This is a genomic window from uncultured Granulicatella sp. (genome assembly GCF_963516875.1).
Classification (GTDB): Bacteria; Bacillota; Bacilli; order Lactobacillales; family Aerococcaceae; genus Granulicatella.
In genome coordinates this window covers 1-57,671 of record NZ_CAUQCL010000011.1, presented here as the reverse complement: position 1 = coordinate 57,671, position 57,671 = coordinate 1, and the positions used below count along the sequence as shown (strand labels likewise).

The 57,671-nt window shown below is 32.7% G+C and carries 52 protein-coding genes, 2 tRNA genes, 3 pseudogenes and 2 riboswitches (1 of these 59 running past the window's edge); of the genes and pseudogenes, 49 read left to right on the top strand and 8 right to left on the bottom strand.

Annotation, left to right across the window (positions count from 1 at the left end):
- From RWM24_RS05685 to RWM24_RS05600, 18 genes and pseudogenes are all read left to right on the top strand, one after another.
- Nucleotides 1–454, top strand: partial view of a type II CAAX endopeptidase family protein gene (locus RWM24_RS05685; RefSeq protein ID WP_314112383.1) — the 3' portion only. Its footprint begins 206 nt before the window's first position; the window shows 454 of its 660 coding nt (coding positions 207–660); the start codon falls outside the window, past its left edge; it ends in the stop codon at nucleotides 452–454.
- Nucleotides 451–1,581: a sensor histidine kinase gene (locus RWM24_RS05680; RefSeq protein WP_314112382.1), complete on the top strand. Its 1,131-nt coding sequence runs from the start codon at nucleotides 451–453 to the stop codon at nucleotides 1,579–1,581. Before RWM24_RS05685 ends, RWM24_RS05680 begins: the two co-directional genes overlap by 4 nt.
- Nucleotides 1,574–2,230, top strand: coding sequence for a response regulator transcription factor (locus RWM24_RS05675; protein WP_314112380.1), 657 nt, complete (start codon nucleotides 1,574–1,576; stop codon nucleotides 2,228–2,230). Before RWM24_RS05680 ends, RWM24_RS05675 begins: the two co-directional genes overlap by 8 nt.
- 63 nt (nucleotides 2,231–2,293) lie before the next feature.
- Nucleotides 2,294–2,383: riboswitch (TPP riboswitch) on the top strand.
- Nucleotides 2,384–2,688: 305 nt separating this feature from the next.
- Complete coding sequence (locus tag RWM24_RS05665) at nucleotides 2,689–4,008, top strand: SEC10/PgrA surface exclusion domain-containing protein (RefSeq protein ID WP_399539420.1); 1,320 nt, start codon at nucleotides 2,689–2,691, stop codon at nucleotides 4,006–4,008.
- Nucleotides 4,009–4,266: 258 nt separating this feature from the next.
- Nucleotides 4,267–5,010 carry a protein phosphatase 2C domain-containing protein gene (locus tag RWM24_RS05660; protein WP_314112379.1) on the top strand — a complete coding sequence of 248 codons (744 nt, stop codon included), beginning with the start codon at nucleotides 4,267–4,269 and terminating at the stop codon, nucleotides 5,008–5,010.
- A 49-nt stretch (nucleotides 5,011–5,059) separates the two neighbouring features.
- Nucleotides 5,060–6,535 carry a UDP-glucose--hexose-1-phosphate uridylyltransferase gene (galT, locus tag RWM24_RS05655; RefSeq protein WP_314112377.1) on the top strand — a complete coding sequence of 492 codons (1,476 nt, stop codon included), beginning with the start codon at nucleotides 5,060–5,062 and terminating at the stop codon, nucleotides 6,533–6,535.
- A 150-nt stretch (nucleotides 6,536–6,685) separates the two neighbouring features.
- Nucleotides 6,686–7,348, top strand: a complete 663-nt coding sequence (locus tag RWM24_RS05650) for a DUF1868 domain-containing protein (RefSeq protein ID WP_314112375.1) — start codon at nucleotides 6,686–6,688, stop codon at nucleotides 7,346–7,348.
- Nucleotides 7,349–7,374: 26 nt separating this feature from the next.
- The gene (locus RWM24_RS05645) at nucleotides 7,375–8,448 is read left to right on the top strand and encodes an extracellular solute-binding protein (protein WP_314112374.1); all 1,074 of its coding nucleotides are present in this window, start codon (nucleotides 7,375–7,377) and stop codon (nucleotides 8,446–8,448) included.
- Nucleotides 8,449–8,545: 97 nt separating this feature from the next.
- Nucleotides 8,546–9,556 (top strand): ABC transporter ATP-binding protein, encoded by a 1,011-nt coding sequence (locus tag RWM24_RS05640; RefSeq protein ID WP_314112373.1) that lies wholly within the window; start codon nucleotides 8,546–8,548, stop codon nucleotides 9,554–9,556.
- 12 nt (nucleotides 9,557–9,568) lie between these two features.
- Nucleotides 9,569–11,260 (top strand): iron ABC transporter permease, encoded by a 1,692-nt coding sequence (locus RWM24_RS05635; protein WP_314112372.1) that lies wholly within the window; start codon nucleotides 9,569–9,571, stop codon nucleotides 11,258–11,260.
- A gap of 2 nt (nucleotides 11,261–11,262) precedes the next feature.
- The gene (locus tag RWM24_RS05630; protein WP_006703736.1) at nucleotides 11,263–11,961 is read left to right on the top strand and encodes an MgtC/SapB family protein; all 699 of its coding nucleotides are present in this window, start codon (nucleotides 11,263–11,265) and stop codon (nucleotides 11,959–11,961) included.
- A 169-nt stretch (nucleotides 11,962–12,130) separates the two neighbouring features.
- Complete coding sequence (locus tag RWM24_RS05625; RefSeq protein WP_006703735.1) at nucleotides 12,131–13,126, top strand: LacI family DNA-binding transcriptional regulator; 996 nt, start codon at nucleotides 12,131–12,133, stop codon at nucleotides 13,124–13,126.
- Nucleotides 13,127–13,586: 460 nt separating this feature from the next.
- A pseudogene (locus RWM24_RS05620) lies at nucleotides 13,587–15,005 on the top strand (glycosyl hydrolase family 28-related protein); the annotation flags it as partial.
- A complete protein-coding gene (locus tag RWM24_RS08355; protein WP_399539423.1) occupies nucleotides 14,997–15,482 on the top strand; it encodes a hypothetical protein in 486 nt (161 codons plus the stop codon). The pseudogene RWM24_RS05620 and the gene RWM24_RS08355, both read left to right, overlap by 9 nt.
- Nucleotides 15,483–15,695: 213 nt before the next feature.
- The gene (locus tag RWM24_RS05615) at nucleotides 15,696–16,400 is read left to right on the top strand and encodes a metal ABC transporter ATP-binding protein (protein ID WP_314112367.1); all 705 of its coding nucleotides are present in this window, start codon (nucleotides 15,696–15,698) and stop codon (nucleotides 16,398–16,400) included.
- A complete protein-coding gene (locus tag RWM24_RS05610; protein ID WP_314112366.1) occupies nucleotides 16,349–17,164 on the top strand; it encodes a metal ABC transporter permease in 816 nt (271 codons plus the stop codon). The genes RWM24_RS05615 and RWM24_RS05610 overlap by 52 nt, the downstream gene beginning before the upstream one ends.
- Nucleotides 17,165–17,284: 120 nt before the next feature.
- Nucleotides 17,285–18,241 (top strand): AEC family transporter, encoded by a 957-nt coding sequence (locus RWM24_RS05605; RefSeq protein ID WP_314112365.1) that lies wholly within the window; start codon nucleotides 17,285–17,287, stop codon nucleotides 18,239–18,241.
- A 250-nt stretch (nucleotides 18,242–18,491) separates the two neighbouring features.
- Nucleotides 18,492–21,317 carry a hypothetical protein gene (locus RWM24_RS05600; RefSeq protein ID WP_314112364.1) on the top strand — a complete coding sequence of 942 codons (2,826 nt, stop codon included), beginning with the start codon at nucleotides 18,492–18,494 and terminating at the stop codon, nucleotides 21,315–21,317.
- Nucleotides 21,318–21,521: 204 nt separating this feature from the next.
- Here RWM24_RS05600 and purR read toward each other — a convergent pair whose 3' ends face one another.
- From purR to RWM24_RS05580, 4 genes are all read right to left on the bottom strand, one after another.
- Entirely contained in the window at nucleotides 21,522–22,361 is an 840-nt protein-coding gene (purR, locus tag RWM24_RS05595) for a pur operon repressor (RefSeq protein WP_314112362.1), read from the bottom strand.
- Between the two features lie 259 nt (nucleotides 22,362–22,620).
- Complete coding sequence (yidA, locus tag RWM24_RS05590) at nucleotides 22,621–23,439, bottom strand: sugar-phosphatase (RefSeq protein ID WP_314112360.1); 819 nt, start codon at nucleotides 23,437–23,439, stop codon at nucleotides 22,621–22,623.
- Nucleotides 23,440–23,561: 122 nt separating this feature from the next.
- A complete protein-coding gene (locus tag RWM24_RS05585; RefSeq protein ID WP_314112359.1) occupies nucleotides 23,562–24,914 on the bottom strand; it encodes an HD domain-containing protein in 1,353 nt (450 codons plus the stop codon).
- Nucleotides 24,915–24,947: 33 nt separating this feature from the next.
- Nucleotides 24,948–25,772, bottom strand: a complete 825-nt coding sequence (locus RWM24_RS05580; protein ID WP_314112357.1) for a lipoate--protein ligase family protein — start codon at nucleotides 25,770–25,772, stop codon at nucleotides 24,948–24,950.
- Nucleotides 25,773–25,957: 185 nt separating this feature from the next.
- Between RWM24_RS05580 and RWM24_RS05575 the strand changes: the two genes are divergently transcribed.
- Both RWM24_RS05575 and RWM24_RS05570 read left to right on the top strand, forming a co-directional pair.
- The gene (locus tag RWM24_RS05575; protein WP_314112355.1) at nucleotides 25,958–26,653 is read left to right on the top strand and encodes a response regulator transcription factor; all 696 of its coding nucleotides are present in this window, start codon (nucleotides 25,958–25,960) and stop codon (nucleotides 26,651–26,653) included.
- Nucleotides 26,640–27,824 (top strand): HAMP domain-containing sensor histidine kinase, encoded by a 1,185-nt coding sequence (locus RWM24_RS05570; RefSeq protein WP_314112353.1) that lies wholly within the window; start codon nucleotides 26,640–26,642, stop codon nucleotides 27,822–27,824. Before RWM24_RS05575 ends, RWM24_RS05570 begins: the two co-directional genes overlap by 14 nt.
- 170 nt (nucleotides 27,825–27,994) lie before the next feature.
- On the opposite strand, the gene RWM24_RS05565 is transcribed toward RWM24_RS05570, so the two are convergent.
- Together RWM24_RS05565 and RWM24_RS05560 are read right to left on the bottom strand one after the other, a co-directional pair.
- On the bottom strand, nucleotides 27,995–28,639 hold the full coding sequence (locus RWM24_RS05565) for an ABC transporter ATP-binding protein (RefSeq protein ID WP_314112351.1): 645 nt from the start codon (nucleotides 28,637–28,639) through the stop codon (nucleotides 27,995–27,997).
- Nucleotides 28,640–28,648: 9 nt separating this feature from the next.
- Nucleotides 28,649–30,865: a hypothetical protein gene (locus tag RWM24_RS05560; RefSeq protein ID WP_314112350.1), complete on the bottom strand. Its 2,217-nt coding sequence runs from the start codon at nucleotides 30,863–30,865 to the stop codon at nucleotides 28,649–28,651.
- Nucleotides 30,866–31,147: 282 nt separating this feature from the next.
- Here RWM24_RS05560 and RWM24_RS05555 point away from each other — a divergent pair, with 282 nt between their 5' ends.
- The 26 genes and pseudogenes from RWM24_RS05555 to RWM24_RS05435 all read left to right on the top strand — a co-directional run bounded on the left by RWM24_RS05555 (nucleotide 31,148) and on the right by RWM24_RS05435 (nucleotide 51,996).
- Nucleotides 31,148–31,909, top strand: a complete 762-nt coding sequence (locus RWM24_RS05555) for an exodeoxyribonuclease III (protein WP_314112348.1) — start codon at nucleotides 31,148–31,150, stop codon at nucleotides 31,907–31,909.
- Between the two features lie 156 nt (nucleotides 31,910–32,065).
- Nucleotides 32,066–33,040, top strand: a complete 975-nt coding sequence (locus RWM24_RS05550; RefSeq protein WP_314112346.1) for a Fic family protein — start codon at nucleotides 32,066–32,068, stop codon at nucleotides 33,038–33,040.
- Nucleotides 33,041–33,144: 104 nt separating this feature from the next.
- The gene (gene uvrA, locus RWM24_RS05545; RefSeq protein WP_314112344.1) at nucleotides 33,145–35,964 is read left to right on the top strand and encodes an excinuclease ABC subunit UvrA; all 2,820 of its coding nucleotides are present in this window, start codon (nucleotides 33,145–33,147) and stop codon (nucleotides 35,962–35,964) included.
- 114 nt (nucleotides 35,965–36,078) lie between these two features.
- A riboswitch (FMN riboswitch) is annotated at nucleotides 36,079–36,195 on the top strand.
- A gap of 164 nt (nucleotides 36,196–36,359) precedes the next feature.
- Nucleotides 36,360–36,980, top strand: a complete 621-nt coding sequence (locus tag RWM24_RS05540) for an ECF transporter S component (protein ID WP_314112342.1) — start codon at nucleotides 36,360–36,362, stop codon at nucleotides 36,978–36,980.
- A gap of 165 nt (nucleotides 36,981–37,145) precedes the next feature.
- The gene (locus RWM24_RS05535) at nucleotides 37,146–37,421 is read left to right on the top strand and encodes a DUF2087 domain-containing protein (protein WP_314112340.1); all 276 of its coding nucleotides are present in this window, start codon (nucleotides 37,146–37,148) and stop codon (nucleotides 37,419–37,421) included.
- A 224-nt stretch (nucleotides 37,422–37,645) separates the two neighbouring features.
- Nucleotides 37,646–39,115: an SLC13 family permease gene (locus tag RWM24_RS05530; RefSeq protein WP_314112339.1), complete on the top strand. Its 1,470-nt coding sequence runs from the start codon at nucleotides 37,646–37,648 to the stop codon at nucleotides 39,113–39,115.
- Between the two features lie 14 nt (nucleotides 39,116–39,129).
- Nucleotides 39,130–39,402 carry a chorismate mutase gene (locus tag RWM24_RS05525; RefSeq protein ID WP_314112338.1) on the top strand — a complete coding sequence of 91 codons (273 nt, stop codon included), beginning with the start codon at nucleotides 39,130–39,132 and terminating at the stop codon, nucleotides 39,400–39,402.
- Between the two features lie 80 nt (nucleotides 39,403–39,482).
- Nucleotides 39,483–39,767 (top strand): DUF6985 domain-containing protein, encoded by a 285-nt coding sequence (locus tag RWM24_RS05520; RefSeq protein ID WP_314112336.1) that lies wholly within the window; start codon nucleotides 39,483–39,485, stop codon nucleotides 39,765–39,767.
- A 32-nt stretch (nucleotides 39,768–39,799) separates the two neighbouring features.
- Nucleotides 39,800–39,961 (top strand): DUF6985 domain-containing protein, encoded by a 162-nt coding sequence (locus RWM24_RS08350; protein WP_006703712.1) that lies wholly within the window; start codon nucleotides 39,800–39,802, stop codon nucleotides 39,959–39,961.
- 220 nt (nucleotides 39,962–40,181) lie between these two features.
- Nucleotides 40,182–40,673 (top strand): nucleotidyltransferase, encoded by a 492-nt coding sequence (locus tag RWM24_RS05515; protein ID WP_314112334.1) that lies wholly within the window; start codon nucleotides 40,182–40,184, stop codon nucleotides 40,671–40,673.
- Between the two features lie 56 nt (nucleotides 40,674–40,729).
- Nucleotides 40,730–40,987 (top strand): annotated as a pseudogene (locus tag RWM24_RS05510) (phosphomethylpyrimidine kinase); the annotation flags it as partial.
- Between the two features lie 316 nt (nucleotides 40,988–41,303).
- Entirely contained in the window at nucleotides 41,304–41,726 is a 423-nt protein-coding gene (locus RWM24_RS05505; RefSeq protein WP_314112332.1) for a hypothetical protein, read from the top strand.
- A gap of 75 nt (nucleotides 41,727–41,801) precedes the next feature.
- A complete protein-coding gene (locus RWM24_RS05500) occupies nucleotides 41,802–42,341 on the top strand; it encodes a T6SS immunity protein Tdi1 domain-containing protein (protein ID WP_314112331.1) in 540 nt (179 codons plus the stop codon).
- A gap of 257 nt (nucleotides 42,342–42,598) precedes the next feature.
- A tRNA-Tyr gene (locus RWM24_RS05495) sits at nucleotides 42,599–42,682 on the top strand.
- 1 nt (nucleotide 42,683) lies between these two features.
- Nucleotides 42,684–42,755: transfer RNA gene (locus tag RWM24_RS05490), tRNA-Gln, on the top strand.
- Nucleotides 42,756–42,887: 132 nt separating this feature from the next.
- Nucleotides 42,888–43,325 carry a hypothetical protein gene (locus RWM24_RS05485; protein ID WP_314112329.1) on the top strand — a complete coding sequence of 146 codons (438 nt, stop codon included), beginning with the start codon at nucleotides 42,888–42,890 and terminating at the stop codon, nucleotides 43,323–43,325.
- A 170-nt stretch (nucleotides 43,326–43,495) separates the two neighbouring features.
- Complete coding sequence (locus tag RWM24_RS05480; RefSeq protein ID WP_314112327.1) at nucleotides 43,496–43,819, top strand: PTS lactose/cellobiose transporter subunit IIA; 324 nt, start codon at nucleotides 43,496–43,498, stop codon at nucleotides 43,817–43,819.
- 29 nt (nucleotides 43,820–43,848) lie between these two features.
- Nucleotides 43,849–44,169, top strand: coding sequence for a PTS sugar transporter subunit IIB (locus RWM24_RS05475; protein WP_314112325.1), 321 nt, complete (start codon nucleotides 43,849–43,851; stop codon nucleotides 44,167–44,169).
- Nucleotides 44,170–44,180: 11 nt separating this feature from the next.
- Nucleotides 44,181–45,536, top strand: coding sequence for a PTS transporter subunit EIIC (locus RWM24_RS05470; protein ID WP_314112324.1), 1,356 nt, complete (start codon nucleotides 44,181–44,183; stop codon nucleotides 45,534–45,536).
- A gap of 110 nt (nucleotides 45,537–45,646) precedes the next feature.
- On the top strand, nucleotides 45,647–46,150 hold the full coding sequence (locus RWM24_RS05465; RefSeq protein WP_314112322.1) for a GrdB-related putative oxidoreductase: 504 nt from the start codon (nucleotides 45,647–45,649) through the stop codon (nucleotides 46,148–46,150).
- A 16-nt stretch (nucleotides 46,151–46,166) separates the two neighbouring features.
- A complete protein-coding gene (locus tag RWM24_RS05460; RefSeq protein ID WP_314112320.1) occupies nucleotides 46,167–47,147 on the top strand; it encodes a hypothetical protein in 981 nt (326 codons plus the stop codon).
- Nucleotides 47,148–47,151: 4 nt separating this feature from the next.
- Nucleotides 47,152–48,243: a M42 family metallopeptidase gene (locus RWM24_RS05455; RefSeq protein ID WP_314112318.1), complete on the top strand. Its 1,092-nt coding sequence runs from the start codon at nucleotides 47,152–47,154 to the stop codon at nucleotides 48,241–48,243.
- Nucleotides 48,244–48,245: 2 nt separating this feature from the next.
- Entirely contained in the window at nucleotides 48,246–49,205 is a 960-nt protein-coding gene (locus tag RWM24_RS05450; RefSeq protein ID WP_314112316.1) for a N(4)-(beta-N-acetylglucosaminyl)-L-asparaginase, read from the top strand.
- Nucleotides 49,206–50,333 (top strand): Sapep family Mn(2+)-dependent dipeptidase, encoded by a 1,128-nt coding sequence (locus RWM24_RS05445; protein WP_314112315.1) that lies wholly within the window; start codon nucleotides 49,206–49,208, stop codon nucleotides 50,331–50,333.
- Between the two features lie 21 nt (nucleotides 50,334–50,354).
- Nucleotides 50,355–51,086 carry a copper homeostasis protein CutC gene (locus RWM24_RS05440; RefSeq protein WP_314112313.1) on the top strand — a complete coding sequence of 244 codons (732 nt, stop codon included), beginning with the start codon at nucleotides 50,355–50,357 and terminating at the stop codon, nucleotides 51,084–51,086.
- Between the two features lie 13 nt (nucleotides 51,087–51,099).
- Complete coding sequence (locus tag RWM24_RS05435; protein WP_314112311.1) at nucleotides 51,100–51,996, top strand: haloacid dehalogenase-like hydrolase; 897 nt, start codon at nucleotides 51,100–51,102, stop codon at nucleotides 51,994–51,996.
- A gap of 71 nt (nucleotides 51,997–52,067) precedes the next feature.
- On the opposite strand, the gene RWM24_RS05430 is transcribed toward RWM24_RS05435, so the two are convergent.
- Nucleotides 52,068–52,478, bottom strand: a complete 411-nt coding sequence (locus RWM24_RS05430) for a peptide deformylase (RefSeq protein ID WP_314112309.1) — start codon at nucleotides 52,476–52,478, stop codon at nucleotides 52,068–52,070.
- Nucleotides 52,479–52,489: 11 nt separating this feature from the next.
- The gene (locus RWM24_RS05425) at nucleotides 52,490–53,038 is read right to left on the bottom strand and encodes a TetR/AcrR family transcriptional regulator (RefSeq protein WP_314112308.1); all 549 of its coding nucleotides are present in this window, start codon (nucleotides 53,036–53,038) and stop codon (nucleotides 52,490–52,492) included.
- A 125-nt stretch (nucleotides 53,039–53,163) separates the two neighbouring features.
- Here RWM24_RS05425 and RWM24_RS05420 point away from each other — a divergent pair, with 125 nt between their 5' ends.
- The 3 genes and pseudogenes from RWM24_RS05420 to RWM24_RS05410 form a co-directional block, all read left to right on the top strand.
- Nucleotides 53,164–53,865 (top strand): ABC transporter ATP-binding protein, encoded by a 702-nt coding sequence (locus tag RWM24_RS05420; protein WP_314112387.1) that lies wholly within the window; start codon nucleotides 53,164–53,166, stop codon nucleotides 53,863–53,865.
- Nucleotides 53,866–53,878: 13 nt separating this feature from the next.
- Nucleotides 53,879–57,049 (top strand): FtsX-like permease family protein, encoded by a 3,171-nt coding sequence (locus RWM24_RS05415; protein WP_314112306.1) that lies wholly within the window; start codon nucleotides 53,879–53,881, stop codon nucleotides 57,047–57,049.
- Between the two features lie 276 nt (nucleotides 57,050–57,325).
- A pseudogene (locus RWM24_RS05410) lies at nucleotides 57,326–57,671 on the top strand (ATP-binding protein); the annotation flags it as partial.

Genomic DNA, 57,671 nt, shown 5'->3' with positions numbered 1-57,671 from the left:
ATTTGTTCGTGATATTGCGATTGGATATGTTGTTCGAGTAGTCCTAACTATGCTTTTAGCGCTTGTAGTTCCATTACAGCAAACGGATAATCAAGCTAATATTGAATCGTTATTAAATTCAACTTCTATTGTATTGATGTTAATCTTAACGTGTGTAGTTGCACCGATTGTAGAAGAATTAGTATTTAGAGAAGCGATCATTGGAGCTTTCAAAGATAAAGTAAATCCTTGGATTTTAACGGGAGTTTCTATATTCTTTTTTGTGTTACTTCACTCGATTTCTAATAGTGGTGGAATTGATTGGAGTGCAGCTTTAATGTATGTTCCTTTAACAATTCCTTTAGTTGGAATATATCGTTATTATGAGGATAATGTTGCAGCATCTATGTTAATGCATTTTGTTAGTAATAGTGTTGCGATGATTTTTTTAGTAGCTAGAGGGTTCCTATCATGAAAATAATTCAAGAAAATCAATTAAAATTTATTATTCGTTATGGATTATTCATAACCGCTTTAGCTGAATGGGCTTTTTATCAACCTTTTAATCCTTATCATTTATTAATTTTTTTAGGAATGATAATTGTTGCTCAATTGGATTATTATTCGCTTCAATATCCTTGGATAATTTTAGTTCAAGGGACTTTAATTTTAGCATTTTGCTATGTTACGGCTCATCTTTCGATAAGTTTACTATTATTATTATGTTTTGAAATTAGTTTTCGATTTTCATCTTTACATGCAATGATTCTTCAAGTGATGATTAGTCTAGTAGTTATTGTATTAGGGATAAAGCAGCAACAATGGTGGTCGATTCCAGTAATGATTTTTGGCAATGTATTATTTTATTATGGTGCACATCTTGTTTTAAAGTTAAATGATCAAGAAAATTTATTGAAAGAACAAGAAAATCAATTGTTTGAGCAGAAAAAGGAATTGCAACAAGTCCAATATACAATGGGAACGATGAAGGAATTATATACTTTACAAGAGAGAAATCGTATTTCAAGAGAAATTCATGATTCAGTTGGACATAGTCTATCAACGATTATTATTCAATTAGGAGCGATTAGTAAACTAAGTGAAACGAATCATCCTCAAATATCTCAAATGAGTTCTGAATTACGAGAATTTGCTGTGAAAGGATTACAAGAAGTACGTAGTGTTGTTCATGATTTAAAACCAGAACAACTTACTAAACAACAATTAAATGTCGCTTTAGAAGAATTTATTTATGAAACGAAACAACATAGTGGGGTAGAGTTTGTATTTCGACAAAATAAACCAACAATTAAACTTACTAAAGAGCAAGAGTTGACGATTTTTAGGGGTGTGCAAGAAGCAACGACAAATGCGATTCGTCATGGAAAGGCAACAAAAATTACGTTATTAATGATGTATTCGGCAAATGAACTTATTGTAACAATTATGGACAATGGAGTGGGTACTTCAAATATTTCCCTAGAAGGTGGACTAAAAGCTTTAGAAGAGCGACTGCATGAACAACAGGCACAATTAGAAATCAAAAATTCCGAACAAGGATTTACAGTACAAATGAAATTGAAAGGAGAATCCAATGTCTGAAAAAATTAAAGTGATGTTAGTAGATGATGAACAATTAATTCGTTCAGGTTTGAAAATTATGTTAGAAACTTATCCAGATATTGAAGTAATTCATCAAGCTGGAAATGGAAGAGAAGCGTTCGAATGTTGTCAAATTGAGGTTCCAGATGTTGTATTAATGGATATTCGTATGCCAGATAGTACGGGAATTGAAGGAACTAAACTCATCAAAGAAGCTTATCCAGAAGTGAAAATTGTAATGGTAACAACCTTTCAAGATACGGAGTATATTGTCGAAGCGATGCAATATGGAGCTTCAGGTTATTTATTAAAAGATAGTAGTTATGAAGCTATCTATGATGGTATTAAAGTAGCTTTATCTGGAAAAGTAGTGATGGATGCAACAGTTTCAGAGAAATTAGTGATGCAACCAAAATCACCGGCTGCTTCTACAGAAAAGAAAACAGATATTTCTTCATTAGGATTAACTGAAAGAGAAATTGAACTTATTCGACTTGTATCTCAAGGGTTAAATAATAAAGAAATTTCAGAAGCATTATTTTTATCTGAAGGAACCGTGAAAAATAATATTAGTACAATTTTATCAAAATTAGCTTTACGTGATCGTACACAATTAGTGATTTTTGCATATGATCATCATATTCGTTAATAAAAGTAGTTTAGATAACTTTTCTTCTTAGAGGAAACATGCTATACTAAACTCAATTCAATAGAGAAGCATTTGGGGTGCCGAAAGGCTGAGATCATACCCATTGAACCTGTTCTGGATAATGCCAGCGAAGGAAAATGACGATCAAGAATAGAAAAGAATGAATTACTATGATTAAAATTAGTAGTTGATTCCTATCTTTTATGATGCGATGAATCCCCCTTTTGTAATATACGAAAGGGGATTTTTATATAGTTTTAACGTGTAGTTTCTGTCAGCAGGAAACATGTGCTTTCGATTGAAGTAAAACACCAAATTGTTGCCATCATTTTGGTGTGTTTTCCCTTTTTCTCCACTATCAGAGTTGTGCCTGATAGTGGAGTTTCTCTTTATAGGCTATTAGTTGCTTTTTATGCAAGATTCGGTACAATAACAGTAAGGAATAAAGGAGGCACTTTATGAACAAAAAAACAATTATTTCATTACTAGCAACGGTTACTTTAACAAGTCTTGCTGCAGTTCACGCAGAAGAAACTTCAAAACAAGGTTGGATTAAAGAAAATGGTTCATGGTATTTTTATCAAAATCAAAAGCCAGTGACTAAACAATGGCAAGGGGACTATTATTTAAAAGCTGATGGAAAAATGGCTGTTTCAGAATGGGTACAAAATTCTTTTGAAAATGCTTGGTACTATTTAAAAGGTGATGGATCTTATGCTCATGATGAGTGGGTAGGTTCTTACTATTTAAAATCAAATGGGAAAATGGCTGCATTAGAATGGATTTATGATAAGTCTTATGAAGCATGGTATTATCTAAAATCAGATGGAACGTATGCTTATGATCAAGAAGTAGATGGATACTATTTAGAATCAGATGGTAAAATGCGTGAATCAGAAGAGGATCATTTAAGAAGAAATTTAGATGGTGAAGTTCAATTTCAACGTCAACAAGAAGAAAAGAAAGCATTAGAAAAAGCGATTCAATGGTTAGAATCAGAGGATTCAATTTCAATTAATGAAGAATATGCAAAACGTTTGAATCAATATGGTTCAACTGATCAAGGTAAAAATCAAGAGAATGTATCGGCTTTAAATACTATTAGTAAATCATTATTAAAACAAAATCAAAAAGAAATAGGAGCTATTTCTAATACATTATTGGCAAAATATAATCTTCGTTCAATGCCAGAAGATATGAAACAATCCCTAAACCTGTATGCTGCTTCGTTAATTAATTCAGTCAGAAAACAAATGAATTATTCGCCAGTAAAAGTAACAGAAACAATGGTTACTATTGCGGAGCAAATTGCTAAAGAGTACATTAATGATGGAAGATTTATTGCAGATGGAAAAGGTCATGATGCGCATGCCATTAATAAAGTAGTAGAACAATATGGAATACTAACTTCTACAGATAATTCAAAATCAAATGGTAGCCAATATTATGAAAATGCGATTAGCACAGATTTCCAAAATCAAGATTACTTTACTATTCGTGCTGAATTAAGAGAAGCTATCTTATTATTCTTATTTAATGGAATCGAATATGATCATGCTCAAAGTGTTGCAGGAGTGAATTTCGGAAAATCATACAGTGCTGATTACTTTGGAGTAGGATTAGGAGCTTCTGGGCACTTTATTCAAATAGAAGATTCTTATTTAGAAAAAGAAGGTACTTTACCATTTTCAAAAGCAGAAATTTCTCAAAAAGTTCGTACAGATTATGAACAAAAAGTGATTCAACGTTTAAAAGAACATTTAGCAACTTTAAAATAATCGATTAAAAGTGGGCAATCGTCATTGCCTGCTTTTTTTGTCGATAAACTAAATATGAATGATGCGCTTACATTTTTGATGCTTTCTATTATATTTTTCTAGACAATTATACTTTGAAGGTATATGATGAAAGAAATGACATCGGTGTCATAATTGTTTTTTTTATATTTCTAAAGATTTTACTAACTAAATTTGTGTTAGTTGGAATTTTTTAACGATAGATTTAACTTATCTTATTGAAATTTGAGGGTAGAAAGTATGAAAATAAGAAATATTTGTTCTATACAAGGAACAGCAATGGAAAATGAGGATGCCTTAGGGAATATTGAAAATTATTATTGGATTATTGATGGGGCTACAGATTTATATGATTCAAAAAAGTCTATTGGATATTCTGTTTCTGAGATAACTCATCTATTATCTGAAAAACTAAAAGTATATTGCAATGAAAAAGAATCTTTAAAGACTATTTTTCAAAATGCTATAAAGGAAGTTAGAAATATTATAGGTTTAAATGATTCCAATCATGAAGAATACTATAAATTACCAACATTTGCCTTTATTATTGCTAGATTGTCACGAAGAAAACTTGAATATTTAATCCTTGGTGATTGTGTCATGTTAGTAAATGATGAACAATTAACGGATCATAGAGTGGATCGATTATTTGATTTAGGAAAAAATGAAATAGAGAATTCAAAAAAAGGTTTAAATGTATTAAATAAAAAAGAAATTTTACAAAAAATTAGAGGGCTTGCTAATAAAGAGAAAGGTTATTGGATTGGTTCTTTAGATGATTCAAGTATTGAACATGCGCTATATGGAAATCTTGAAGTTACTGGAGATAAAATTGTTTTGATGAGTGATGGATTTTATGATTATTATTCTCAAAATACTACTAAAAGTTTTGAGGAATTAATCGCAATGAGAAAACAATCGACAGAACTTGATCCTATTTATGGAAAAAAGGATGATGCAAGTATATTAGTTGTTGAATTGTAAGGCGATATTACAAAGGAAATTTTAATATATAAAGTTAAAGGAGAAAATAATGCAACCATTAATTGACAAATTTGTAGAGAAAGTTATCAACTACGGAGTATATAGTTCAATGGATTATTCCTATGTTAAAAATAGGGTACTAGCTTTAGTAGGAGAGGAAGGAATTGACACTTTTACAAAGGAAGAAGATATAAAAAGCCTAAAAGATAGTTTAGTGGAAATAGCAGAAAAAAATGGAAAAGTTCATTCGACAGCTGAAGAAAAAGACTGTTTAGGTGCAGAGTTAATGAATTTTATTACTCCAATACCAAGTCTTATGAATGAAATTTTTTGGAATTCATACAAGGTATCTCCTCAAAAGGCAATTGAAAATTTTTATCAAATAAGTAAGGATAATGATTATATTAAGTTATCCGCTATTTCAAAAAATATTGCGTTCCAAGCAGAAACGAAGTATGGAAATCTTGAAATTACAATTAATTTATCTAAACCTGAAAAAGATCCTAAAACAATCGCAGCTGAAAAATTACTGAAACCATCAAATTATCCAAAATGTCTTTTATGCATGGAAAATGAAGGTTATCAAGGACGAGTGAATTATCCAGCAAGAGCAAATCATAGAATTATAAGAATGAATCTTGGAGAAGAACTATGGGGATTTCAATATTCTCCGTATTCATATTTTAATGAACATGCTATCTTTTTTAATTCAGAACATGTTCCGATGGCAATTACTCCTAAGACATTTGAACAATTATTAGATATTATTGATATTATTCCAGGATATTTTGTAGGATCAAATTCTGATCTTCCTATCTCTGGAGGTTCTATACTAAGTCATAATCATTATCAAGGTGGAAAATATGTATTCCCAATGGAAAAAGCAGATTATGACATAAATTTTGAATTTACAGGTTTTGAAGATATAGAAGCTGGAATAGTTAATTGGCCAATGTCAGTTATTAGATTGCGTGGAAAAGATAAAAAGAGAATTATAGAATTATCATCGAAGATATTGGAGAAATGGAAAAATTATACAGATATTGAATTAGATATTATTGCAAAAACAGGTGATACTCCGCATCATACTGTTACTCCTATTGCTAGAAAAGTTGATGGAAAGTATGAAATGGATATAGTTTTAAGAGATAATCATACATCTGAATTACATCCAGACGGCGTTTATCATCCTCATAAAGATGTTCATCATATAAAAAAAGAAAATATTGGATTAATAGAAGTAATGGGGCTTGCAATTTTACCACCTCGCTTAAAAACTGAATTAGAAGAAGTAGAGAAATTTTTATTAAATAAACCAAATGAAATAGCAAAGTATCATTTAGATTGGGCTAAACAATTAAAAGAGAAATATTCAAATATAGAAGAAAAAGAAGTTACTAAAATTATTCAATATGAAGTAGGTCAAGTTTTTGCTAGAGTATTGGAAGATGCAGGTGTGTATAAAAATAATCAATCTGGTCGAGAAGGATTTAAGAGATTTATTGAAACAGTGGGAATTAATTAGAATAGCTTAAATATAAAACTATAAATAAATTTCTAAAAAGAATTTAAAAAAATAAAATGAAAGCGGTTGACAATAAAACGTTTACAACGTATAATGAACTCATCGGGTTGACACCGGTGTCAAAAAAAGAAAAAACAAAGGAAGAAGTTTATGAAAAATCTTACTAAAATTAAATTTAAGGAAAATGGTGAATTTAACCATTTTCCAGGAAATACTGTAGTTGCAAATTTATACAGTAAACCAGACTTGATGGAAGTAGTTGATATTATTCAATCTCGCTATAGAGAGTTACCATTTATTGATAAATTTACTCTAACTCCTAGAGAATCAATTCATATGACAGTGATTGAGTTACTTTGTCATGAGAATCGTGAACCAGAATTTTGGAGTAGTCACTTATCATTAGATACTCCATTACAGGAAATTCATGATTATTTTGCAAAACAATTAGAAATATTTCCATTGTTGAATGAAAACATTCATATGAGAGTAACTGAAATGGGAAATCAAAATATTTTAGTGGAACCTGCTGATGAAGAATCTGCTAAAAGATTAGAAGAAATACGTACATATGTTTCAGAAAAAGCAGGAGTACGTTTCCCTAATCATAATCGATATCAATTTCATATCTCGATTGGATATTTACGAGTTCCGTTAACTGAAGAAGAAGATAAGGAATTTAAAAAAGTAAAAGAAGAATTAACAAAAGTATTACTAGAGAAAGTACCTGTAATTACTGTGAATCGCATTGATTATACAGTGTTTGAAGATATGAGACAATTTGTTCCATATCATGAAAAATTTGGGAAATAAAAAATTAACATAAAAGGAGTTTTATTATGAAAACTAAGAAATTTTTATCAAAATTATTAACAACAGTATTTACAGCAACAGCTTTGGCAGCTTGTTCAAGTAGTACAAATCCTTCATCTAATTCTAACTCAGGAGCTGATGAAAAAGCAGATAAAAGTCAAGAATTAGTAATCTATTCTAACTCGGTATCAAACGGGCGTGGAGACTGGTTAACAGCTCAAGCAAAGGAAGCAGGATTTAATATTCGTATGGTTGATATTGCCGGTGCACAACTTGCAGATCGTGTTATTGCAGAAAAAAATAATTCAGTTGCTGATATGGTATTTGGGATTGGAGCTGTAGATTCAAATAAATTACGAGATGCAAAATTATTAGAACAATTTAAACCTGATTGGTTTGATAAAATTGATTCATCATTAGCAGATAAAGATGGTTTTTATAATCCAGTGATTGTTCAACCGTTAGTATTAATTGGAAATCCTGAAGCGAAAGAAATGCCAAAAGATTGGACAGAGTTAGCAAGTAAATATAAAGGTCAATATTCAATTTATGGATTAACAGGTGGTACTGGACGTGCGATTTATGCAAGTATCTTAGTTCGTTATCTTGATGAAAAAGGAGATTTAGGTGTATCTGAAAAAGGTTGGAATGTTGCAAAAGATTATTTTGCAAATGCATATACACTTCAAAAAGGTGAAAGTACAGTCGTTAAAGTTTTAGATAAAGAAAGTCCTGTTCAATATGGTATGATTTGGGGCTCAGGAGCATTAGTAGGACAAAAAGAACAAAATGTAGAATTTAAAGTAATGACACCAGATGTAGGTGTTCCATTTGTAACAGAACAAACAATGGTATTAAATACTAGTAAGAAAAAAGCACTTGCTAAAGAATTTATTAACTGGTTTGGTCAAGCTAAAATTCAAGCTGAATATAGTAAAAACTTTGGATCTATCCCTGCAAATAAAGATGCGGTATCTGAATTACCAGAAGATACTAAGAAATTTGTTGGACAACTTAAACCACAAGCTATTGATTGGGAAGTTGTTGGAAAATACTTAGACCAATGGGTTGAAAAAGCAGAATTAGAATACGTTAAATAATTTTATAAATGGTATCACGAGTCTCGCAGGGTCTAAACTCTATTAGATAGAAAGAACCTTTGCGAGACTTTTTGAAATAGATGAAGGAGAAAACATTATGATTAAATTTGAAAATATTCAAATTAAGTATGGAGATTTTATTGCAATTGATAATCTTAATCTTGAAATTAATGAAGGTGAATTTTTTACTTTTTTAGGACCGTCAGGTTGTGGAAAATCAACAACTTTAAGAGCTTTAGTAGGATTTCTTGATCCTTCTCAAGGACGAATTGAAGTAAATGGGAAAGATGTGACTAAATTAGAACCTGAAAAACGTGGAATTGGAATCGTGTTTCAATCTTATGCTTTATTCCCAACAATGACAGTATTTGATAATATTGCTTTTGGATTGAAAGTAAAAAAAGTTGCTCCAGATGTTATTAAAGCAAAAGTTGCAGCAGTAGCTGCAAAAATTAAAATTTCTGATAAACAATTACAACGTAATGTGTCAGAATTATCTGGTGGTCAACAACAGCGTGTAGCATTAGCTCGTGCATTAGTATTAGAACCTAAAATTCTTTGTTTAGATGAACCTCTTTCTAATCTTGATGCAAAATTACGTGTAGATTTAAGAAAAGAATTAAAACGTCTGCAAAAAGATTTAGGAATTACAACATTATATGTTACACATGACCAAGAGGAAGCTTTAACATTATCAGACAGAATTGCTGTATTCAATAATGGGTTTATTGAACAAGTAGGAACACCACCTGAAATTTATCATCAATCAAAAACAGAGTTTGTATGTGATTTTATTGGAGATATTAATGTCTTAACTGAAGAAACGGTTCATGCTATTTTATCTAAAAATCCATCAGTAAACTTAGAAGATAAGAAAGGATATATTCGTCTAGAGAAAATTCGTTTTAAACGTGAAACAGAAGAAGATATCGTCTTAAATGGTACAATTATTGACACAGAATTTTCTGGTGTAAACGTTCGATATACGATACAAGTATCTGAAAATCAAATTGTCAATGTGACTCGTATTGATAGTCAATTTGCAATTAAATCTGTGGGGGAAAATGTAGAACTATATATTACACCTTCAGATATTGTTCAATATTAGGGAGGGGATAGTATGCGTAAAAAGTTAAATTGGAAAGATTGGCTTATTCGTTTAGGATTAGTCTGGTTCCTAGTAACGTTTATTATTTATCCAAACTTTGATTTAGTAGTGAATGTATTTGTTAAAGACGGACATTTTTCTATAAATGCAATTGAACGTGTTTTAAAATCTCAAAGAGCTCTACAAAGTATTATGAACAGTTTTAAATTAGCTTTTTCATTGATTATTACAGTAAACATTGTAGGAGTACTTTGTGTATTATTCACCGAATACTTTGATATTAAAGGAGCTAAAATCTTAAAATTAGGATACATGACTTCATTGATTTATGGAGGGGTTGTTCTTGCGACAGGTTATAAATTTGTTTATGGACCTTATGGAATGATTACAAGAGTTTTACAAAACATTATTCCTTCACTTGATCCTAACTGGTTTATTGGATATGGAGCAGTATTGTTTATTATGACTTTCTCAGGAACTGCTAATCATACATTGTTTTTAACAAATACGATTAGAAGTGTAGATTATCATACAATTGAAGCTGCACGTAATATGGGTGCAAAACCTTTTACAGTGTTTAGAAAAGTAGTTTTACCTACTTTAACACCTACCTTATTTGCATTAACTATTATGATTTTCCTTAGTGGATTATCTGCAGTTGCAGCACCAATGATTGTTGGAGGGAAACAATTCCAAACCATTAACCCAATGATTATTACATTTGCAGGTATGGGAAATTCTCGTGATTTAGCTGCTTTACTTGCGATTGTTTTGGGGATTGCTACTACAATTTTATTAACTATCATGAATAAAATTGAAAAAGGCGGAAATTATATTTCTATCTCTAAAACAAAAGCACCTTTGAAAAAGCAAAAGATATCTTCAAAACCATGGAATATCATTGCACATATTGTTGCATACGCATTATTTACAGTTTTCTTATTGCCTTTAGTTTTTATTATTTTATATTCATTTACAGATCCAGTAGCGATTCAAACAGGACATTTATCATTGTCTAACTTTACTTTAGAAAATTATTATCAATTCTTTAGTAATAGTGTTGCTTTCTCACCATTCTTAGTCAGCTTTATTTATGCAATTCTTGCTGCCATTACAGCAACAGTCCTTGCTGTTGTTTTTGCGAGAGTGGTTAGAAAACATAAATCTAAATTTGACTTCTTGTTTGAATATGGAGCTTTGCTTCCTTGGTTACTACCAAGTACATTATTAGCAATTAGTTTACTTTTTACATTTAATCAACCACAACCACTTGTATTAAATAAAATTTTAGTTGGAACTTTTGTAATGCTATTAATTGCATATATTATTGTAAAAATACCATTCTCATATCGTATGGTTCGAGCTATTTTATTTAGCGTTGATGATGAAATGGAAGATGCAGCTCGTAGTATGGGAGCATCACCATTTTATACAATGATGAAAGTTATTATTCCATTTATTTTACCAGTAGTTCTTTCAATCATTGCCCTTAACTTTAATTCGTTATTAACAGACTTCGATTTATCTGTATTCTTGTATCATCCATTGGCTCAGCCGCTAGGAATTACTATTCGTTCAGCAGGGGACGAAACAGCAACTTCAAATGCACAAGCTCTTGTCTTTGTATATACTATTGTATTAATGATTATTTCTTCAACAGTACTATACTTTACACAAAGACAAAGTAAAACAACTAGGAAGTAATTATGACAGCCTTAACAAATATTGAAATAGTAATACGAATAGTTTTGTCACTAGTAGCAGGAAGTCTAATTGGTATGGAAAGAGGAGGAAAATCTCAGCCAGCAGGGATACGCACACACAGCGTTGTTTGTGTTGCAGCTTGTCTAATAATGATGACAAATGAGTTTGTTTCATATAAGTTTGGAACGGGGGATCCTACACGATTAGGTGCTCAAGTAGTATCGGGAGTAGGTTTTTTAGGGGCAGGAACAATTCTTATAAAAGAAAATAAAAAGATAACAGGATTAACAACGGCTGCAGGAATTTGGGGAGCTGCAGGTATTGGTTTGGCGATAGGCGTTGGGTTCTATCAAGGAGCTATATTAACGGCTATTTCAATTTGGGGTATTATTTCAATGTTTCAACCATTGAAAATATATTTACAAAAACGTTCAAAAATTATTGAATTGTATATAGTGGTAAATTCAACAGAAGCCTATAATCGTGTATTAGTATATTGTGCTGAAAAACATATTCGTGTTACAGATTCAAGAACAGCTTTTGGCGAAGTGAATCAAAGTCGAATTCAATATTTTGATGTACCTGAAAAGAAAATAGCGTCCTTTATTACTTTAGAACTTCCTGGGAAATTTGAACATCTTCGTTTAATGGAAGAATTGTCAGATATTGTTGGAGTTATTTACTTAGAAGAAACTAGTTAACGCAAGATAAAAAGGCGAGGGTAACCTTGCCTTTTTATCATAAAATGACTTGTTTGAAGTAAAAATCTAGTTAGTAAAATATGAAAATATAAATTGTATGTTAGGATTATATTTGATAGAATGATAGGGCAAATCACTTTGAAAATTTAGATTATTTTGAGGACTAAAAATGAAAAATAACAAGAAGATTACTATTTATGATATTGCACGAATATCAGGGGTATCCCCAAAGACTGTTTCAAGAGTTATTAATGGGGGAGAAAGAGTTAAACCTGAGACCTATCAAGCTGTAATGAAAGTAATAGATGAATTATCATATGTTCCAAATGCTTATGCTCAAAATTTAACGAAAAAAGAAACCATTAATATTTTAATATCTGTGAAAAAAATGGAATCATTCCCTTTAATTTGGTTTCAAACTTTACTAGATAAGGTATTGCAGACATGTAAAGAAGTAGGAGTTAATGCAATTGTTGAGTATTTTGGAGAAGGAGACTCTATTAAAGATTCTATTATTTCCAGTACAGGTAGTTTAGTTGATGGTGTAATTGTATTTTATGAAGGAAAAGATGATAGTCGAATTCAATATTTGAAAAAGAATAATATGCCATTTATTGTATTTGGAGAGTCTCACACAGATGGTGTTATTTATGTTTCAAATAACGATTTTAAAGCAGGATATGATTTAATGGAAGCTGTTGAAGAAAAAGGCTTTAAAAAGATGTGGTTATTAATGGGTGGACCATCTCTTGTTAATAAAAATCGTGAAAATGGTGTTAGAGAGTTTGTAAAGGAAAAGAGATATGATATTGATTTAGAAGTTATATATGGCTTATTTACAATTGAATCTGTATATGATTATGTAAAAGAGCATTTATCAACTTCTAATATTCCGGATATTATTTTTGTTTCGGGAGATGAAAAAGTTCAAGGTGTTATTAGAGGATGTTATGAAAAAGGAATATTGATTCCTGATCAACTGACAATAGTTGGTTTTGATAATATACCAATAGCTAAATATTATACTCCCGCATTATCAACCATCGCTCCAAATTATACAGAATTAGCGAAAGAAATGATTGAAGGTGTTTTAGCAATTATAAATGGTGAACAAAGAGAGTCAGTTGAAGTTTCCGCAAGTTTAATAAGACGGCAAACTTTTTAACCATATTTGAATTTTGAAAATGTAAATTTTAACCTATTATAAAATATTAAAGAATTATGTAATGTTATTGATATTAGAAAAAATTTTAATGGTATATACCTTGACAAATTAGTTCAAGGTGTATATTATGAAAGAAAATGACAGCGGTGTCATTTTTATAACTTTTCAAAGAATAGTTATAAAAAATAGGGAAACAAATCATATAAATTTGGAGGCTACCATGGAAAAGTATATTTATAATGAAACAAGCAGTATTCGTAGATTAAAAATTGGAACATGCTTATTTTTGTTAGCGTTTTCTTTCGCAGAAACTCATTTAGTGTTAGCGGAGGAAGTAAATCCAAATGCTAAATTAGTAACTGAGGAAAAGATAAGTTCAACGATGGAAGCAATACAACCTGTAAACGGAAAAATTTTAAGTAATGCAGAGATTTCTCAATTTGCGAAAGATTTTATAAACGTTAAAGAATTTGGAGCAGTTGGAGATGGGATAACAGATGACCAAGAAGCTATTCAAAAGGCTATTGATGCTGCAACACAAGGGTTAGGTGGAGGAAAACTATATTTTCCAGAAGGAACATATCTTGTTAAAAAAATTATTCAGTTAAAAAGTAATATAGATATTCGTTTGGATGATAAGGCGACTATATTAAATGGAATCAATTTTAAAGATCGTCCATCAATTGTATTTATGACTGGTCCATTTATTAATGGTGGGGATAAAATCTTTTGGGAACCGACAGAGAATATTAGTTTTTCTGGTGGTACAATTGATATGAATGGTGTATTAAACGAAGAAGGTAGTAAACCAAAGAATTTACCTTTAATAAATTCTTCTGGCGGGTTTGCAATTGGAAACAGTACTAATGTCACAATTCGAAATGTAACTTTTAAAGATAGTTTTCAGGGGCATGCTATTCAAATTGCAGGTTCGAAAAACGTTTTAGTAGATCAATCACGTTTCTTAGGGCAGGCATTGCCTAAGACAATAAAAGATAATGCAATGATTACGAAGGAGTCTATTCAAATTGAACCAATGACAAGGAAAGGGTTTCCTTACGCATTAAATGAAACAGGTGTAAAGTCTGAAAATGTGACTATTCAAAATTCATATTTTGGAAAGAGTGAAAAGTCCGGTGAATTAGTAACAGCAATAGGTACACATTATCAAGCGATTACCACACAAAATCCTTCTAATATCAAAATTCTGAATAATCATTTTGATAATATGATTTATGCTGGAATTCGTTTTACAGGATTTACTGATATTTTAATTAAAGGAAATCGTTTTGATAAGAAGAATAAGGAAGAAAGTGTAATCTATCGAGAAAACGGAGCAGCTTTAGTAAATGCTTTTAGTTATAAAAATGATAAAGATATACTTGATTTAAATAAGAAGGTAGATATTACAGAAAATGAATTCAATATTTCTGACAATAATACGATAGCAATACGAGTTGCAAAAGATAATGCAGAATATCTTGGGAAAGTAACAGATATTACTGTGACTAAAAATATAATTAAAAATACTTCAGAAGACTCTAAACAACCAAATATTGAATTATTAAGAATTAGTAATAATTTAACAGTTTCTGATAATCAGATTTTTGGTGGAGATAAGGGGATTATAATTGAGGATTCAACAGGTCAAATAATGGTTTTAAATAATAGGTTCTATAATTTGAAGAGTGATTTCATTTCCTTTATTAAATCTACTGAAAATGGTAAAGAATCTGTTATTAATGATAGTATTGGTGATTTTAATCTTGTAACGGAGAATGGAGTATATAAAATTTTAAAAAATACATTAAGTATTAGTAATGAAAAATTAGGCAATTCAATTTTAGACGGTTTAGAAAAAAATGAAGAAATAAACACATATGAATCTAAATCAATTAAAAATACAGTAACAAATTCAAATGTAGTATTAGATAAAGTACAAGTAGGATGGAAACAACTTGAAGGGAAATGGTACTACTTTGATACGTTGGGTAAGATAGTGAAAGGTTGGATTCAAGCAGATAATTGGTATTATCTAGATAAAAACGGTGTAATGCAAACTGGATGGCAGTATATTAATGATAAATGGTATTACCTAAATTCTTCAGGAGCAATGGAGACTGCTTGGTTGTTAGATGATAGTAAATGGTATTTTTTAGATGAAACGGGAGCAATGTCAATAGGATGGGTTCAAGTTGGAAAATATTGGTATTATATGAATAAATCAGGAGAAATGTTAACAGGATGGCAACAAGTAGGTGGTAAATGGTACTACTTAAATTCATTAGGAAAATTGTTAATAAACACAATTACTCCAGATGGTTACTATGTTAATGATAATGGTGAATGGATTTAATTACTGAATAAAATAGGATTTTTGAATTAACTTTATTGAAGGAATTAAGCAATGTTAGGTTGCTTGATTCCTATTTTAGTTGTGGAGTAAATCTTTTAGATATTAATAGAATTCTATCTATCGTTAATTCTTGATTATTCGTACTAAAATATGCTATCCTAACAAACGTACATAAAAAAGAATTACTACGATTTAGATAAGGAAGGAGTTAGTATGAGTTACGTTTCAGTTGAGAATTTATCATTTTCGTATGATAATGAGCCCGTTTTAGAAAATATTAGTTTCACTGTTGAACCGGGAGAGTTTGTCATATTAACAGGTGAAAATGGTGCAGCAAAATCCACTTTATTAAAAAATATTTTAGGATTATTAACTCCAAAACAAGGAAAAGCAACAATCGCAACCGTTAATACACAAGGAGAAACTTTATCGATTGGGTATGCCCCACAACAAATTTCTTCTTTTAATGTGGGATTTCCTTCAACCGTTTATGAATTAGTTGCTTCAGGTCGTTACCAACAAGGTCGTTGGTTCCAACGATTAGATAAAGAAGACCATGAACATATTGAAAGAGCCTTAAAATCTGTTGGGATGTGGGATGAACGCCATAAACGTATTGGCGAGTTGTCGGGTGGTCAAAAACAAAGAATCTGTTTAGCGCGTATTTTTGCAACAGATCCGGACTTATTTGTTTTAGATGAACCAACAGCAGGAATGGATAAAATAAGTAGAGAGCGTTTCTATCATCTTTTACATCACAGTTGTGCACATCATGGAAAAGCGATTTTAATGGTGACGCATGAGGAAGAAGATTTGGAACATTATGTGGATAAACATATTCATTTGATGAGAAAGGAGGATTCTCCATGGAGATGTTTTTCTATGGTTTTATGCAAAGAGCATTCATCACAGGATTAGCAATGGCGATGATTACGCCGATTTTGGGATTGTTTTTAATTTTAAGAAGGCAGTCATTATTGGCAGATACCTTATCGCATGTTTCCTTAGTGGGAGTTTCTCTAGGCTTATTATTAGGCTATAATCCTACCTTTATGACATTAGTAGTGGTAGTTTTAGCAGCTATTGTGTTAGAAGTAATTGGAAAATATTTTAAAGGTTATTCAGAAGTGACCGTTGCGATATTAATGTCCGGCGGGATGGCGATTGCCTTAATTTTAATGAATTTCCAAAAAGGTCGTTCAACGATTAGTGTGGATCAATTTTTATTTGGTTCTATTGTGACGATTACACAACAACAAATGTGGTTGATGATTGCTTTAGCGGTTATTGTAGTCGTGTTATATTTAATTTTTAGACGACCATTATATGTTTTATCATTTGATGAAGATACTGCTTATACGGCAGGATTACCTGTTCGTTTGATGACACAAGTTTTCACGATTATTACGGGTGTAGTCATTTCAGTGATGATGCCAATTGCTGGAGCTTTATTAGTTTCAGCGGTTATTGTGTTACCAGCCTCTATTGCGATTCGTTTAACGAGAAGTTTTACAGGCGTAATTGTGTCGGGTATTTTAATTAGCATATTTGGTATTTTTAGTGGATTAAGTATGTCTTATGAATTTGATACACCACCAGGTGCCACAATTACTTGTGTATTCTTAATAATTTTAGTCGTTAGTTTATTTGGAACAATGATTAAAAATCAATTCAAGAAATAAAGTTGAAGTCTCGGAAAGTTTGTCTAGCAGATTTTTCGAGATTTTTTATATTTTATGGAATATTGACAGGTAGAGGAAAAGCAGAGTATAGTGACTGTACTAAGTAATTGGAGGATTAAAATGTTAGGTCAAATCTTTTCAAGTATGGCAACAATTGTCATCATGATTAGTTTAGGATATGTATTACAAATAAAGGGCTGGTTTGATGAAAATTTTTCAGCAAGTATTTCTTCCCTTATTATTAAAATTGCGTTACCCGCTTCGATTATGATTTCTGTTTTAAGATTTATCTCAAAGGAAAAAATGATTGAATTTGTTGGAAGTTTAGGAATTCCACTATTGAGTGTTATTATTGGATATTTTCTTGCTTGGCTAATCGTTCAAATGTTTGGTATTCCTAATGAACGTAAGGCGACGGTAATGAATACGATTGTCAATGCGAATACGATTTTTATGGGAATGCCTTTGAATTTATCTTTATTCGGTGAAGAGGCTATGCCTTATTTTTTAGTATATTATGTAGTGAATACTTTATCGACGTTTACAGTGGGGACGTATTTATTTGCTTATTATAATCAGCAATATGATGGAAAAGGAATTCAATGGAGTCGGATTTTCTCACCACCTTTAATTGCCTTTTTAGGCAGTATGATTTTGGTATGGTTTGGAGGAACGATTCCAATGTTTTTGAATCAATCGCTCATTTATATTGGTAATTTAGTAACGCCATTATCTTTGATGTATATTGGAATTCATTTAGCACAAGTGGGGCTTCGTTCATTGACGTTCGATCGAGATATGAGTTTAGCGATATTTGGACGTTTTGTATTATTCCCGGCAATTCTTTTAACAATCCAAGTGGGAGTCATGCACTTCTTTTCCATCGAATTACCAATGAAATTACAAGAAACATTTTTCCTTCAATCAATGATTCCTACATTGGTGATTATGCCGTTATTAGCAACGGAGGAAAATGCGGACATTGATTTTGCGACATCTGCTGTTACGATTACAACTTTACTCTATATCGTGATTTTACCCGTATGGATGATGCTATTTTCGATTGCGTTCCAGTAAAACGTAAGCAAAAATAACAGAAAAACTTCCCTGAATAGCAAGGTCGCCAGCAGCCTCGCATAGCGAGTCTCATGGCTAAAATTCGAGCCTCGGTCTCGAATTTCCCCTTGTAAAATAAGCCACTTCCGTGGCTCATTTTACTGCTGCTATTCAAGGGAGTTTTTCTTTTATTTTTGCTAGTTAAAACGTTTCCTTAACTTTTGTGATGTAGTATACTTAACTCATAAAAAAACAGGAAAGAGGGAATAGAATGAAAGTTAATCATAAATCTCTAAAACTAGGAGTAGCGTTTGCTTTAGTATCAACGGTTGGTATTACAAGTGCAGAAATTATCAAACAAGAATTATCAAAACCTATTGTTGCTGTAGAGGAAACAACAACAACTGAAACTCCAGAAAAAATTAAATATAAGAAAGAAGTACAAGAATTTAGTAAAACGATGAGACCAGTAGTTGCTAAATACGGAGTAACTGATGAAAAATTAGATGAATTAGCTAATAAGTGGGTTGAAAAACGAATTTATCAAGGATATAGAGATGAATTTAATGATGAAGTTAAAAAATTATTTATTGAGACAGTAATAGATTCAACAGCGTATAATGTTATTTTAAATTCATTAGATAAAGCAATTGACATCGTACAAAAAGCGAATTATCTTGATACAGTTTCTAAAGAGAAATGGATTACAGAGATGAAAGAGTATAAAGGAGATTTAAAGGATGGATATACTGAAGATTATCCATTTCATACTCAACCTTATTCAAGAAGTAGATATTACCAAGATGATCGAAAAGATTTGTTAACGAATTATCCAACAATATTAGAAAATACAATTCAATACGTTAAAGAAAATAGAGTTAATTACCATACAGCAAAACTATATAATCATGAAATTGAAACTATTATTGGATATGCAGAAATGAAAGAAGAACAAGAAGTTAATCAGGATTCTTCTTTATCAGAGAAACAGAAAAAACAATTATTAGAAAAAATAGATAATATTTTAGAAGTTAAATATGCTTTAGGAGATAATATAGTACCATTTGAAACTATTAATGATATTATTCTTGAAATTAGAAAAGTACATACAAATGCTAATGGTAGTGAATATGAAGAACCTTTTTCAAAAGAGAAAGTTAAAAAATATATTGATAGAATTGTTCAAGAAAAAACAGAATTTAAAGTTAAAGAATTTACTTTAGATGCTAAAACTCAGTTTGAAGAGTATGGTAATAGTCAAAAAACAAAACTATTAGAGGAAGGAATTTCAGAAGAAGATTTTAATAACATTTTAAAATCTTCATTTGAAAAAGCTTCTAAAAATGTTAGATATTACTATAGACTGAACAGAGAATCAGAACTTAATTATATTCTTAGGAATGCTAAAAATGAACTTCAAAATGGAGTTGAATCATTAAAAGCAAAAAGTAAAGTGAAAGAGGCTTTAAACTCTTATGTGAATAGTAAAAAACAAGATTTGGAAAACTCTGGTATTACTGATGAAAAAATCAATGAAATTATTACTAAGCTTATTGGAAATTTAAACTACAATAAAAGATATGATCAAAAATTTGATGAAAAAGTAGAAGAATTAATTAGTGAGTATAAAAAATTTTTTGATGGAAATATAAAAATTTATTTAACTCCACTAAAAATTAAAAATAGTTTGAAAGAAAGTTATAAATTATATATACAAGAATTGGAAAAATATGGTTTTAATGATTCATTGAATAATAGTCTAATAAATGAGATAGTCGAATTTATTGATAAGGATTTACGATATGGAGAAAATTCTGAACAGTATTATGAAAGATTACTCAACGTAGCTAAAAGTGAATATCAAGAAAAGGTATTAGAAGAAGTAATTAAAATTAAAGTTTCAAAATTTAGAGAAAAACAGGAAAAGTTAATTTTAGCAGATAATCGCTATACAGATGTTGAAAAGGAAAAAGTGATTTCTGAGATTAGAATGAATCTTGGTGCACCCGTTATCCATTTCTTAAGAAATAAATTGAAGGATAATAAAAAAGAATTTGATACACTTTCACTTTCTCAAAAAATTGAAAAGATGTTGAGTGTTGTTAATGATAATATTCAAAATACTCATTTCACTGCTCCAATGAATAAGAATAAATATACAGTTAATAATGTAGCTTTAAATGAAAAGTTAGAAATTAACCAAGATTCTTCATTATCATTTTCTGAAAAATTAGCACTCCAGTTAAAAGTAGATGAGTTAGCAGAAAAAGTTATTAAAAAAATTGAAACTTTAAACTTAATTGGAGTGAATAGGGAAGGTATCCCTCGTTCAATGACTGCAGAAGAGTTAGCAGTATTTATTGAACAAATTCAAAATATTCATAATGCTAAAGTAGTAAATAATGCGAATGAAGCATTCAAGCCAAAAGAGAAAGAAATCGAAAAACCACTTCTTGAAAAACCGGCTCTAACTCAACCAGTTGATAATGGCGGAACTATTACTGAAAAACCTTCAGTGCTTCCGGAATTAAAACCAGTTCAACCTACTGAAACAACTAGTACGATTGAATTAAAACCTGTTGTATCAACAGAAAAAGAAGAGGAAACTACAGAAGTTATTTCGAATAAAGTAGAAACTACTAAAGAAAACGAAGAAACAACGAAAGAAGTAGTCTCTCGAAATAAATGGGAGAAAAAAGGTAATCATTGGTACTATGTAGATAATGATGGAAAAGCTGTAAGTAAACAATGGATTGGATCTTATTATATTAAAGCAGATAAAACAATGGCAGAAAATGAATGGATTTATGATGCTAAATATAATAGCTGGTTCTATTTTGATGAAAATGGTCACTATGTAGAAAATACATGGAAAGATCAATATTATTTGAAATCTGGTGGATATATGGCGAAAAATGAATGGATCTTCGATTCTTCATATAATAGCTGGTATTACCTAAATGAAGACGGCTCTTATGCTCGAAATCAATGGATTCAATCTAATGGTAAATGGTATTATGTACTATCAAATGGTAAGATGGCAAAAAATACTGTTATTGATGGATATCAATTGAATGAGAATGGTGAATGGGTATAATCTATTTAACAACGTAAAGAAAAAATAACAGAAAAAACTTTTCTTAATAGCAAAAGTAAAATGAGCCACTTCGGTGGCTTATTTTACAGGGAGAATTCGAGACCTAGGCTCGAATTCTAGCCATGAGACAGCATTTGCTGGCTGCTGGCGACCTTGCTATTCAGGGAAGTTTTTTTCTGTTATTTTGAGTTTATTTTGTATTCATTAATGTGTTTCTTTTAAAAATGTATGTGTATCGAAGAAGTTACCGAGTTCGGCTTTTATATGTTGGTTTTCGGTATTGATTTCTGTGATACGAATAATAGAAGAATAGTCTTCTAATTGATGTCCTGAAACTCCTGATTCACAGAAAACGACAGCACCTACTGCTTGAGAATCGAATTCTTGGATCAGACTTCTCATCCCATTGATGGTACCACCGGCTTTTAGGAAGTCGTCGACAATGAGTACATTCGATCCACTTGGAAGAGTACGTTTAGATAATTCCATTTTTTCAACACGAGAAGAAGAACCAGATACGTAATTAATACTTACTGTAGCTCCTTCTGTAATTTTTGAATCACGACGAACGATTACAAATGGAACATTTAAATAATTGGCAACTGTTTGGGCAATTGGTACTCCCTTAGTTGCTACAGTCATAATAACATCAACTTTCTTATCTTCATAGGCAGAAGCGATCATTTTTCCTAAGTGATGAAGAACGTCTGGTTTTCCTAGTAAATCAGATAAATAAATATATCCACCAGGAAGTAGTCGAGTAGAGTCATTCATTTGATCGCAAATTTTTTGTGCAGCTTCTAATGCTTGTTCTTTCTTGATTTTTGGGGTGAAAATCACGCCTCCGGCAGCTCCAGGGAGTGTATTAACGACTCCAATTCCTTGAATTTCAAAGGTGCGTTTAATAATAGCAATATCTTCACTGATGGAAGACTTTGCAGATTGGTATAAATCTGTAAAACTTGTTAATGAAATCAATGTGTGAGGATTATCGAGTAATCGTTGTGTCATATCGATTAAACGCTCGCTTCTTTTTAATTTCATTTGTTAGCCTCCTTTAAATTGAATCAAAGCTTTTAAGCTCGCTCTGGCTGAAGATTGCTTCAGTAAAACTATTATACAGAAAATTACGAAAATTACAACTAAAAAAAAGACGAATATTCGTTAAAATTAGATATTTCTTTCTAAAATCTTATTAAATTATCGTGTTTAGTGAATTGTTTTGTTATGTTGTTGTAAAAGTAGAAAACCCAAAGGAGTGTAAAATCTCCTTTAGGTTTTCGTTTTATTGTTCTTCTTGGAATTAGTTCTCCGTGTTTAATACGTGAGTTTCTACAGCTACTGCAACACCATCTTCATCACAGGTTGTTGTAATAAAGTTTGCGAGTGCTTTAATTTCATCAATCGCATTTCCCATTGCAACGCCCATTCCAGCATATTCAATCATATCCTTATCGTTTCCTTGGTCGCCGATACACATGACTTCGCTAGCATCTAGTCCTAATAGTTCTGCTAGTTTAGCGACAGCGTGTCCTTTACTTGCTTGTGGGTGTAGGACTTCTAAGTAAACAGGCATACTACGAACGATATTATGGTTTTCTTTAAATGAGTCACTTAAATTTGGAATAAGATTTTCTAAAATTTCTGGTTCATCTACGAACATCATTTTTGAAAAAGTAGCATTTGGGTCAAATTGATCTAGTGGTTGTTGTACAATTGGCATTCCAACAAGGTCACGTTCCATATAAGAGTATTTTCCAATATCTGGTGTAGTCACATAAATATTTTTTTCATCGATTGCGTGGTAATGAACGCCATATTGTTGATGGTAATCATCCATTAGTTTTAAATCATCCATTGTCATTCCAAAGCGTACTAAACTTTCGCCTGTTCCTGTTTTTTGAACAAGTGAACCATTATAAGTAATAACAAAATCACGATCATTGATTAAGTTTAATTCGTTTAAATATCCTTGAACGCCAGGAAGAGGACGCCCTGTACAAAGAACAACATAGACACCTTGTTCTTTTGCTTTTGTTAATGCAGCATGAACACGAGGAGTAATTTCGTGTTTTGAGTTAATCAAAGTTCCATCGATATCAATGGCAATTAATTTAATCATAGTTAGTCTCCTTTTTTCTGTCTCACCTTTATTATAGCATATTTTTTTACTGAATAAAAAAGCACAAAAAGACTTTTCCGCGTAGCATGTATTTCTGCTAGTTTAGAAAAGTCTTTTTAACATTATTTCATTTGGTTGGAATAGACATCAAGTTTAGTTGCTAATGCTTGAAATTCTTTATAATCTTCGCTAAATAATTCAGATGTTCCTTCTGCAAACATTTCTCTTGGGAAATATAAACGTACATCTCCACGGACTCTTCCTGAAATGGCAGAAACAATCGAACTGACAAGAGATAATTCGACCATATTTCCATTTCGTTCTACGAGTTCAATTTGTGTTCGTGGTTTTACAGAATCTGGTCGATAGAAATCATAAGGTAAATCATAACTATTATTAATAGCGGTATAATACTCGGTATTATAACCAACATTTTGTACAAGTTCTTTCATCCGTTCAATCGTTGCTTTGTCATTGACGGAATTAAATGGTACGGATTTAAATGGTCTACGATTAATAAAACGATCGGCTAAATCACTTAAAATCGCATCGTCTTCAATTTGCCAATGAGCAAAATAAGTATTTAATACACTGTCATCTAGACGTAGATAGTCTTCTAATGTCCAATTTTTTTCAAAAAATGGTTTTAAGAAAGAGGCTGTATATTTTAATGGATGAGTCGTTGAATGATAACATTCAGTAGCACGTTTTAATAAGTGATTTAACACCACTTCCATACCTCTTGATACTGGATGGAAATAAACTTGCATATACATTTGATAACGGCTAACGACATAATCTTCTACGGCATGCATTCCTGAGAAGTTAAAGGCAATTCCACCTTTATAAGGACGAATCACACGTAAAATACGAGTTAAATCAAATGTTCCATAATTTACCCCTGTGAAATAAGCATCTCGTAGTAAGTAATCCATACGGTCAGCATCAATTTGACTAGAAATTAATTGAACGACTTGTGGATTTGGGTGTTTCTTTTGAATGACACTGGCTACTTCTTCTGGGAAAGTAGGAGAAACTGTTTTTAAAATTTTGTTTACTTCTGTGTCTGGTGACAAAATAATATCAATCGTAATTTGTTCATGGTTTGTATCAAAAATTTTCTCAAAAGCATGAGAATAAGGGCCATGTCCGATATCGTGTAAAAGAGCGGCACATAGGACAACAAGGCGGTTAGAGTCATCCCATAATCCATCTTCTGGTGTTGTAGAAGGGTAGTTACGAACAAATTTGTCGCAAATTCTTCTAGCAATTTCATAGACGCCTAATGAATGAGAAAAGCGGGAATGTTCAGCCGTATGGAAGGTGAACATAGAGGCACCAGTTTGTTTAATTCGGCGTAATCGTTGCATTTCTCGGCTATTAATTAAGTCTAAAATAACACGGTGTTGAATGTGAATGTAGTCATGAACAGGGTCACGTAATACTTTTTCACGGGATAGTTCTTCAATATACATCAACTTTTCCTCCTTATACTGTTTGAAATTTCGTTAAACTTTTCGAAGATTTAAACGATCGATAGCTTTTTGATAACTTACTTCAGTTGCAAAATTAATTTCTGATTCTAATAATTCGCATTGTCCATCTAATAGAGCAGTTAAAATACGTTCTTTGACTTCTTGTACCGTTAGTGTTAAGTTTAATAATTGCGATATATTTGCCATACTATTGGCGTTAATAGTTGGATAATGCCAACGAGTTTCTTCTCCCTTAATACTTTCTTCATAAAAATCATGGATTAAGTTTCCACGTTCTTCTTGATTTCCATTAATGCTAAGATAAATAGAGACACAAATGGAATTTTTGAAACGTCTTTGCGCAATTCCAGCGAATTTTTTCCCCTGAATACTTAAATCATAGTCTCCTGGACAATAGGAATCACTCACTTCAAAGGCTTGGATTTCTTTTTCTCCAATGGCTTCTGGAAAGGCACGTGTGATGAGTTCTTGCATCCATTCATAGACTTGAGTAATCGTTGCATTTTGTCTAGAAAATAATAAACTAATATTTAAAACGCCTGAATTACTTACAACCGCTAAGCCTCCAGCATGACGAACAACTGGTGTGTAGTTTCGTTGTTTTAATAAAGCAACTCCCTCTTCTAAATAGGGTGTTTTAGTATCTGTCATTCCTAAAATCACTGTACCTTCCATTTCCCAAAAATGTAGAAAAGTTTCCGATGGAAATTGCACGAGATGATGTAAGATGGATTCATCCACTGCAAATGGAACAAAATAATCTTGCATTTGTTCTGATGAAGTGACAATCGTTTCTAGTAATTGAACTTGTTGATTTGTAATAGGTGTTTGTATCATAAAAAATCCTTTCCAATAAATAAGGAATACACTTACATTATAGCAAAAAAACGTGTGTTCAGGCATAAAGAAGCGATTTTTTTGCCAAATTATTAAAGAATTTTCAAGATTTTAATGAAATGGTGGAGTTTTTCTTAGAGATTGAGTAGGATAAAGTTGAAAAGAATACGAAAAGAGGGATTTTTATGAAAATTTTAGTCGTAGATGATGATCGTGAGATTGTTGAATTATTATCGATTTATTTAAGAAATGAAAAATTTGATATTGTAAAAGCTTATGATGGAAAACAAGCATTAGAAAAAATTCAAGCTTATTCAGATATCGATATGGTGATTTTAGATATTATGATGCCGCGATTAGATGGGATTTCTGTTGTACATGAAATTCGCAAAACGAATGATACTTTACCAATCTTATTACTAAGTGCCAAATCAACAGATATTGATAAAATTCAAGGATTAACAAATGGGGCAGATGATTATGTAACGAAACCTTTTAACCCATTAGAAGTCATTGCACGTGTAAAATCATTATTACGTAGAACTTCAGCTTTAACAAAAGAAAGTGAAAGTGCTGAAGAAATTACGATTGGTCCATTATTAATTAATAAAGGATCTCATCAAGTAACAACATTAGATGGTTTAGAAATTCAATTAACGGTGTTAGAGTTTGGGATTTTATTCTTACTAGCAAGTCACCCAAATAAAGTATTTAGTGCAGATGAAATTTTTGAAACGGTATGGCAACAAGAAAGTATTGTCTCTACTAAAACCGTAATGGTGCACGTCAGTCATTTACGTGATAAGATTGCTGAAGCAACAGGTGGAGATAAAGTTATTGAAACCGTATGGGGAGTTGGCTATAAAATTGAAAGTAAATAGGAGATTTTTTCAAAAAAAGGCAGCTAGAGAGGAAAAACCTGCTGCCCTATTGAAATTAACAGCCCGGGAAATTAGTGAATTATTTTTAGAAGGTATTATTACACTCTGTATCGTCTTTGTATTATATTTAGGAGCTTTAGTATTGTTGAATCAATTTCTAGATGCGCCTGGATACTTTGTAGACGGCAGTCGTTCGATTCGTCAAGCATGGAATGTAGCTCCTAGTGAAGTCCGCTTGTATAAAAACATTTTTTCTATTAGTTTGATTATTTTTGCGATTGGATTTACTTATTGGCGTTTAATTCGCCGTTATCATCAAATGCAAATGTCTCATGTTTTAGAGGAATTACATTTAATTGCGCAAGGAGACTATGATCGAAGAATTCCTTTCCAATTAGCAGGAGATATGGGAAAAGTCGTGACGAGTATTAACCGTTTAGTAGATTCAACCGTAAGTGCCATGGAAGATGAACGGATGATTGAAAAATCAAAAGATGAATTGATTACAAATGTTTCTCATGATATTCGTACCCCTTTAACGTCTATTATTGGATATTTAGGATTAGTCATTAATGGAAAGCCTAAAACACCTGAAGAAACAAAGCGTTATGCAGAAATTGCGTATCATAAAGCGCAACAAATGAAGGCATTAGTAGATGATTTATTCGAATATACAACAACAAGTCCAAATGGAGCACCATTGCGATTGAATGATATTCCAGTAGCGAATTTCTTAGAACAAGTAGCAGCTGATTTTGAATTAGAAGCACAAAAACGTCAAATGACAATTGAAGTGATTCCTCCAAAAAGAAAAATGGTGCTAGAAATGGATGCTGAAAAAATGGTGCGTGTCATTCATAACTTACTGTCAAATGCAATTAAATATGGTCGTGAAAATACGAAGATTACGATAGAAGTATTGGAACAAAAAGATATTGTAACCATTGCTGTTCGTAATATTGGAGAACCTATCTCCAAAGAAGTGTTGGAGCATTTATTTAGCCGTTTTTATCGTGCAGAAGGCTCTCGTTCGAAAGAAACAGGTGGAACAGGCTTAGGTTTAGCCATTGCCGATAATATTGTTCGAAGTCATGGCGGGAGAATGTTAGCTGAATCCGTTGGAGAAGTGATTAGTTTTTATATTTGCTTGCCGAATGATGCGGATATTTAGAGAGAAATAAATTACAACAAAAAGACATAACTATCTAGTATACTTAAGTCAACGAAATCAAAGTATAGAAATGATAGTTATGTCTAAATACTAAACAAAATAATACTACAAAGAATTTATATTTAAGTATTGAAAGATAAAAAATAATTTTTCATCATAATAATACAATATTAAAAATTAAGACTTATAATTTTATCAGTCTTATTGGCTAAATTCATATCATGAGTAACAATAATGATAGTTTTCCCATATTTATCTCGTAAATTTTTAATTAAGCTAAATACTTTTTCAGACATCATGGGATCAAGAGAACCTGTAGGTTCATCAGCTAAAATTAAGTTTCCTGGTTTTAAAATACATCTAGCAATAGCTACTCTTTGTTGTTCTCCCCCAGATAATGTATTTACAATTTTAGTTTTTAAATCAAATATATCCAACTCATTTAGAACATTATCTATTAGATGGATTTTTTCTTTTTTTGAGATATCTAAAAATTCCATAGCAATTAGTAAATTATCAACAACTTTGATATCATTGATTAAAGCAAACGATTGAAATAAATAATTAATACTGTCTCTTCTCAATTTCATTGCTAAGGAACTGTTGATAGAAGGCAATTTTTTTCCATTTATTTTAATTTCACCACTATCAACTTTTTCGAGCATTCCAATCATATTTAATATTGTACTCTTTCCAGAGCCAGACTTACCTATGATAGATACAATTGATTTTTCAGGAATAGAAATAGTGAAATTATCAATAATTTTTCTGCCATTATAACTTTTAGAAACATTTTTTAATTCTAGTATATTCATATTCCCCTCCTATGATTTTAAAAATAGATTTAGTTTTTTCATTTGATTACTTATCATAATCTTATAAAATATAACAAGTTGTATTAAACCAAGAACTATCATAAATACTATGCCAACTTTACTATGAAAAAGTATAACAGTTACAATGTCTAAGGTTACCACAAAAGTTGTTAACAGTAGCGGGATTTTGTATATGCTAAAATTGCTATATCCCAAGAATTTCTTAACAGATATTTTTTCTTTATACGCATTCTGAAAAATGGTTATGATGCTAACCAATAAAATAATCACGATAAATGTAATAGCAATTAAAGCTCCCAAAAATAATTGTATCGTTAACCATAAATCTTTTTGTATTCCATCAACAAATAAACGAATTGTAGCAAACTCTATATAGTTATCATTTAAATTAAATTTTGATAAGTATTCTTGGCTTAAATACTTCGCTTCAGCTTCCCCTTCAAGTTTAATGTAAGAATTTTCTAAACCAATAGCTATTAAACTTTCTGTCTCTCTATAGATCATATTCTCAGGAGTAATGACTAATATGATTGGATCTTTAATCATAAGTTTATCTACTGATTTCGTACTAAATGAAAATACTTCTTGATTAAATTGATATTTTAAAAATTCAAATTCTTTATTTTCATTAAAACTAGTTTTAATATCATCTGATCTAATATTTTTAGTATCTTTTTCGATGAGCATTTCTTTTAACAGTTTAATTTCATTATCTGATTTATTTTCTGGAATTAAATAAGTTCTAGTCCCTCGCTTAGCATTTTTTATAACTGAATCTTCAATTTTTATACCAATTTTTTTTAAATAATTAGGAGAAGCAGTCAGTGTCCAAAATTCTTCGTTAGGAACAGATTTATAAACTTCGTTTAATTTATACTTTTTTAGCATATCCTTGGAAATAAATGAAGTGTTTATGATATTTACATCATTATCATCTGAAATTTCTTTGTACCAGTTATAAAAATCTCTAAAAAACTCTTTTGATTGCCTATTAAAACTAGCTTGATCATTTCCAACGCTAATATTTTTTAAAATTTTATAGTCAGAAACCTTATTCCAGTTTTTAGAAATTTCTATATTTTTTTGGACTTCTTGGTAGGGGTTATCTATATATACACTTCCTACAATTAAGAAGATATTAAAAATAAAATACACCAATACCGCAATAATCATATATTTTCTTCTTGGTATTCTTTCTCTTACTGCATTTATTGCTGAAATTAAGAAGATAAAAAGGGATGCTATTAATAATAAAATACTAATGATTATAAAATGAAGTATTCCTATCCCAAGCATTAAACTAATAAAAAAAATAGAGTTGAAAGTAATATCCGTTAAAACTAATCCATAGGGTATGAACAAAAAAATAGATAACAGAGCCGTATAAATTAACGGTTGATATAACTTAATAGCAAAATATTTTCTTGACCATCCTAGTAAAATAAGTTTACCTAAATTAGGCAAATACTTTATCGTTATTACAATAAGTAACGATAATAATACTAAATTGCTAATGACAAACATACCAACTATTATTATTTCATTCAATCCATGATCTAGAAAATATCCAGATTTACCATCAAAAAAAACGGAACTATCAACACCACTCACTTTACTGAGTCCTTCTAAAAATTCTATTTTTTTTGAATTATCTAATCCCAGAATTCTGTATTCACCATTAATAGTTTTTGTTTCTCTAATTGTATTTGATAGCTTTTTAAAGACTATATTTTCTCCGAATTTAAAACGTGGAATATTATCAATACTATTTAATGTAGTTTCAGATACACCCAAAGTTGCATTTTCATCTTTTGCAACTAATAATTTCTCTAATTTATTTGGATTAGTAATATTTTGCCCTAAAAAATCAAGTGTTAACTTAGCTTTATTAGATTTTATATCTCCGTCAATACTAAACAAAGCACCATTAACTGCACCATGTGTATTAAGCAAAAAATCTTTCCTAATATAAAACAATCCATTTTGTTCTGCATATTCATTTAAAAATTTATACGTAGAGTCTGCTTTTTCTTCTGGTATCGTTTTTAATTGAATATCTAAAGCGGAAGATGGATACATACTTAATTTATTAAAATATGCTATATCCATGTAAAAAGTTGCCACTAATGAAAATAAAACACCATTTAGTAATATCATAATACAAGTTAAATATTTTAATAAATTATTGTTAAAAATACTTTTCATAGTGCCTCCTAAATTAACTGTTTACAATTCCAATATTCTGTAATCAAGCTACACGCATTATCAACTTAATTTGTGTTGTCTTTAACTATCTCTTTATTTATATTATAGTACATTAACCGCTTACATTCTAGTAGTAACTGGTACTTTGAAAAGATATATTTCTGAGATACCGACCCCAAAAAGTTAGACTAAAAATCTAACCGTTGGAGGTCGGTATCTTTTTGCTAGTCATCATTTTATAAAATTGTTATGATAGAACAAAATGAATGTGGAGGAAGAAGTATGAAATTAACAACATGGAATGTGAATGGGATTCGTTCTGTTTTAAATAAAGGGGCTTTACAAGAATATGTATTAGAAGCTCAACCAGATGTTTTATGTTTACAAGAAACAAAGGCACAACCTGAACAAGTGGATTTAGGAATGGAATTTGCAGGCTATCATGCCTATTGGAATTCAGCAGTGAAAAAAGGATATTCTGGAACAGCTATTTTTACAAAGGAAGAACCGATTTCTGTTCAATATGGATTAGGAATTGAAGAACATGATCAAGAAGGACGTGTCATTACAGCAGAGTATGCAGATTATTATTTAGTGACAGTTTATACGCCAAATGCGAAACGTGATTTAACTCGTTTAAGTTATCGTCAAGTGTGGGAAGATGATTTCTTAGCCTTTATTAAAAAGTTAGAAGAAACAAAACCTGTTATTTTTTGTGGCGATTTAAATGTAGCACATAAGGAAATTGATTTGGCAAATCCAAAAACAAATACAAAAAATGCAGGATTTACAAAAGAAGAGCGTGAAAAATTTGATCAAATTGTAGAGAACGACTTAGTAGATGCGTTCCGTTTTCGTTACCCGGATACAGTAGGAGCTTATACTTGGTGGAGTTATATGGGTGGCGCTCGTGCAAGAAATATTGGATGGAGAATTGACTATTTTGTTGTATCAGAAGTGTTAACTTCTCGCATTCAAGAAGTGAAAATTCGTGCGGATGTAACCGGAAGTGACCACTGTCCAGTGGAGATGGAAATAATCTAAGAGTTTACAAAAAATGTCTGAATTTTGATAGGGAGGGACTATGAAGATTCAGCCTTTTTTGTTGAGTAGGAATCTGCTCATAATCTGCTCACATTCTGCTCAAAATTTGCTCATTTATGATATACTGATACAAATAGAAAGAAGGGAGGCATATTGATGACACCCCATTACCGTATTACAGAGAAAATACTAAATTTGGTACAAGAAATATCTGAAAAATCAACGCAATTATCATTTGAAAAAAGAGAATTGCATTTGCGGAAGGAAAATCGAATTCGTTCTATTCAATCTTCATTAGCAATTGAAAATAATTCTTTAACGTTAGAACAAGTCACCGATATTATTGAAGGGAAGAGAGTATTAGGCCCTCAAAAAGATATTCATGAAGTTCAAAATGCTTATGAAGCTTACGAACAGGTATTTAAAATGGATCCATATGAAATCAATGATTTTTTATTAGCGCATCACTTACTCATGCAGGGTTTAGTCAAACTTCCGGGTAAATTTCGACTGGGCGATGTAGGAATTTATGATTCGAATGGTAGAGTCGTGCATATAGGCGCTAGAGCGCAGTTTGTTGGAGCATTGGTTCAAGACTTGTTTGATTGGGGAAAGAATAGTACGATTTCTCCGATTGTTAAGTCATGTATTATTCATTTTGAATTAGAAATCATTCATCCGTTTGAGGATGGAAATGGAAGAATGGGTCGTTTATGGCAAAGTTTAATTTTAAGTAAGTGGAATTCCTTATTTGAATGGCTACCAATAGAATCTGTTATTTATAATCATCAACAAGGTTACTATGATGCTTTAAGCAAAAGTAATCGAGAAAATGATGCCACGTATTTTATTGAATTTATGTTGCAAGCTATTCTTCAAACATTAGAGTCTTATGGAGAAACTGCTTCTGTAGTGGAAGATTTCGTTATTCATTTAACTGTAAAGGAAAAAGAATATTATCGAGTATTAGAAACTTATTTAAAAGCGCATCAATCTGTTAGTGCCTATCAAGCTCAGGAATTATTAGGAATGAGTGGATCTAGTGTGAGAAGATATTTGAAAAAATATGTAGAAATAGGATTACTAAAGAAAACAGGAACGACAAAAAATCGATTGTACTATCTTGTATAATTGAACAAGAACGTTTGTTCGAAATGTAAAAGAAACTATGCTATACTAAGGTGAACATCTAATGGCAGAGTTTTTAATTATAGATAGAAATAGAGGAAGATGGAATGGCGAAAGATCAGATTATCGTTCGTGGAGCACGCTCCCATAATTTAAAAAATATTGATGTAACGATTCCAAGAGATCAATTAGTGGTAATTACAGGATTATCCGGTTCAGGGAAGAGTTCACTAGCTTTTGATACATTATATGCAGAAGGGCAAAGAAGATATGTAGAGAGTTTATCAGCTTATGCACGACAATTTTTAGGGCAAATGGATAAACCAGATGTTGATAGTATTGATGGATTAAGTCCAGCAATTGCGATTGACCAAAAAACAACTTCTCGTAATCCTCGTTCAACTGTCGGAACAGTGACGGAAATTAATGATTATTTGAGATTACTATATGCACGTGTAGGAAAACCGTATTGTCCAAATGACGGCACTCTAATTGAAAGTCAGTCAATTGAACAAATGGTGAATCGTGTAATGGAATTGCCAGAAAGAACAAAAATTCAAATTTTAGCTCCGATTGTAAAAGGGAAAAAAGGAGAACATAAAAAGGTTTTCGAATCGATTCAAAAAGACGGCTATATTCGTATTCGAGTAGATGGCGAAATGATGGAGACAACGGATGAAATTTCATTAGAAAAAAATAAAAAACATTCCATTGAAATTGTTGTCGACCGTATTATTGTATCAGACAAGAGCCGTTCAAGATTATTCGATTCTTTAGAAGCAGCGCTTCGTTTAGCAGAAGGGTATGCCATTGTCGATGTCATTGGGCAAGAAGAAATATTGTTTAGTGAGCACTATGCTTGTCCTCATTGTGGATTTACGATTGGAGAATTAGAGCCACGTCTATTTTCATTTAATGCACCTTTTGGAGCTTGTCCGGAATGTGATGGATTAGGAATGAAATTAGAAGTGGATATCGATTTAGTCATTCCAGATAAAGAAAAAACATTAAATGAAGGAGCATTAGTGCCTTGGAATCCGATTAGTTCGAACTATTATCCAGAGATGCTACGTCAATTTTGTGAGCAGTTTAAAGTTCCAATGGATTTACCGTTTGAAACATTAACCCAATCTCAGAAAAATCTAGTGTTATATGGTTCTGGAGACGCTACTTTCCATTTCCATTATGAAAATGAGTTTGGTGGTGTTCGAGATGTGGATGTACCTTTTGAAGGAGTCATTGTCAATGTGAAACGCCGTTACCATGAGACAAATAGCGATTATACTAGAGAACAAATGCGTCAATATATGACGGAATTATCGTGTAAAGCTTGTCATGGACATCGTTTAAATGAACAGGCATTGGCAGTCAAAGTGAATCATAAACATATTAGTGAAGTATTGGAATTGTCTGTTGATGAAGAAATTGAATTTTTCAAAGACTTAACCTTATCTCCACAAGATGAACAAATTGCTGCTCCTATTTTAAAAGAAGTGCAATCTCGTTTAACATTCTTGAAAAATGTTGGGTTGCAATATTTAAACCTTAGCCGTGCAGCAGGAACTTTATCAGGGGGAGAAGCGCAACGGATTCGTTTAGCGACTCAAATTGGATCGAATTTATCAGGAGTTTTATATATTTTAGATGAGCCATCGATTGGATTGCATCAAAGAGACAATGATCGATTAATTCAATCATTACAAAATATGCGTGATTTAGGAAATACATTAATTGTAGTCGAACATGATGAAGACACGATGAGAGCAGCAGATTACTTAATTGATATTGGACCAGGAGCAGGTGAATTTGGTGGACAAATTATTGCTGCTGGAACGCCAAAAGAAGTGGAAAAAAATCCAAACTCATTGACGGGTCAATATTTATCAGGGAAAAAATCAATTGCCGTTCCAACTGAACGTAGAACTGAAGATAAAGGATGGATTCACTTAAAAGGAGCCAGTGAAAATAACTTAAAATCTGTTAATGTGGATATTCCTTTAGGAAGATTAGTAGCAGTTACAGGAGTTTCAGGTTCTGGAAAGAGCTCTCTTGTCAATGGAGTATTGAAAAAAGCTCTAGCAAGAGAAATTTCAAAATCAAAAGAAAAACCTGGAGCTTTTAAATCAATTGAAGGATATGAAGGCTTAGATAAAATTATTGATATCGATCAAAGTCCAATTGGTCGTACCCCAAGAAGTAATCCAGCAACTTACACGAGTGTATTTGATGATATTCGTGACTTATTTGCTACGACAAATGAAGCAAAATTACGTGGTTATAAAAAAGGACGTTTTAGTTTCAATGTTAAAGGTGGACGATGCGAAGCGTGTAAGGGAGATGGTATTTTAAAAATTGAAATGCATTTCCTACCAGATGTATATGTTCCGTGCGAAATTTGTCATGGTAGTCGTTATAATTCAGAAACATTGGAAGTCAAATATAAAGGAAAAAGCATTGCTGAAGTTCTAGAAATGACGGTAGATGATGCGGTGGAATTTTTCCAAGCGGTGCCAAAAATTAAGCGAAAATTGCAAACCATTAAAGATGTTGGTTTAGGATATGTGACTTTAGGGCAATCTGCTACAACTTTATCGGGTGGAGAAGCGCAACGAATGAAGTTAGCGAGTGAACTGCAACGAGTGTCTACGGGAAATACTTTTTATGTATTAGATGAACCAACGACAGGGCTTCATACAGATGATATTGCTCGATTATTAGAAGTATTGAATCGTTTAGTAGAATCCGGAAATACAGTTTTAGTGATTGAACATAATTTAGATGTCATTAAAACGGCTGACTACATTATTGATATGGGACCAGAAGGGGGAAGTGGCGGAGGACTAGTTGTCGCTACTGGAACGCCTGAAGAAGTGGCTCAAGTAGAAGGAAGCTTTACAGGTCAATATTTGAAGAAAGTGTTGAAATAATGAAATGTCTTAAAGCTTTTAGGAGCTGTTGATAATAAAAATTAGACTTTTTTTGAGAACTCAAGCAGAAGTATTGTCATGCAAAAAAAAGTGTGGTACTCTTTGTTTATAAAATAACATTTTCGGGGCAAGGTGTAATTCCTTACCGGCGGTATAGTCCGCGAGCCGAATAGGCATGATCTGGTGCAATTCCAGAACCGATAGTGATAGTCTAGATGAGAGAAAATGGTTATATTTCACGTTCGAAGATACCAATTCATTTGATATATAAGAATGCAGCGATGAAATGTAGACCATTTTGTTGCTGCATTTTTTTGTGCAGTTATACAAATAAAATGGAACAAAAGCGTGAAAAACCATCCGATCCTTCAACCCGGTTAAGGAGGAGATGTACGATGAGTACAAATGCAAAAACAGTGTCACGTTATGCGACAAAACAATTAATTTTAGTAGGACTATTCGGTGCGTTAAGTACGATTCTAATGTTATTAGAATTCAGTCTGCCATTTATTCCACCATTTGTTAAAATGGATTTTTCTGAATTACCTGTTATTTTAGGAGGTTATTTATTAGGACCATTATATGGTGCATATATAGCGATTGTAAAAGTTGCATTAAACTTTGTTTTAAATGGAACAACAACATTTGGGATTGGCGAAACAGTTAACTTAATTGGAAGTTTAAGTTTCATGTTACCAGCGGTATTTTATTATAAATACAATCGTACATTCAAAGGGGCGATTACAAGTTTAGTGATCGGTACAGCTACTGCAACAGTAGTATTGTTAACAGCAAATTATTTTGTCATTTTCCCATTATATGCAACAGCGATGCATTTCCCGATTGAAAAAATTGTTGCACTTGCAGCTACTACAAATCCATTTGTAACAAATTTATGGACATTAATGCTTTTCGCTTTATTACCATTTAATGTATTAAAATTTGGTTTAAGCAGTGTACTATCGTTAATGCTTTATAAAAAAGTTGAAAAAGTATTAAAATTAGAAAAACAATAACATCAAAATAAAAACTTGTTAGAAATAACTGCCATTTCTAACAAGTTTTTTTATGGATAAAATCGTCAGGGTTATAGAGCGAGGAAGTTTCTTATAAAGATTTGCCTTTTTTCTGTATGTAGTATAAACTAACCAAAAATGAATAAGAATTAGAGGCGTTATTGTATGAAAGAGGAAAATATTTCTAGATTTATGAAGAATGGAAAAATTATGGTTCTTCCTAAAAAGCAGAAAAATAAAATAGAAATCTTTGAATTTATTTATGCGCATTTAAAGAGTCATTCAGAGACGTATACTGAAAAAGAATTGAATGAGAAAATTAAGGAACTGTATGATGATTTTGCTACAATGCGTCGTTATTTAGTGGATTATAAATTTATCATTAGAGATAATTATGGTCAACATTATCAACTAAATCCAGAGGTTGAAGTAGAAAAATAAATTCAAGAATAGGAAACGATAGAGAAAGAAAATCTATCGTTTTTTTGATGCATTAAAGATAGCTCGTGAATTGCCATAAACTGAAAGCCATTTCGACTATAGTCGATAAAAGCATCTGAAAGACATTTGATTTCGATTATAGTCGAAATGTTAGCTTTACTAGTATTTTGGAGAAAAATACGGTAGGATGGATAGCGGAATAAATGAAAGTTGAGGAGTAGAATATGAAAAAAGAAACGCGAAGTTTGGTTCAAACGGTCGCAATAGTGTTAAGTATCCTTTTTATCGTTCTTGCGATGATTAATTCGCATTTTGATTGGCAATTATTAGCGATACCTGGAAGTGCATTTGCCTTATTATCGATTTTTATGAGTTGCTTATTATTGTGGTTATTTGTAGGAATCGATTGGCCAAGTATTTTATGTTTAGTCTTATTAGGACTCGGGTGGCTTCCAAAAGTAACGTATAGTCAAGTATTTTCTCTTTCTTTTGGGAACAGTACATTTGTTTTCTTATTATTTACGTTTATAGTGACGTATGCTTTAGAACAGACTCCTGCTTTGAAACGTTTAGTGGGTTGGTTTTTAAAAACGAATTTTGCAAAGAAAAGTCCGAGTCATTTTTTAGGAGCCTTTCTAGGAGCTGTGTTAGTCATTAGTTGTTTTATTTCACCGACAATTTTATTTATGATTGTCTTTCCAATTTATGAAGAGATGATGGAAGTATTTGGATTAGAAAAAGGGAGTCGACAAGCGTCCTTTATTTTAATTACATTATTTTCTACCATTGCGATTGGAACGGCGATGACGCCGATTAATCATGTCTTTGCGATTACGGCAATGGGATTGTATCATACAGCAACTGGTGTAAGTATTTCAAATGTACAATATATGGGAATTGCGATGCCGGCAGGGCTTTGTATTTTTGTTGGAATGTTGGCAAGTTTACACCGCTTATGGAAATTAGATTTATCAGAAGTAACGTTCCAAAGTCTAGAATCATTGGAAAATTTACCAAAAGTGACAAAAAAAGAAAAATGGATTGTTTCTATTTTTTCAATTGTGATTGCTTTATGGATTATTCCGGAATGGTTAGGAATAGTTTCGCCTAGTGTGGCAGCTTTCTTAAAATCTGCGGGGATGGCATTCCCACCAATGATTGGAGCAGTATTATTAGCTTGTATCCGTGAAGATGGAAAACCGTTAATGTCGATTCAAGAAGCTTTAACTCGTGGCGTTTACTGGCCAAGTTTATTATTAGTAGGGGCAACTTTGAGTTTAGGAACTTTATTAACAAAACCAGAATTAGGGGTATTACCATTAATTGAAAGTGGGTTAACTCCTTTATTCCATCAATGGAGTGCGATGATGATTGTTATTGTCTTTGTCATTTGGGCGGGGCTTCAAACGAATTTTTCATCGAATTTAGTAACCGTTTCGGTTGTGACGACTGTGTTAACAACGATTGCTGCTAGTACAGATTTAGGAATTCATACAGCGGTTGTTGCTTGTTTAATTGGTTTTATGGCAAGTTTAGCCTATATGACCCCACCAGCAATGCCTTATGTGGCTATTTCTGTTGGTAGTGGATGGACGAGTTCAAAAGATGCCTTTTTATATGGCGGATGGTTATTAGTGTTAAGTATTGTAAGTGCAGTAGCGATTGGGTATCCATTAGGGACTCTATGGATGTAAGAAAGGAGAAAATCATGTTAGAAGAACAACGTCAGAAAATTGATTCTATTGATCGCCAAATTGTTGCGTTATTTGAAGAACGAACAAATGTAGTAGAAGAAGTAGCGAAAATTAAGTTAGAAAATGATATTCCGATTTTAGATAGTGGTCGTGAGGAACAAGTAATTTTGAAAGTTCAATCGTATTTAAAAGACGAGTCTTTAAAAGATGAGTTGGCTGAACTTTATACTGAATTAATGCGTATTTCTCGCAAACATCAAAAAAAATGGATTGAAAAACAAGGATAATTGAGATAGGAATGCTCCAATCACTTTAAAGAAAGTGGGAGAAAAAAAGTATTAGGTTTATAGAAAGATTGGAGATAATAATGGAAATAAATCATAAGACTTTTGGTAAAATAAAATTTAATTACGATTGGACAAAAGATATTTCTCTAGATATTTTCAATAAGCACCACGTTTTGGAAATTAACATTGATGCGGATGAAGATACTGAGTTTGAAATTAATCAGGAAAAAGCGTATATATTTTTCAATAATCACTTAGACGAAATAGTAAAAGAGGCAAATTCTGCAATTATATCCTATTACAATCATGAAATATCAGATATTGTTTCAAGCTACACGAATCATAATGAAAAAAATATTATTTAGATATAAACGGAGACGAAGATAAGATTTATTCTTTGTTGCAACCTAAGCAAATCATGTTTCCTTTAACTTTTGACGAAAATATTGAAGAATTTGGTTTTTTATGTGAGTGTGATTGGGATAAAGAAAATGGGATAGGAATAAAATTTGTTAATGGTGTATTATCCGAAATTGGTTATCAGGATATACTGCTATAATGATTTGTAGTTTTTATATTTATTGCATTAAGAAAAGTACGTATTGATTCCATTTTATTGGTTATTTGATTTATACTATATTGGCGAGTAATAGAATTAGTAAAGAAGGAAAAGAATTTGTATCCAAAATAACTGGATATACTCTAGAAAATGAAGATGATTTTGTTCAAGGTAATAAAGAAGAAATAACAAACATTTAGATGAAAGGTTTATAGTAAATATGAGTCTCTTATTTGAAGAATTTAAAACCATTTGTTTCCATTTAAATCGAGTTGGAATTACACCAACACTGATGGGTTCTTTGGGATTGGAGTTTAGAACGAAAGAAAATTGGGAGCCGTCTGACATTGACATTCATGTGGCTGGTGATCCTAGAGGTTGGGAAGCGCCTGATCATCTCAGAATTTATGACTGGGACAAGATAATGAAAGTGATGAAAGACTTAGGCTACGTCTTAATAGATATTCATGAGCATGAATTCCAAAAGGATAGAGTGAGTGTTGAATTTGGAAGTATCGATTCCTTACCTGATTTTGCAGAAGTTTCGGAATCGGATATAGAGCTTATTCACATTGAAGGCATCACATTTCGTCTTCCAAGTCTGGAGCAGTATCTAAGTATTTACAAAGCTTCTTCTCAAGACTCTTATCGAAATGATCACAATAACAATAAGGATTTTAAAAAGATCGAGTGGCTGGAAAGACATTTGTAAATTATCATATGAAAAGTAGTAAGTTGTAAGACTGGCTACAAAATAATGATCCAAATGTTAGAAGAGCTGTTACAGAAGGTTTGAGAATATGGACGAGTAGACCATATTTCAAAGAGAATCCATATGAAGCGGTTAGACATATTGTAGCATTAAAAGAAGATTCCAGTGAATATGTTAGAAAATCAGTTGATAATGCTTTGAGGGACATTAGCAAAAAACTTCCAGCGTTGATTAAAGAAGAACTTGATGGGTGGGATGTTAATAGTAAAGAAATTGAACAAGTTTACAAGTTAGCAAGTAAATTTATTAAGTGACAATTATAAGCTATTAAGTTGAAAAAAGGGAACTATAAAATATTCTCACTCTAAAATTTAATTTTAAACAACAACTCAGTTACTTTCGTTCTATAATATTGAAGTTTGCTAGCACCACAAGTTGTTGGTAGAGCTACGAAAGACCAGATTATATTTGATATCATTGGCTTGACTATCTACTTGACTATCAAAAAAGAGGTTCCCCCAAGCTGAGTCAACATTTTATGATGATTTGAATGCTTTATACCAAGCAGGCTACATTCCTTGCGGTTATACCAAGGGGTACTATAAGGTCTTATAATTTGAAGATAAATTTATGGAAGTTCAGGCTAGTATGATTTCGCTAGCAATGGAATATGTCCAAAATCAAGCAGAAAAAGTATATATTTATTGTATTTCTGAAGAAGCATTACTTTCTTTTGATGTTTTTTATAAAATTAATGGAATTTTGACAAAAATGTATGCAGTGAATGAAATTATTAATAGAAAAGTAGACACGTCAAAAAATATGATGGTAGCAGTACAACGCTTTGGTCTTGAAGATATACAAAAAATGCTTGATGTTTGCCAAGAATACAATCGTGAACACCCAACTGAAATGAGGTTGATTTATGATTCACAGAAAAACAGCCTTGACAGTCGCTATAGCTATGAAGGACGTTATGAGAAGGATGAAGAGTTGCTTCCACGACTAGAATTTGAAAAATGGTTTGAGGAAGTGAAAGGTGAGCAACTGTAGGAGACAAGATGATGACAGAACAATTACAAAATACCTATCTATATGTTCACTTAACTTATTAAATTAGGAGTATATATGTTAAAAGATTTTACAAGAGTGGCGGTCATGCCTCAAGAAGTAATTAAAAAGTACAAAGACCAAGTTCCAGAAGAGCTAGTTCAAATCTGGGAAGAATGCGGTTTGGGGACTTTTTTAGACGGTTATCTGAAGGTCATTAATCCAGATAAGTATCTTGAACTGGTTCAGGAAACTTACTTCAGAGGGGGTACTTCCATTCCGATTTTTGTGACAGCTTTTGGGGATGTTATAACTTGGGAGAAGAACGAATTTTTGGGGATTATTAAATATAAAGAAGGTACATTTGATATTTTTTTAGAAAATTTATCACTTTTTATCAAGTTTTTACCTAATAAAAGTTTTACAGATGATTATTTTGACTTACCGCTTTATCATGAGGCAATTGAAAAATATGGTTTGCTTGATTATACACAGTGTTTTGGATTTGTACCACTTTTGGTTTTAGGTGGATTTAAAGATGTGAATCATCTAGATAAGGTAAAAATGTATGAACATATTTTTTTAATTACTCAATTCACTGGATCTATAGGAGATTAAAAGTAGTCATACTCTTGATAATCTAATCAAAATGAAGAACCTTGTGTAATACCTAATTCAATTTCAGTGCAATCGGATAACGTTAAATATTTGTGTTTTGTGTTTTTGTCTCATACTAACTTCTAGTTTTGATACTTAACTAGAAGTTACTCTGAAACTTTATGCTTATATAAAAATAAATATTTTTTTGAAAAAAGGTATTGCAAAAACTTAAAGACTAGTGTACTATATATTAGTACGTTATTTTAATAGCAGCTGGAGGGGTAGCGAAGTGGCTAAACGCGGCGGACTGTAAATCCGCTCCTTAGGGTTCGGCAGTTCGAATCTGCCCCCCTCCACCATTGGGGTATAGCCAAGCGGTAAGGCAACGGACTTTGACTCCGTCATTCGTTGGTTCGAATCCAGCTACCCCAGTAGGATAGACAGCTTCAGCTGTCTTTTTTATTTCCTAAATTTTTATTAAATTTTCTCAGATATTCTTGATAAAAAATAGATTGTTAGTAATGATAGTTCTAAAAGCGAGAGTAGGAGAGAGGAGCTTTAACAATGAAAAAATACAGTACCTATTACTGGAAATTTGTAATGGGAATGATTGTAGTTACCAATCTAATTACTTTATTTATAATGAACCAAGGAAGTAAGAGCTTGGAAAAAGAGGGAGAAGTTATTCTATTTATGTTTATGGCTGCATTATTTATGATGCTGATTGAGCAATGGAAATTAAAAACTTCGAAAGAGTTTCCTTTATTTATATTAGGAGAAATGATGTTTGCGATTATGTTAACACCTATTTTTTTAATGGCTTATCGCTATATGATAAAAGCGTTTAGTTTAGTATGGATGTTTCATTTACCACATTCATTTATTGCACTTCTCTGGCTCGTTGGAATGATACAATTTATTTTAGTATTTATCAGTCCGTTTGTAGCTATAATAAAAGCCATTCAATTTGTAGTAGCTCCGTATAAAAATGAAATGATTTAACCGATGATCTCAGAATGACAGTCAATTTGTTATTCTGAGTTTTTTTATGTTACAATAAAAAATTTATTTGTGAAAAAGTGAGTAAAAAGACTAGGATTTTTCATGAAAACGATTTATAATTAATGTATAAAGGGGCTTTTGCCAGTGTTTTTAGAGGGGAGGTAAGATACATGAATGAGGTAGAATTAGTTTGCTTTAAAATGATTGCAGCTTTAGGAGCAGCACGTTCAGCTTTTATGGAAGCTATTGTCCAAGCTAAAAAAGGTCATTTTGAAGAAGCAAGTTCATTAATTGAAGAAGGTCAGCAACAACGATTAAAAGGTCACGAAATTCATTTTGAATTATTACAAAAGGATAGTTCAGGGAATAGAGTGCCTTTTTCATTATTATTATTGCACGCAGAAGATCAACTAATGAATGCGGAATTACTACAAGTAACAAGTGAAGAAATAGTAGCTTTATATCAGAGATTAGAAAAAATTGAAAAAGCATAAAAATGAAGCAAAATAGTGGGGGAATATATATGAAACGTGTGTATTTATTTTGTAATGCAGGAATGTCGACAAGTCTAGTGGCAAGCAAAATGCAAGAAGTTGCAGATCATCATCAATTGCCAATAGAAGTAAAGGCATTTCCTGATGTTCAGTTAGATTCTGTTGTTCAGGAATTTCATCCGGATGTCATTTTATTGGGACCTCAGGTGAAATTCAAATTTAATGCTACTCGTGATAAATATGAACCTGTTGGGATTCCTGTAGAGGTAATAAATTTAGAAGATTACGGGAATGTCAATGGGGAACGTATTTTGAAACGCGCGATTCAACTGATTAAAAATAAAAAATAGGGGGAGAAGTTATGTTTGATACATTAGAAAAAGTAATGGGACGTTCCGCGGAAAAATTAGGCAATAATAAAGTCTTAATTGCGATTCGGGATGGATTTTTGGTGTCGACACCATTAATTATTGTTGCATCTATTTTCCTTGTTATTGCGAATTTTCCAATACCAGGTTATGTTGATTTCTTAGCTCAATTTTTTGGTCAAGGGTGGCCAAGTAAAATGGATGCGGTCATTGATTCAACATTTAGTGTTTTAGGGTTATTAGGAGCTTTTGGAATTGGGTATGCTTATGCTCGTCAATTGGAAAATGATCCAGTCGCAGGAGGAGCAGTTGCTCTTGTATGTTTCCTCATTATTACGCCAAAATCACATCCAGATTTTGTAAATGCTGCTAATGGCAAAGTCTTTAATGGATTTGCATTAGGTCATTTAGGTTCTGCAGGGATGTTTTTAGCCATGATAACAGCTATTATTTCTGTAAAAATTTTTGTGACGGTTAAAAACAAAGGTTGGGTGATTAAAATGCCTGATGGTGTTCCGCCAGCTGTTACTCAATCCTTTGCAGCATTAATTCCAAGTGCATTTGCAATGTTCTTCTTCTTTGTAGTGTATTTAGTGTTCTCAGCAACAGATTATCAATACGCTCATAACTTTATTTATAAAATTTTACAAGCGCCATTAATGGGATTTGGACAAAGTTTGATTTTTGAACCAATTTATCAGTTCTTATCTACTTTATTCTGGTTCTTCGGTATTAATGGTCCTGCTGTAACAAATACGGTCTTTAATCCAATTCATTTAGCGTTAACAGCTGAAAACTTAGAAGCCTTTAAACAAGGTGCTACACTTCCGAATATCTTTACAGGTCCATTTGGAGATTTCTTTGGAAACTTTGGTGGTGGTGGTAGTACATTGTCACTTGTTTTCTTAATGGTATTTTTTGGAAAATCAGAACGTATGAAAAAATTAGGACGTTTAGCGATTGTTCCTGGTATTTTTGGGATTAACGAAATGATTATTTTTGGATTACCAGTTGTATTAAATCCATTAATCGTGATTCCATTTATTTTAACACCATTAGTGAATACAATTTTAGCAACTATTGCAACTTTAATTGGATTGATTCCATATACTACAGGGGCAGCACTTCCTTGGACCACTCCATTCTTCTTCTCTGGTTGGTTAGCCACAGGAAGTATCGTTGCAGGTTTATTCCAAATTGTATTAATTATCATTGGAATGGCTATTTATTATCCATTCTTTAGAGTGATTGATAAACAATATCTTCACGAAGAACATCAAGCTGCTAATCAATTAACAGATGAATTAGATGATTTATCCTTAGATGATTTAAGTTTCGATGATTTATAAAATGTAAAACATAATAAACGAGTAGAAAAGTTGAACGTGCGGAGGTGGGAAAATAACAGAGAAAGAAAAAATTCTGTTGTTTTCCCGCTTTTTTTGAAGGGAGAAAGCATATGCGAGTCATATTATTTTTGAATCAAATACAGGCAGGTTATGGTGGAAAGGAAAGAGCGGATACTCCTCTTGGGTTAGAAAAAGGTGGAATTGGCTCCTACTTAATGTATAAAGATTATTTTTTAAAAGAAAATTTACAAGTATTAGCGACTGTCTATTGTGGTCCAGATTATTTTGCAAATCATAAGGAAGAAGTGCTTCATAAAATTCATAATTTGATTTTGAAAACAAAAGCAGAAGTGTTATTTGCAGGGCCATGCTTTAATGATGAAACTTTTACAGAAATGGCAGCGAATGTAGCTTCTTTTATTGAACATCAAACAGATTGTAAAACATATGTCGCTTGTTCGAAAGAAAATGAAGAAATCATTCAACAATTCAAGGAACATACGACAATGATTGAAATGCCTAAAAAAGGAGCGGTTGGTTTGAATGAAGCGTTGAAAGACATTGCACTTATTATTGCGTATAATCAACAAGATTCGAATCGAATTTATCGTTAGAAAGGAAGCGAGTGAAGTGGAGTTACAGACTTTATGTAGTTTACCGGGAGTTTCTGGAGATGAGTATGAAGTTCATCAATATTTGTCTACGGAATATCAAACATTGAATTTAGAATTGAAAAGAGATAAGTTAGGTTCGATTTTTGGGGAGAGACAAGTCGAGAATAGTCCTTTTAAAGTGATGATTAGTTCAAATATTGATGAATGTGGAGGAATGATTGACGATATTCATGAGAGTGGATTATTGTCTTTTGTGACTATTGGAGATGTTGCACCAAAAGATTTTCTTCGCCAACGAGTTTGTTTATTAACACGACATCATCAACGAGTCTATGGTTATGTACTACAAAAACAAGAACACTATTGGATTCATATAGGAGCTAGTTCTCAACAAGAAGTAGAAGGGTTTGGGGTCCAAGTAGGAGATACTTTTGTATTAGAAATTCCAGTGATTGAAACAGAACAGATGATGTTAAGTAAAAATATCTCCAATCGAGCTGGAGTTTATGCTGCTTATCAGTTAATGAAAACAATGCCTTCTCTATTGTATACACTTAGTATCGGAGGAATTGCCCAATCCATTGTGGGATATAGAGGAGCGATTACTGCTACCAATACGATATTGCCTGATGTATCGATTGTATTAGATGTAGCGCCGGTTAGAAACTATGCAGAACAAACAGTCTATATTCGCTATTTTGATAAGACATTATTACCAAATGTTTCGTTAGTGAAAGAGATTAAAGAAGTTGCTCAAAGTTTAGGATACGAAGTGAAGGCAAATGTTCAAGAAAAAGGGACAGATGGATCGTTTATTCATAAATCTTTAGTAGGAACACCGACAGTAGTTGTGGTGATTCCATTACAAGAAGAAGGGCAATTTGTTCAATTATTGAATAAGGAAGATTTGAAACCGGTCATTCATACGCTTCAAGTATTTTTAGAAAATTTAACTTTCCAAAAAGTTCAGCAACTTGCTTTCCAAGAAAGTTGGTGAAGCAATGTTAGAACATCATCAAATAGAATTATTAAAAACATTGAGTAATCTTGTAGGCGTCTCAGGACATGAAGAGCCAATTTTACAATTTGTATCAGAACAACTACATTTTTGTACAAAAGAACAAGACAAATTAGGCTCCGGCTTGTTTTCTTTAGGAGAAGGCGACCTTTCGATTATGTTTGCGACTCATATGGACGAAGTGGGTTTTATTGTTTCTTCGATTAATGAGAGAGGATATGTATCGATTCAACCTATCGGAAATATGTGGGCGCATACGTTATTACAACAATTAGTCACGATTACAACGAGTGATGGTCGACAATGGACGGGAATTATTGGTGGTCCTCAAACGCATGCGATTTCTCCAGAAGCTCGTAAAAAAGTTGTTGCAATGGAAGAGTTATTTGTTGATTTGGGTGTTGATAATCGTGAGTCTATTCAAGAAATGGGCATTGAAGTAGGAGATGTCGTGAGTTTAGTAAGTAATTGCCAAACGATTGGATTGAATCAGGAATATATGATTGGAAAAGCGCTCGATAATCGAGTGAGTGTTTCTTTAGGGATTTGGCTTATGAAAGCTTTAGAGTATCAAAATCTATCTAAAAGAGTGACATTAGCAACAACAATTCAAGAAGAAGTTGGATTAAGGGGTGCACGTACGACAGCTTTCCAAGAAAAACCTTTAGTGGCTTTTGCGGTTGATACAACATTAGCAGGAGATACTCCAGCCAATCAAAATCATACGAAACTCGGAAAAGGTGTCTCGCTTACTGCCATTGATAATATGACAGTGACGAATCGTGGTTTGCTTATTTATTTGGAAAATCTTTGTAAGAAACATCAAATTCCTTATCAAATTGGTTGCTTTACAAAGGGTGGAACAGATGCGGGAAATATTTACAAGTCTGAAACGGGAATTTTAGCAACAACTTTATCAATTCCAATTCGTTATATGCATACGCATCAAAGTATTGTGCATTTAGGAGATATTGAAGCAACTCTTCGATTAATGTGTGCGATTTGCGAAGATTTAACGATGGAAAAATACCATCAAATATTAGAATACAATTATCAATATGGAGTGGAGGAGTGACTATGTGGGGAATGATTGCCACTTGGAGAATGGCGCTCGAAGGAGTCCAAGAGGCTGTGCAGACATTAGAACAACAGGCATCTTCTGGAGATGCAATTGAAGTAGCGATTAAAGCAGTTGAAGATTTTCCCTATTATAAATCAGTTGGTTATGGAGGACTTCCTAATGAAGTGATGGAAGTGGAATTAGATGCAGCCTATATGGATGGAACAACTCTAGATTTTGGAGCAGTATGTGCCATTCAAGATGTGGCGAATCCAATTTCAGTGGCTCGTCAATTGAGTTTACAATCGGTGAATAATGTATTAGTTGGAATTGGAGCTCAAGCTTATGCACAAAAGCAGGGGTTTGAACGGAAAAATATGTTAACCGATCGCGCGAAAATTCATTATCATAATCGTGTTAAAGACTTACAAACGGAATCTTTAGTACCTTATGCAGGTCATGATACCGTTGGAATGGTTAGCTTAGATACAACTGGGAAAATGGTTGCCGGAACATCTACAAGTGGACTGTTTATGAAAAAAAGAGGACGTGTAGGAGATTCTCCATTTATTGGTTCTGGCTTATATGTGGATAGCGCAGTTGGTGGGGCAACTGCTACAGGTTTAGGGGAAGATTTGATGAAGGGAATTATTTCCTACGAAATTGTTCGATTAATGGAACAAGGAATGTATCCTCAAGAAGCGTGTGAAACAGCAGTGAAGAATTTATCTCAAAAATTAATCCAACGAAGAGGAAATGCGGGGGATTTATCAGTTGTAGCGATGAATCACAAAGGAGAATGGGGAGCAGCGACAAATATTGCCAATTTCTCTTTTGTAGTCGCAACAGAAAAAGAATCTTTAACGGTTTACCTGGTACATCCACAAGAAGATGGCACAATGCTTCATGAAAAAGCCACTCAAGAATGGTTGGATGAGTATTTAAGAGAACGGATGAAACCACTCGAGGTGAAGTAAATGGGAATAAGAGAGGATTTAGTCAAAGGGTTGGAAGACATTCAATCTGAATTGCACAAAGCTATCGAGCGATTAGTCGCCATTGAAAGTGTTCGGGGAGAATCGTTGCCAGAAGCTCCTTATGGACAAGGACCCAAACAAGCTTTATTGGAAGTGTTAGCACTTGCTGAAGAATTAGGCTTTGAAACGAAAAATTTAGGTAATAAAATTGGCTATGCACAATATGGAAATCCTCGAGAAGATGGGGAATATTATGGCATTTTTGGACATGTCGATGTTATGCCATTAGGAACAGGATGGGAAAGTCCTGCGTTAAAAGCAATGAAGCGAGATGGAAAAATTTTTGGACGTGGCGTGTTAGATAATAAAGGACCGATTTTGTCGAATTTATTTGCCTTATATGTATTGAAGGAAAAGAGAATTCAATTTGACCGTCCGATTAGAATTGTATTTGGAACAAATGAGGAAACGGGATTTGGCTGTGTAAAGCATTATTTAACAAAAGAACAGCCCCCTACTTTTGGTTGGACTCCAGACTGTAAATGGCCAGTTGTATACGGTGAAAGGGGACGATTGAAAGTTCGATTGAGTACTTCTTTAGAACAGATTTCAGAATTATATGATTTTACCAATCAGTACTTACTTCATACAACTCATCAAGGAGTAGAATTAGGAATTAACTATTCCGATGAAGATTTTGGGATGATGCAATTAAGAGGATACACAGTTGGGATAGAGGAAGAAAGACATTTTGTGGAGTGGACGATGAGTTATCCAGCTTCTGTGACAAAAGAACAATTATTATCGGATATTCGAAAACATATTCCAGAAGGAAGTCGGTTAGAAGAAATGAATTCATGGAAGCCAGTTTTGTACGATAAAGATTCGATTTATGTGCAAACTTTACAAAAGGTTTACCAAGAAGTCGTCGATGGCAATGCAACACCTGTTACAACAACGGGTGGAACTTATGCGAAAATCATACCAAATATTATTGCTTATGGACCAAGTTTTCCAGGACAAAGAGATATCGCTCATCTTCCAAACGAGTGGATAGGAATCGAAGATTTAAAAGTGAATACCATTATTTATGGATTAGCATTGTATGAACTAAGTTTTATCAAATAGTAAAAAGATAGGAGGGAAAGGATGACAACTTTAGAAATTTGTGCAGGAGGCATTGAGGACTGTATCAATGCTCAAGCTGCAGGAGCCAATCGTATTGAATTAAATAGTGCATTACATTTAGGAGGATTAAGTCCATCATTAGCTGTTTTAACTCAGGCTGTTAAAAAAATTGATATTCCTATTATTTGTATGGTTCGACCAAGGGGAGCAGGTTTTTGTTATAACGAATTGGAAAAAGAAGTGATGTTTGAAGATGCAAAAATCTTTTTAGAAGCAGGCGCAAAAGGTTTAGCTTTTGGTTTCTTAACTCCAGAAGGGAACATGGATTGGGATGCGACAAAGAAAATGATTGAGTTATGTAAAGAATACGGTTCTGATAGCGTCGTCCATCGTGCCTTTGATTGTGTGAAAAATCCTGAAGAAACGCTAGAAAAATTAATCGAATTAGGATGCACTCGTATTTTAACCAGTGGGCAAGGAAAAAATATTATGTCCGGCTTGGAAAATTTAGCGAAATGGCAAAAACAATATGGAAAACAAATCGAATTTTTAGGAGGATGTGGCGTTTCTCTTGCCAATCTAACAGAAATTCTAGAAAAAACAGGATTAGAACAACTTCATGGAAGTTTTAAATCTTGGGCAGTGGATCCAACGACAACGAATGGAGAAGTTTCATATCGCTATTCTGATAGCGGAGACTATGATTTGTGTCATTTAGAAAGTATGAAAGAAGCAGTTACTATTTTGAAATAAAGGGGAGTTTACAATGGGAAAACGAATTTTAAACTGTGTGGCAAGTGATTTTAGAAAATTTTCTGCAGAAGAATTAAAACTAGCCATTCAGGCAGGTGAGGGTAGAACGGTATGTTGTGAAATGGCCATTCGTCATCGTCCAATTATTCCGGAATTAACACATGCGGAAATTGCCAGTGCATTTGGGGGAGACTTAATGCTTTTAAATGGATTTGATTGTTTAAATCCAAAATTATACGGAGTAGAAGGTAGCGCAAATCCAATTGCACGATTAAAAGAATTATGTGGACGTCCAATTGGTGCTAACTTAGAACCAGTCGATTTAGAAGCAGAAATGTTAGAAACTCGATTAGTTATTCCAGCAGGAAGAATTTGTTCGAAAGAAACATTGAAATCAGCAGAAGCGTTAGGATTAGATTTTATTTGTTTAACCGGAAATCCTGGTACAGGAGTGACGAATCAAGCGATTGCCCAAGCCATTCAAAAAGCGAAAAAATATTTTACAGGAGTCATTATTGCCGGAAAAATGCATGGAGCAGGCTCAAAAGAACCCGTAATGAATCGAGAAATTGCAAAGGAACTGATTGAAGCGGGAGCGGATATTTTATTGGTTCCTGCAGTAGGAACAGTTCCTGGATTCACAGAAGAATCATTGATTGATATTGTCCAATTTGCTCATGAACATGAAACACTTGTGTTATCTGCCATTGGAACTAGTCAAGAAGGTTCTTCTAAGGAAGTCATTGAACAAATTGCCATTCGCAATAAAATTTGCGGAGTCGATATTCAACATATTGGAGATGCAGGTTATGGTGGTTTAGCCGATGTAAATAATATCTTTGCTTTGTCCGTTGCGATTCGAGGTATGAGACATACCGTTGCAAGAATGGCAAGTTCGGTAGCCCGTTAATAGAAAGTAAGAATAGAAAAACGAGCATTTCCAATTTGGAAGATGCTCGTTTTATGTTTGAATTCGAATGATTAAATTAAAATTCCTTGTAAATGATCTATCTCATGTTGGATAACTTGAGCAGTAAACTCTGTAAAGGTTCCTGTATGAGTTTTCCCCATAGCATCTTGATAGCGAACTTCGATTTTTTGATAGCGAGTAGTACTTTTCATTCCTGTATGAGAGAGACAACCTTCTTCCGTTTGGTATGGTTGAGATTTTTTAGTAATGACTGGATTGACCACGATATCAAATGGACCAGCGGCAACAATAATAATGGCTTTATGACTTCCAATCATATTCGCAGCTAAGCCGACACAACGGTCACGATTGGCACGTAAAGTATCTTGTAAGTCGATAATGACTTGTTTATCCGTAATAGGATTAGCAGGGATTGCTTTTTGCGATAAGAAAAATGGGTCTTTCATAATTTCTTTTTTCATACTTGTCTCCTTTATTCTTGGCACATTCCAAGAAATATTTTAGTAATTTCTTCAGGGGATTCCACTCCCCCTTTTAAAATCCAGTGGAAAATAATGGCGCTATTGCTATAAATGAATACTTCTCTAGCATAGTCTTCTGGCATTGGTAGTTCTTGTTTTAAATTTTGTTTAATCGAATCCATTTTTTCCATTAGTTCGATTAAAAACTTTCGAACGAGTTGGTTCGTATACGTGAAACGGCTCGTAGCGATTGCGTGTATAAATTCAAATTCTTCTTTTAAATATTCGAAAATTTGAACGACTGCAGGATAGGCTTCTTGTTTTTGAGTAATAGGATACTGATGCAAAATCGTTAAAATATGATGCAAGATTTCTTCTTCCAACTGATTCATCATATCGAATTTATCCACATAATGTAAATAAAAAGTTCCACGATTCACGCCTGCAGTGCGAGAAATATCACTAACCGTAATTGCTTCAAAATCTTTTGTTTGAAGAAGTTGAATTAAGGCTATTTTTAAGCTTTCTTTTGTTTGAGTTTGTCGTTTTTGAACTTCCATCGTCTCATCCTTCTTAAATCAACACACGGCTTATAATTGCGCATTGAAATTTCTGTAGCGCTATTATATAGTAAATTCAAACAATAATCAACACGTTGTTCATTTAATAAGTAGAGGGAAAAATGATGACATATATACAAGTAAAAAATAGTTTTAAACGATATCAAGTGGGAGAAACTGAAATAATTGCGAATCATGATGTGAATTTTGATATTGAAAAAGGTGAATTCGTGATTATTCTTGGAGCATCTGGAGCAGGAAAGTCCACCGTCTTAAATATTTTAGGGGGAATGGATACAAATGATGAGGGAGAAGTATGGATTGATGGTGTCAATATTTCAAACTTTGATGAAACGCAATTAACGTATTATCGTAGGGATGATGTAGGATTTGTTTTTCAATTTTATAATTTAGTGCCAAATTTAACAGCAAAAGAAAATGTAGAATTAGCTGCTGAAATTGTGAAGGATGCTTGGGATGCAGAAGAAGCGTTGAAAGCAGTAGGATTAGGGCATCGTCTTCATAATTTTCCTGCACAATTATCGGGTGGAGAACAACAAAGGGTATCGATTGCTAGAGCAATTGCGAAAAAGCCGAAGATTTTACTTTGTGATGAGCCAACAGGGGCATTAGATTATCAAACAGGCAAGCAAGTATTGAAGATTTTACAAGAAATGTCAAGAGATTATGGAGCAACTGTTATTATCGTCACCCATAATACAGCATTGGCGCCACTAGCGAATCGTGTCATTCATATGCATGATGCTAGGGTGAAAAGTATTGTGTTAAATGATTCTCCGCAAGCGATTGAGGAATTAGAATATTGAGAGGAGAAGAATCGTGAAAAAGAAAATATTGAATAAAGCGATTCTTTCTTCATTGAAGGAATCGAAGGGAAGATTTTTATCTATCTTATGTTTAATGATGCTCGGTTCATTTGCATTAGTGGGATTAAAAGTTTCGGGTCCGGATATTCAAGAGACGGTTCATCAATATTTGGAAAAATATCATACAGCGGATATTTTTGTAGTGGCAGATTATGGATTAAGTTCAAAAGACCAAGAAGAATTACGAGAAGAAAATGCCGAAGTCGAATTTGGATATTTTGTAGATACCGTGATAGCAGACAGTCCGAAAGCCATTCGAGTATTTTCTAAGACTGCTCAGCAATCGGAAGTAGAATTAGTGAGTGGAGCTTATCCAAGTCATCTGTATGAAGTCGTATTAGATGAACAGTTATCCAATCGTTATCATATTGGGGATTCCATTAGCTTAAATGAAGTGAAGTCTCCGTCATTATTAAAACAGCACGAGTTTAAAATCACCGGATTTGCTCATTCTAGTGAAATTTTATCGAAAAATAGTAAAGGAGTTTCGACTGCAGGAAGTGGGGACTTATCAGGATTTGCTATTGTTCCACAAGAAAGTTTTGATAGCTCTGTTTATACGATAGCTCGTTTACGTTACCCGAACTTACGCAGTTTGAAAACATTTAGTAGGGAATACTTAGATGAAGTGGTTGGGATTCAACAATCTATCGAAGAAAAATTATCCGATAATGGAACCGTAAGGCTGAATGATTTAAAAGAGGAAGCAGATGGAAAAATTCAAGAGGGAGAAGAACAAATTTCTAAAGCTAAAAATCAACTCGATGAGGGAAAAACAAAGCTAGAAGATGGGAAACAACAATTAGCCAATCAAGAAGATAAAATAGTTCAAAGCCAAAATGAACTCGCTCGAAATCAGGCATCTCTCAATAGAGGAAGTCAAGAAATTCAAGAAGCAAAACAAAGCTTACAAAAACAGTATGAATTACTTGAAGCTAATCGAGTACAGTTAGAAACTTCCAAACAAACGTTGAATCAACAAAATAGCACCTTACAAGAAGGGAAAAAGAAATTAGCAGAAGCAGAAAAGCAATTAGAATCTCAAAAAGAAAAAGGGCTTTCTCAAACAGCATTATCTGCTATGCAAGAAAAAATTCTTCAACAAAAACAAGAATTGGATTCTGGGACTACCGCTTATGAACAAGGATTAACGCAATACGAGAATGGTTGGGCTAGTTATCAAGAAGGCTTGAAACAATACCAAGAAGGCTTAGCAATCATTCAGTCTAAACAAAATACGCTAGATGCTGGGCAAAGAGCTTTAGCAGAAGGAAAAAGACAAGTCTCGGTTGGTGAAGAAGCTTTATCAAAAGCAAAACAAGAAATTGAAGAAAAACAAAACCAATATACAAATGAAAAAGAAAAAGCTGAAGAAAAGATTGATCAAGCTAAGACGGATTTAGAAGATGCAAAAGTCAAAGCTTCTAAACTAACAAAACCTCGTTATTCTGTTTATACTCGATCGACTATGCTAGGGAGTGAAGGGTATTTAAATATGAAGTCTACTGCAGATGGAATTATTGCTGTAGCGAATTTATTCCCGGTTGTATTATATGCTGTCGCAGCTCTTGTGACAGTGACAACGATGACTCGTTTTGTCAATGAAGAACGAATGAATGCCGGCATTTTAAAAGCGCTAGGCTATAGCACGTTTGATGTGATGAAGAAATTTGCTTTTTATGGATTTAGTGCGGGAATGATTGGAACGATCATAGGAATCGGATTAGGGACTTACTTTTTACCAAGTATATTAGGGGTTACTTTACTAAAAGAAACAATCCTTCCTTCGATTTCTCTCCTATTTAATTTCCCGATTACTTTAGTAGCACTATTATGTTCGATTGGTTGTAGTGTTATTCCACCTGTATGGATTGCGTATCGAGAATTAAAAGAAAGTTCAGCAAGTTTACTATTACCAAAAGCTCCAAGTGTAGGTTCTAAAATTTGGTTGGAATATGTACCATTTGTTTGGAAGAGATTCAGTTTTACTCAAAAGGTAACAGCACGAAATATTTTCCGTTATAAACAACGAATGTTGATGACAATATTTGGGGTAGCTGGTTCGGTAGCTTTATTATTTGCCGGAAGAGGAATTTTATCTTCTTTATCAGGTATTTCACATCGCCAATTTGGAGAAATTATTACGTATGATGCCATTGTTATCAAAGAAGCTGTAATGACGGGAAAAGAACAAGAAGCGTTGAGACAGTTATTATCTACAAAAGAAATTGAGCATTATAGTGATGTACATAGTGAAACGATTGCTACTAAAATTGCTGGAGTACATGAGGAGCAATCCCTAACCATATTAGTAGGAGAAGAGGCAGAGTTAAGTCGTTATATACACTTGTATGATGCGAAAACAAAGCGACAGAAATCTCTTACGAACGATGGAGTGTTCTTAACGGAAAAATTAGCTCAGTTATTGAATGTTCATGAAGGTGAAACGGTTCGTTTACCAATTAAAGACGGTGTGACGAAAGAGATGGTTGTGTCAGGCATTATTGAAATGTATGCAGGGCACTTTATGATTATGTCGCCAACGGTTTATGAAACACTGGCTCAAGAAACTCCAACAAAAAATGCAAGCTTTGTTAGTTTTAAAGAAAAAGATACGGATAGTGTACGTAAAATGTCTGCTCAGTTATTAGCTCAAGATGGAGTGAAGGCTGTTGTTCAAAATACTTCTATGATTCATCGGATTGAAACGATTGTTGGTTCATTGAGTCGAGTGATGATTTTATTAACGATTGTGTCAGTTCTATTAGCTATTGTCATTTTATATAATTTAACAACGATTAATGTGGCAGAGCGGATTCGGGAATTGTCGACCATTAAGGTGTTAGGCTTTTTGAATCGAGAGGTGACATTATATATTTATCGTGAAACAATGGTTCTTTCTTTGATTGGGATTGGTGTGGGGCTATTGTTGGGGAAGGTATTGCATCGTGTGATTATTGAAGCGGTAGCGCCAGCATTTGTGCGGTTCAATCCGGAAGTGGGGTTGGATGTTTATATTTGGCCGTGTATTTTTATCGTTTTGATTTTAGCAGTGCTAGGAATATTAGTGAACCATATGCTGAAAAAGGTTGATATGTTAGAGGCTTTGAAGTCTGTTGATTGAAAATGAAAAAAGACTGGAATAGCTGTAGCAATGGACACAAGTAGTGAGCAAAATAAAGCAGAAAAAGATTACGCTTTGGTAGCTAAGGACGCCAGCAGCTTCGCTTTGCGAATCTCATGGCTAAAAAACGAGCCTAAGGTCTCGTTTTTTCCTGTAATATAAGCTGAGAAGGCTTATATTACTCAAGCTACAAAGCATAATCTTTTTCTGCTTTATTTAAATAGAATGACGTTTTGTGCTATATTATTGCTATAAAGATATAAAGGGATGTTCAAGATGAAAAAAATTGTAAAAGCTATTTCAAATCATCCACTGTGGTTGTGGCGATTAACGTTGCTGAATCACTTAGGGTTGATGGTATATATATATTATAAAGTTCCTAATGATTATTCTAGTACTTACACGCAAAAACTTTCGTTAATATTAGTGGTTTTATTGATTATTTTCAGTTATGTTTGTAACTTTATAAAATTTCGATATAGTGAACTAAAATTATGGATAATACTTTTGTTATCTTTAGTTAGCTGGCAAGCAATCTTTCAACAAGAAACAAATAATACTCTCCTCCATTTTTTTGACATACTGAATCCAATTAATTCATTTTTATTGGTTTATAGTTCTC

Coding starts and splice junctions, on each gene's coding strand:
- RWM24_RS05635 (WP_314112372.1), top strand. CDS start 9,569: ATGCGTAAAAAGTTAAATTGGAAAGATTGGCTTATTCGTTTAGGATTA.
- RWM24_RS05645 (WP_314112374.1), top strand. CDS start 7,375: ATGAAAACTAAGAAATTTTTATCAAAATTATTAACAACAGTATTTACA.
- RWM24_RS05575 (WP_314112355.1), top strand. CDS start 25,958: ATGAAAATTTTAGTCGTAGATGATGATCGTGAGATTGTTGAATTATTA.
- RWM24_RS05560 (WP_314112350.1), bottom strand. CDS start 30,865: ATGAAAAGTATTTTTAACAATAATTTATTAAAATATTTAACTTGTATT.
- RWM24_RS05650 (WP_314112375.1), top strand. CDS start 6,686: ATGAAAAATCTTACTAAAATTAAATTTAAGGAAAATGGTGAATTTAAC.
- RWM24_RS05440 (WP_314112313.1), top strand. CDS start 50,355: ATGACAACTTTAGAAATTTGTGCAGGAGGCATTGAGGACTGTATCAAT.
- uvrA (WP_314112344.1), top strand. CDS start 33,145: ATGGCGAAAGATCAGATTATCGTTCGTGGAGCACGCTCCCATAATTTA.
- purR (WP_314112362.1), bottom strand. CDS start 22,361: ATGAAATTAAAAAGAAGCGAGCGTTTAATCGATATGACACAACGATTA.
- RWM24_RS05630 (WP_006703736.1), top strand. CDS start 11,263: ATGACAGCCTTAACAAATATTGAAATAGTAATACGAATAGTTTTGTCA.
- RWM24_RS05605 (WP_314112365.1), top strand. CDS start 17,285: ATGTTAGGTCAAATCTTTTCAAGTATGGCAACAATTGTCATCATGATT.
- RWM24_RS05505 (WP_314112332.1), top strand. CDS start 41,304: ATGGAAGTTCAGGCTAGTATGATTTCGCTAGCAATGGAATATGTCCAA.
- RWM24_RS05565 (WP_314112351.1), bottom strand. CDS start 28,639: ATGAATATACTAGAATTAAAAAATGTTTCTAAAAGTTATAATGGCAGA.
- RWM24_RS05425 (WP_314112308.1), bottom strand. CDS start 53,038: ATGGAAGTTCAAAAACGACAAACTCAAACAAAAGAAAGCTTAAAAATA.
- RWM24_RS05540 (WP_314112342.1), top strand. CDS start 36,360: ATGAGTACAAATGCAAAAACAGTGTCACGTTATGCGACAAAACAATTA.
- RWM24_RS05455 (WP_314112318.1), top strand. CDS start 47,152: ATGTTAGAACATCATCAAATAGAATTATTAAAAACATTGAGTAATCTT.
- RWM24_RS05475 (WP_314112325.1), top strand. CDS start 43,849: ATGAAACGTGTGTATTTATTTTGTAATGCAGGAATGTCGACAAGTCTA.
- RWM24_RS05535 (WP_314112340.1), top strand. CDS start 37,146: ATGAAAGAGGAAAATATTTCTAGATTTATGAAGAATGGAAAAATTATG.
- RWM24_RS05550 (WP_314112346.1), top strand. CDS start 32,066: ATGACACCCCATTACCGTATTACAGAGAAAATACTAAATTTGGTACAA.
- RWM24_RS05520 (WP_314112336.1), top strand. CDS start 39,483: ATGGAAATAAATCATAAGACTTTTGGTAAAATAAAATTTAATTACGAT.
- RWM24_RS05465 (WP_314112322.1), top strand. CDS start 45,647: ATGCGAGTCATATTATTTTTGAATCAAATACAGGCAGGTTATGGTGGA.
- RWM24_RS05500 (WP_314112331.1), top strand. CDS start 41,802: ATGTTAAAAGATTTTACAAGAGTGGCGGTCATGCCTCAAGAAGTAATT.
- RWM24_RS05585 (WP_314112359.1), bottom strand. CDS start 24,914: ATGTATATTGAAGAACTATCCCGTGAAAAAGTATTACGTGACCCTGTT.
- RWM24_RS05530 (WP_314112339.1), top strand. CDS start 37,646: ATGAAAAAAGAAACGCGAAGTTTGGTTCAAACGGTCGCAATAGTGTTA.
- RWM24_RS05615 (WP_314112367.1), top strand. CDS start 15,696: ATGAGTTACGTTTCAGTTGAGAATTTATCATTTTCGTATGATAATGAG.
- RWM24_RS05640 (WP_314112373.1), top strand. CDS start 8,546: ATGATTAAATTTGAAAATATTCAAATTAAGTATGGAGATTTTATTGCA.
- RWM24_RS05580 (WP_314112357.1), bottom strand. CDS start 25,772: ATGATACAAACACCTATTACAAATCAACAAGTTCAATTACTAGAAACG.
- RWM24_RS05555 (WP_314112348.1), top strand. CDS start 31,148: ATGAAATTAACAACATGGAATGTGAATGGGATTCGTTCTGTTTTAAAT.
- RWM24_RS05435 (WP_314112311.1), top strand. CDS start 51,100: ATGGGAAAACGAATTTTAAACTGTGTGGCAAGTGATTTTAGAAAATTT.
- RWM24_RS05625 (WP_006703735.1), top strand. CDS start 12,131: ATGAAAAATAACAAGAAGATTACTATTTATGATATTGCACGAATATCA.
- RWM24_RS05665 (WP_399539420.1), top strand. CDS start 2,689: ATGAACAAAAAAACAATTATTTCATTACTAGCAACGGTTACTTTAACA.
- RWM24_RS05680 (WP_314112382.1), top strand. CDS start 451: ATGAAAATAATTCAAGAAAATCAATTAAAATTTATTATTCGTTATGGA.
- RWM24_RS05515 (WP_314112334.1), top strand. CDS start 40,182: ATGAGTCTCTTATTTGAAGAATTTAAAACCATTTGTTTCCATTTAAAT.
- yidA (WP_314112360.1), bottom strand. CDS start 23,439: ATGATTAAATTAATTGCCATTGATATCGATGGAACTTTGATTAACTCA.
- RWM24_RS05480 (WP_314112327.1), top strand. CDS start 43,496: ATGAATGAGGTAGAATTAGTTTGCTTTAAAATGATTGCAGCTTTAGGA.
- RWM24_RS05525 (WP_314112338.1), top strand. CDS start 39,130: ATGTTAGAAGAACAACGTCAGAAAATTGATTCTATTGATCGCCAAATT.
- RWM24_RS05470 (WP_314112324.1), top strand. CDS start 44,181: ATGTTTGATACATTAGAAAAAGTAATGGGACGTTCCGCGGAAAAATTA.
- RWM24_RS05445 (WP_314112315.1), top strand. CDS start 49,206: ATGGGAATAAGAGAGGATTTAGTCAAAGGGTTGGAAGACATTCAATCT.
- RWM24_RS05485 (WP_314112329.1), top strand. CDS start 42,888: ATGAAAAAATACAGTACCTATTACTGGAAATTTGTAATGGGAATGATT.
- RWM24_RS05420 (WP_314112387.1), top strand. CDS start 53,164: ATGACATATATACAAGTAAAAAATAGTTTTAAACGATATCAAGTGGGA.
- galT (WP_314112377.1), top strand. CDS start 5,060: ATGCAACCATTAATTGACAAATTTGTAGAGAAAGTTATCAACTACGGA.
- RWM24_RS05430 (WP_314112309.1), bottom strand. CDS start 52,478: ATGAAAAAAGAAATTATGAAAGACCCATTTTTCTTATCGCAAAAAGCA.
- RWM24_RS05600 (WP_314112364.1), top strand. CDS start 18,492: ATGAAAGTTAATCATAAATCTCTAAAACTAGGAGTAGCGTTTGCTTTA.
- RWM24_RS05450 (WP_314112316.1), top strand. CDS start 48,246: ATGTGGGGAATGATTGCCACTTGGAGAATGGCGCTCGAAGGAGTCCAA.
- RWM24_RS05675 (WP_314112380.1), top strand. CDS start 1,574: ATGTCTGAAAAAATTAAAGTGATGTTAGTAGATGATGAACAATTAATT.
- RWM24_RS05660 (WP_314112379.1), top strand. CDS start 4,267: ATGAAAATAAGAAATATTTGTTCTATACAAGGAACAGCAATGGAAAAT.
- RWM24_RS05610 (WP_314112366.1), top strand. CDS start 16,349: ATGGAGATGTTTTTCTATGGTTTTATGCAAAGAGCATTCATCACAGGA.